This is a genomic window from Sphingomonas sp. NFR15 (assembly GCF_900103265.1).
GTDB lineage: Bacteria > Pseudomonadota > Alphaproteobacteria > Sphingomonadales > Sphingomonadaceae > Sphingomonas > Sphingomonas pollutisoli.
In genome coordinates, this window is record NZ_FMWX01000002.1 from 448,244 (window position 1) to 505,914 (window position 57,671).

Annotated in this window: 49 protein-coding genes and 2 tRNA genes (2 of these 51 running past the window's edge); 29 read left to right on the forward strand and 22 right to left on the reverse strand. The window is 66.6% G+C overall.

Annotated elements, in window-relative coordinates:
• From hisA to BLS81_RS07685, 13 genes are all read left to right on the forward strand, one after another.
• Positions 1-468, forward strand: partial view of a 1-(5-phosphoribosyl)-5-[(5-phosphoribosylamino)methylideneamino]imidazole-4-carboxamide isomerase gene (gene hisA, locus BLS81_RS07625; RefSeq protein WP_093222756.1) — the 3' portion only. 267 nt of this gene lie to the left of the window's left edge; only the last 468 of its 735 coding nucleotides appear in the window; its start codon lies off the left edge, out of view; its stop codon occupies positions 466-468.
• Positions 465-704 (forward strand): hypothetical protein, encoded by a 240-nt coding sequence (locus tag BLS81_RS07630; protein ID WP_093222758.1) that lies wholly within the window; start codon positions 465-467, stop codon positions 702-704. The genes hisA and BLS81_RS07630 overlap by 4 nt, the downstream gene beginning before the upstream one ends.
• A complete protein-coding gene (hisF, locus tag BLS81_RS07635) occupies positions 701-1,471 on the forward strand; it encodes an imidazole glycerol phosphate synthase subunit HisF (RefSeq protein ID WP_093222759.1) in 771 nt (256 codons plus the stop codon). The genes BLS81_RS07630 and hisF overlap by 4 nt, the downstream gene beginning before the upstream one ends.
• Positions 1,472-1,614: 143 nt before the next feature.
• Positions 1,615-1,806 (forward strand): hypothetical protein, encoded by a 192-nt coding sequence (locus tag BLS81_RS07640; RefSeq protein WP_093222761.1) that lies wholly within the window; start codon positions 1,615-1,617, stop codon positions 1,804-1,806.
• Positions 1,803-2,120 carry a phosphoribosyl-ATP diphosphatase gene (locus tag BLS81_RS07645; protein WP_093222763.1) on the forward strand — a complete coding sequence of 106 codons (318 nt, stop codon included), beginning with the start codon at positions 1,803-1,805 and terminating at the stop codon, positions 2,118-2,120. Before BLS81_RS07640 ends, BLS81_RS07645 begins: the two co-directional genes overlap by 4 nt.
• A 95-nt stretch (positions 2,121-2,215) precedes the next feature.
• Positions 2,216-2,602, forward strand: a complete 387-nt coding sequence (locus BLS81_RS07650) for an HIT domain-containing protein (RefSeq protein WP_093222764.1) — start codon at positions 2,216-2,218, stop codon at positions 2,600-2,602.
• A gap of 94 nt (positions 2,603-2,696) precedes the next feature.
• Complete coding sequence (locus BLS81_RS07655; RefSeq protein ID WP_093222766.1) at positions 2,697-4,265, forward strand: amino acid permease; 1,569 nt, start codon at positions 2,697-2,699, stop codon at positions 4,263-4,265.
• A gap of 101 nt (positions 4,266-4,366) precedes the next feature.
• Positions 4,367-6,307, forward strand: coding sequence for an alpha/beta hydrolase family protein (locus tag BLS81_RS07660; RefSeq protein ID WP_256326121.1), 1,941 nt, complete (start codon positions 4,367-4,369; stop codon positions 6,305-6,307).
• Between the two features lie 101 nt (positions 6,308-6,408).
• Entirely contained in the window at positions 6,409-6,627 is a 219-nt protein-coding gene (gene infA / locus BLS81_RS07665) for a translation initiation factor IF-1 (protein WP_010162480.1), read from the forward strand.
• 153 nt (positions 6,628-6,780) lie between these two features.
• Entirely contained in the window at positions 6,781-7,356 is a 576-nt protein-coding gene (locus BLS81_RS07670) for a Maf family protein (protein ID WP_093222988.1), read from the forward strand.
• On the forward strand, positions 7,349-8,296 hold the full coding sequence (locus BLS81_RS07675) for a ribonuclease (protein WP_093222768.1): 948 nt from the start codon (positions 7,349-7,351) through the stop codon (positions 8,294-8,296). The genes BLS81_RS07670 and BLS81_RS07675 overlap by 8 nt, the downstream gene beginning before the upstream one ends.
• Positions 8,296-8,499 carry a DNA gyrase inhibitor YacG gene (locus BLS81_RS07680; protein WP_093222769.1) on the forward strand — a complete coding sequence of 68 codons (204 nt, stop codon included), beginning with the start codon at positions 8,296-8,298 and terminating at the stop codon, positions 8,497-8,499. The genes BLS81_RS07675 and BLS81_RS07680 overlap by 1 nt, the downstream gene beginning before the upstream one ends.
• 31 nt (positions 8,500-8,530) lie before the next feature.
• Positions 8,531-8,606 (forward strand) — tRNA-Phe (locus BLS81_RS07685).
• A gap of 142 nt (positions 8,607-8,748) precedes the next feature.
• On the opposite strand, the gene BLS81_RS07690 is transcribed toward BLS81_RS07685, so the two are convergent.
• From BLS81_RS07690 to dapB, 3 genes are all read right to left on the reverse strand, one after another.
• Positions 8,749-8,825: transfer RNA gene (locus tag BLS81_RS07690), tRNA-Arg, on the reverse strand.
• A 49-nt stretch (positions 8,826-8,874) separates the two neighbouring features.
• Entirely contained in the window at positions 8,875-9,534 is a 660-nt protein-coding gene (nth, locus tag BLS81_RS07695; protein ID WP_093222771.1) for an endonuclease III, read from the reverse strand.
• An 11-nt stretch (positions 9,535-9,545) separates the two neighbouring features.
• The gene (gene dapB / locus BLS81_RS07700) at positions 9,546-10,283 is read right to left on the reverse strand and encodes a 4-hydroxy-tetrahydrodipicolinate reductase (protein ID WP_093222772.1); all 738 of its coding nucleotides are present in this window, start codon (positions 10,281-10,283) and stop codon (positions 9,546-9,548) included.
• Positions 10,284-10,647: 364 nt separating this feature from the next.
• Here dapB and BLS81_RS20715 point away from each other — a divergent pair, with 364 nt between their 5' ends.
• Positions 10,648-10,800: a hypothetical protein gene (locus tag BLS81_RS20715; RefSeq protein WP_176787068.1), complete on the forward strand. Its 153-nt coding sequence runs from the start codon at positions 10,648-10,650 to the stop codon at positions 10,798-10,800.
• Positions 10,801-11,296: 496 nt separating this feature from the next.
• Here BLS81_RS20715 and BLS81_RS07705 read toward each other — a convergent pair whose 3' ends face one another.
• On the reverse strand, positions 11,297-12,430 hold the full coding sequence (locus BLS81_RS07705; protein ID WP_093222774.1) for a Fic family protein: 1,134 nt from the start codon (positions 12,428-12,430) through the stop codon (positions 11,297-11,299).
• A gap of 264 nt (positions 12,431-12,694) precedes the next feature.
• Between BLS81_RS07705 and BLS81_RS20720 the strand changes: the two genes are divergently transcribed.
• Together BLS81_RS20720 and BLS81_RS07710 are read left to right on the forward strand one after the other, a co-directional pair.
• Positions 12,695-12,859, forward strand: coding sequence for a hypothetical protein (locus BLS81_RS20720; RefSeq protein WP_176787069.1), 165 nt, complete (start codon positions 12,695-12,697; stop codon positions 12,857-12,859).
• A 109-nt stretch (positions 12,860-12,968) separates the two neighbouring features.
• On the forward strand, positions 12,969-13,784 hold the full coding sequence (locus BLS81_RS07710) for a protein NO VEIN domain-containing protein (protein ID WP_093222775.1): 816 nt from the start codon (positions 12,969-12,971) through the stop codon (positions 13,782-13,784).
• Between the two features lie 51 nt (positions 13,785-13,835).
• On the opposite strand, the gene BLS81_RS07715 is transcribed toward BLS81_RS07710, so the two are convergent.
• The 7 genes from BLS81_RS07715 to BLS81_RS07745 are packed head-to-tail and all read right to left on the reverse strand — an operon-like array spanning position 13,836 to position 21,761.
• Positions 13,836-14,375 (reverse strand): ubiquitination-like system serine protease family protein, encoded by a 540-nt coding sequence (locus BLS81_RS07715; RefSeq protein WP_093222777.1) that lies wholly within the window; start codon positions 14,373-14,375, stop codon positions 13,836-13,838.
• Complete coding sequence (locus BLS81_RS07720) at positions 14,372-15,718, reverse strand: HesA/MoeB/ThiF family protein (RefSeq protein ID WP_093222778.1); 1,347 nt, start codon at positions 15,716-15,718, stop codon at positions 14,372-14,374. Before BLS81_RS07720 ends, BLS81_RS07715 begins: the two co-directional genes overlap by 4 nt.
• Positions 15,715-16,098 carry an E2/UBC family protein gene (locus BLS81_RS07725; protein ID WP_093222780.1) on the reverse strand — a complete coding sequence of 128 codons (384 nt, stop codon included), beginning with the start codon at positions 16,096-16,098 and terminating at the stop codon, positions 15,715-15,717. Before BLS81_RS07725 ends, BLS81_RS07720 begins: the two co-directional genes overlap by 4 nt.
• Positions 16,098-16,874 (reverse strand): multiubiquitin domain-containing protein, encoded by a 777-nt coding sequence (locus BLS81_RS07730; protein ID WP_256326122.1) that lies wholly within the window; start codon positions 16,872-16,874, stop codon positions 16,098-16,100. Before BLS81_RS07730 ends, BLS81_RS07725 begins: the two co-directional genes overlap by 1 nt.
• A gap of 50 nt (positions 16,875-16,924) precedes the next feature.
• The gene (locus BLS81_RS07735) at positions 16,925-20,362 is read right to left on the reverse strand and encodes an ATP-dependent helicase (protein ID WP_093222781.1); all 3,438 of its coding nucleotides are present in this window, start codon (positions 20,360-20,362) and stop codon (positions 16,925-16,927) included.
• Between the two features lie 3 nt (positions 20,363-20,365).
• A complete protein-coding gene (locus BLS81_RS07740) occupies positions 20,366-20,962 on the reverse strand; it encodes a hypothetical protein (RefSeq protein ID WP_093222783.1) in 597 nt (198 codons plus the stop codon).
• Positions 20,955-21,761 carry a hypothetical protein gene (locus tag BLS81_RS07745; RefSeq protein ID WP_093222784.1) on the reverse strand — a complete coding sequence of 269 codons (807 nt, stop codon included), beginning with the start codon at positions 21,759-21,761 and terminating at the stop codon, positions 20,955-20,957. Before BLS81_RS07745 ends, BLS81_RS07740 begins: the two co-directional genes overlap by 8 nt.
• A gap of 182 nt (positions 21,762-21,943) precedes the next feature.
• Here BLS81_RS07745 and BLS81_RS07750 point away from each other — a divergent pair, with 182 nt between their 5' ends.
• Positions 21,944-23,158 carry a hypothetical protein gene (locus tag BLS81_RS07750; protein ID WP_143023318.1) on the forward strand — a complete coding sequence of 405 codons (1,215 nt, stop codon included), beginning with the start codon at positions 21,944-21,946 and terminating at the stop codon, positions 23,156-23,158.
• 553 nt (positions 23,159-23,711) lie between these two features.
• On the opposite strand, the gene BLS81_RS07755 is transcribed toward BLS81_RS07750, so the two are convergent.
• The 4 genes from BLS81_RS07755 to BLS81_RS07770 form a co-directional block, all read right to left on the reverse strand.
• A complete protein-coding gene (locus BLS81_RS07755; RefSeq protein WP_256326123.1) occupies positions 23,712-26,264 on the reverse strand; it encodes a TonB-dependent receptor in 2,553 nt (850 codons plus the stop codon).
• Positions 26,265-26,271: 7 nt separating this feature from the next.
• On the reverse strand, positions 26,272-27,936 hold the full coding sequence (locus BLS81_RS07760) for a phosphatase PAP2 family protein (RefSeq protein ID WP_093222789.1): 1,665 nt from the start codon (positions 27,934-27,936) through the stop codon (positions 26,272-26,274).
• Positions 27,937-28,327: 391 nt separating this feature from the next.
• A complete protein-coding gene (locus BLS81_RS07765) occupies positions 28,328-30,925 on the reverse strand; it encodes a TonB-dependent receptor (protein ID WP_093222790.1) in 2,598 nt (865 codons plus the stop codon).
• Between the two features lie 127 nt (positions 30,926-31,052).
• Complete coding sequence (locus BLS81_RS07770) at positions 31,053-32,051, reverse strand: YncE family protein (RefSeq protein ID WP_093222791.1); 999 nt, start codon at positions 32,049-32,051, stop codon at positions 31,053-31,055.
• Between the two features lie 229 nt (positions 32,052-32,280).
• On the opposite strand from BLS81_RS07770, the gene BLS81_RS07775 reads away from it, so the two are divergent.
• Genes BLS81_RS07775 through BLS81_RS07800 form a run of 6 tightly spaced genes read left to right on the forward strand, consistent with a single transcriptional unit; the run spans position 32,281 to position 39,947 of the window.
• Positions 32,281-32,571, forward strand: coding sequence for a PepSY domain-containing protein (locus BLS81_RS07775; RefSeq protein ID WP_256326124.1), 291 nt, complete (start codon positions 32,281-32,283; stop codon positions 32,569-32,571).
• Between the two features lie 7 nt (positions 32,572-32,578).
• Positions 32,579-33,256: a response regulator transcription factor gene (locus BLS81_RS07780; RefSeq protein WP_093222794.1), complete on the forward strand. Its 678-nt coding sequence runs from the start codon at positions 32,579-32,581 to the stop codon at positions 33,254-33,256.
• Positions 33,249-34,571 carry a sensor histidine kinase gene (locus BLS81_RS07785; protein WP_093222796.1) on the forward strand — a complete coding sequence of 441 codons (1,323 nt, stop codon included), beginning with the start codon at positions 33,249-33,251 and terminating at the stop codon, positions 34,569-34,571. Before BLS81_RS07780 ends, BLS81_RS07785 begins: the two co-directional genes overlap by 8 nt.
• Entirely contained in the window at positions 34,568-35,908 is a 1,341-nt protein-coding gene (locus BLS81_RS07790) for a TolC family protein (protein WP_093222797.1), read from the forward strand. The genes BLS81_RS07785 and BLS81_RS07790 overlap by 4 nt, the downstream gene beginning before the upstream one ends.
• Positions 35,905-36,921, forward strand: a complete 1,017-nt coding sequence (locus BLS81_RS07795) for an efflux RND transporter periplasmic adaptor subunit (protein ID WP_093222799.1) — start codon at positions 35,905-35,907, stop codon at positions 36,919-36,921. Before BLS81_RS07790 ends, BLS81_RS07795 begins: the two co-directional genes overlap by 4 nt.
• Entirely contained in the window at positions 36,918-39,947 is a 3,030-nt protein-coding gene (locus tag BLS81_RS07800) for an efflux RND transporter permease subunit (RefSeq protein ID WP_093222800.1), read from the forward strand. The genes BLS81_RS07795 and BLS81_RS07800 overlap by 4 nt, the downstream gene beginning before the upstream one ends.
• Positions 39,948-40,283: 336 nt before the next feature.
• On the opposite strand, the gene BLS81_RS07805 is transcribed toward BLS81_RS07800, so the two are convergent.
• Complete coding sequence (locus BLS81_RS07805; protein WP_176787070.1) at positions 40,284-41,468, reverse strand: tyrosine-type recombinase/integrase; 1,185 nt, start codon at positions 41,466-41,468, stop codon at positions 40,284-40,286.
• A complete protein-coding gene (locus BLS81_RS07810; protein ID WP_256326125.1) occupies positions 41,465-42,622 on the reverse strand; it encodes a tyrosine-type recombinase/integrase in 1,158 nt (385 codons plus the stop codon). The genes BLS81_RS07805 and BLS81_RS07810 overlap by 4 nt, the downstream gene beginning before the upstream one ends.
• A gap of 138 nt (positions 42,623-42,760) precedes the next feature.
• Between BLS81_RS07810 and BLS81_RS07815 the strand changes: the two genes are divergently transcribed.
• Positions 42,761-43,459 carry an NAD-dependent deacylase gene (locus tag BLS81_RS07815; RefSeq protein ID WP_093222803.1) on the forward strand — a complete coding sequence of 233 codons (699 nt, stop codon included), beginning with the start codon at positions 42,761-42,763 and terminating at the stop codon, positions 43,457-43,459.
• Positions 43,460-43,470: 11 nt separating this feature from the next.
• Positions 43,471-44,007, forward strand: coding sequence for a peroxiredoxin (locus BLS81_RS07820; RefSeq protein WP_093222805.1), 537 nt, complete (start codon positions 43,471-43,473; stop codon positions 44,005-44,007).
• 30 nt (positions 44,008-44,037) lie between these two features.
• On the opposite strand, the gene BLS81_RS07825 is transcribed toward BLS81_RS07820, so the two are convergent.
• From BLS81_RS07825 to BLS81_RS07835, 3 genes are read right to left on the reverse strand one after another with little or no spacing between them, the layout of a single operon-like run.
• Positions 44,038-44,943 (reverse strand): bifunctional helix-turn-helix transcriptional regulator/GNAT family N-acetyltransferase, encoded by a 906-nt coding sequence (locus tag BLS81_RS07825; protein WP_093222806.1) that lies wholly within the window; start codon positions 44,941-44,943, stop codon positions 44,038-44,040.
• Positions 44,944-44,977: 34 nt separating this feature from the next.
• Positions 44,978-45,643: an HAD hydrolase-like protein gene (locus BLS81_RS07830; RefSeq protein ID WP_093222993.1), complete on the reverse strand. Its 666-nt coding sequence runs from the start codon at positions 45,641-45,643 to the stop codon at positions 44,978-44,980.
• Between the two features lie 5 nt (positions 45,644-45,648).
• Entirely contained in the window at positions 45,649-46,131 is a 483-nt protein-coding gene (locus BLS81_RS07835; protein WP_256326126.1) for an EF-hand domain-containing protein, read from the reverse strand.
• A gap of 444 nt (positions 46,132-46,575) precedes the next feature.
• Here BLS81_RS07835 and BLS81_RS07840 point away from each other — a divergent pair, with 444 nt between their 5' ends.
• The 4 genes from BLS81_RS07840 (at position 46,576) to BLS81_RS07855 (ending at position 53,721) form a co-directional block, all read left to right on the forward strand.
• Positions 46,576-48,978 (forward strand): TonB-dependent receptor, encoded by a 2,403-nt coding sequence (locus BLS81_RS07840; protein ID WP_093222808.1) that lies wholly within the window; start codon positions 46,576-46,578, stop codon positions 48,976-48,978.
• A gap of 23 nt (positions 48,979-49,001) precedes the next feature.
• Positions 49,002-49,889: a tyrosine-protein phosphatase gene (locus BLS81_RS07845; RefSeq protein ID WP_256326127.1), complete on the forward strand. Its 888-nt coding sequence runs from the start codon at positions 49,002-49,004 to the stop codon at positions 49,887-49,889.
• 137 nt (positions 49,890-50,026) lie between these two features.
• Positions 50,027-52,912, forward strand: coding sequence for a beta-galactosidase GalA (galA, locus tag BLS81_RS07850; protein WP_093222809.1), 2,886 nt, complete (start codon positions 50,027-50,029; stop codon positions 52,910-52,912).
• Positions 52,913-52,959: 47 nt separating this feature from the next.
• A complete protein-coding gene (locus tag BLS81_RS07855) occupies positions 52,960-53,721 on the forward strand; it encodes a GntR family transcriptional regulator (RefSeq protein ID WP_093222811.1) in 762 nt (253 codons plus the stop codon).
• 6 nt (positions 53,722-53,727) lie between these two features.
• Here BLS81_RS07855 and nagE read toward each other — a convergent pair whose 3' ends face one another.
• Positions 53,728-55,431 carry an N-acetylglucosamine-specific PTS transporter subunit IIBC gene (gene nagE, locus BLS81_RS07860; RefSeq protein WP_093222812.1) on the reverse strand — a complete coding sequence of 568 codons (1,704 nt, stop codon included), beginning with the start codon at positions 55,429-55,431 and terminating at the stop codon, positions 53,728-53,730.
• Positions 55,428-57,671, reverse strand: the 3' portion of a protein-coding gene (gene ptsP / locus BLS81_RS07865; RefSeq protein ID WP_093222814.1) for a phosphoenolpyruvate--protein phosphotransferase. Its footprint extends 270 nt past the window's final position; the window shows 2,244 of its 2,514 coding nt (coding positions 271-2,514); the start codon falls outside the window, past its right edge; the stop codon is at positions 55,428-55,430. The genes nagE and ptsP overlap by 4 nt, the downstream gene beginning before the upstream one ends.

Consider the following 57,671-nt stretch of genomic DNA (forward strand, 5'->3'; position numbering starts at 1 on the left):
GCGATCGAAGGCTGGTTCGATCTCGGCGTGGCGCGCGTGGTGATCGGCACCGCTGCGCTGGAGAACCCCGATCTGGTGCGGGATGCCGCGCGCGATTTTCCCGGCGCGATCGTCGTCGCGGTCGATGCGCGCGATGGGTTCGTCGCGACCAAGGGCTGGGCGGATGTCTCGACCGTGACCGTGACCGACATGGCGCGGCGGTTCGAGGATGCGGGCGTCGCGGCGTTGCTGTTCACCGATGTCGGGCGCGACGGGCTGCTCAAGGGCTGCAACGTCGAGGCGACGGTCGATCTGGCGCGGGCGGTGCGGATTCCGGTGATCGCGAGCGGCGGCGTCGCCGGGATCGACGAGATTCATGTGCTGGCACGGCATGCGCGAGATGGCGTGGAGGGCGTGATTACCGGGCGGGCGCTGTATGACGGGCGGCTCGATCTGGCCGAGGCGCTGGCGGTGGCGAGGGGAGCGTGAGCATTCTCGTCGCACTTGTGCTTTTTGGCCTCGCCGCCGCCGGCGCGGTCAAAACGTTGCACGGCTACCGCGATGGTCGGATGCCAAGCCTATTGTGGGGCATTAACACGCCCACGTTCTCTCGCGTGACCAGCCCCGACTGGTTCTGGCGCGCCGGAGCGATCAACACCGCGCTCGTCGCGATTCTGGCGATCGGCGGCGTGGTCGGCCTCGTTCTCACGCTGGTAAAAAGATGACCGTTCGCGCGCGCGTGATCCCCTGTCTCGACGTCGCCAACGGGCGGGTCGTCAAGGGCGTCAATTTCGTCGATCTGAAGGATGCCGGCGATCCGGTCGAGCAGGCGCGCGCCTATGATGCGGCGGGCGCGGACGAACTGTGCTTCCTCGACATCACCGCCAGCCACGAGGCGCGCGGCACGATCCTCGAGGTGGTGCGGCGTACCGCCGAAGTGTGCTTCATGCCGGTGACGGTCGGCGGCGGGGTGCGCAGCGCCGAGGATGCGCGCGCGCTGCTGCTGGCGGGGGCGGACAAGGTCGCGGTGAACAGCGCGGCGGTGTCGCGGCCCGAGGTGGTCGCCGAGATCGCCGACCGGTTCGGCAGCCAGTGCATCGTCGCCTCGATCGACGCGCGGCGCAACGGATCGGGCTGGGAGGTGTTCACCCACGGCGGCCGGCGGGGCACCGGGATCGACGCGGTCGCGCATGCGGTACGGCTGGCGGAACTGGGCGCGGGCGAGCTGCTCGTCACCTCGATGGACCGTGACGGGACGCGCAGCGGGTTCGATCTCGAACTGACGCGGACCATCGCCGATCGGGTCGGCGTGCCGGTGGTTGCCTCGGGCGGCGTCGGCGGCTTGGCCGATCTGGTCGCGGGCGTGGTCGAGGGGCATGCCAGCGCGGTGCTGGCGGCGTCGATCTTCCACTTCGGCGAGGCGAGCATCGCCGACGCGCATGCCGCGCTGGCGGCGGCGGGGATTCCGGTGCGGCGGCCGGTGAACCGTTGAAGCTGCTCGCTGAACTCCGTTCGTGCTGAGCGAAGTCGAAGCACGTGTCCCACACGGCGTCCGTCGCCCCGGGCACGTCCTTCGACTTCGCTCAGGACGAACGGTGAGTGTGTCGTTCTTGTAAAGTGATGTAAGATCAACTCATGCCTTTCCTCCTCTCCCTCGCCGCCGCCGCCCATACCGGCGTTCCGGTCGAACGCACCGCGCCGGCGGCGTCCGACATCGCCTTGTTCGTGATGGCGGCGATCGGCGTGTTCCTCGTGCGCCGGGCGCTTCGCAAGCGCTTCCTCAAGTCGCGGCAGAAGCCGCCGGTCGATCGGGACGGACGCGCGTGAGCGACATCCTCGACACGCTCGAAGCGACGATCCGGTCGCGCAAGGGCGCCGACCCGGCGTCGTCCTACGTCGCCAAGCTGTTCGGCAAAGGCCGCGCCAAGATCGCGCAGAAGGTCGGCGAGGAGGCGACCGAGGTGGTGATCGCCGCCGTGTCCGAATCTCCGCAAGCGCTGACCGGCGAGGCGGCCGATCTGGTGTTCCATCTGCTCGTCCTGCTCGCCGACGCCGGGCTGAGCCTCGACGACGTGCGCGCCGAGCTGCGCCGGCGCGAGGGGGTGTCGGGGATCGACGAGAAGGCGGGGCGACCCGCGTAAACCGTTCGTGCCGAGCGCAGTCGAGGCACCTGAGATCCGGGCATGTCCCTCGACTGCGCTCGGGACGAACGGACACGATAGCAAAGGAGCCGAGCATGCCGATCGACGCCACCCTGCCCTATGACGACCAGAACATCTTCGCCAGGATCCTGCGCGGCGAGATTCCCGCCAAGCGCGTCTATGAGGATGATTTCGCGATCGCCTTCCACGACATCAACCCGCAGGCGCCGACGCATCTGCTGGTGATCCCGCGTGGGCGCTATGTGTCGTGGGACGATTTCAGCGCGCGGGCGAGCGATGCCGAGATCGCCGGGTTCGTGCGCGCGGTCGGCGCGGTGGCGCGCGCGGCCGGGCTGGTCGTGCCGGGCTACCGGCTGCTCGCCAACACCGGGCCCGATTCGCATCAGGAGGTGCCGCACCTCCACGTCCATCTTTTCGCGGGGCGCAAGCTCGGGCCGATGCTGGCCGGCCGGGACGGGTAAAGGGGATTGCGTGGCAGGAATTTACCACTAGGCTCGACGACTTTCCGAAAGCCGGCCAACAGAGCCGATCGCCAGCCATTCCGGGGGTTTTTGAATGATTTTTGGGCGTGTCAAATCACTGGACGCGATTCTCGCCACGGCGGAAAAGAAAGGTCTTCACAGGTCGCTCAGCGCCTTTCAATTGACCATGCTGGGGGTCGGCGCGGTCATCGGCACCGGCATCTTCGTTCTCACCTCGGAAGCCGCGCAAAAGGCGGGTCCGGGGATGTTGCTGAGCTTCATCGTCGCGGGGCTCGTCTGCGGCGTGGCAGCCTTGTGCTATTCGGAACTGGCCTCGATGGTGCCGGTTTCGGGATCGGCCTATACCTATACCTACGCGGTCACGGGTGAATTGCTGGCGTGGATGGTCGGCTGGGCGCTGATCCTCGAATATGCGGTCGGCGCGAGCGCGGTCGCGGTCGGCTGGTCCAACCATTTCGTCGGATTGCTGAACGGTCTGGGGTGGCATGTGCCGGCCGCGATCAGCAACGCCGATGCGCTGATGGCGAACATGTACCTCGCGCTCGGCGCCGCCCCCAGCCCCGATCTGACAACGGCGCTGCAGACCGGCGGGTGGATCAACGTCCCCGCCGTCATCATCATCGGCGCGGTCACCTGGCTGCTGGTGATCGGCACGACCGAGAGCGCGCGCGCAAACGCGGTGCTGGTCGCGATCAAGATCGTCGCGCTGACCGCGTTCATCGTGCTGACGCTGCCGGTGCTCAACGCCAAGAACTTCGATCCCTTCCTGCCGACCGGGATCGGCAATCCGTTCAGCTCGTCGGGCCTCGGCGTGCTGGGCGCCGCCGCGTCGATCTTCTTCGCCTATGTCGGCTTCGACGCGGTCTCGACCGCCGCCGAGGAGACCAAGAACCCGCAGCGCAACGTGCCGATCGGGCTGATCGCGTCGCTCGGCATCTGCACGATCTTCTACCTGCTGGTCGCATCGGGCGCGATCGGCGCGATCGGCGCGCAGCCGGTGCGCTCGCTGTCGGGCGTGGTGCTGTCGCCGGGCACGCCCGAGATCGCCGGCCGCTGCGCCGCGATCGTCGCCTCGGGCGCGCTCGAGCCGCTGGTGTGTTCGAAGGAGGCGCTCGTCCATGTGCTCGACACGATCGACTGGCCGATGGTCGGGCGGTTCGTCGGGCTCGCGGCGGTGTTGGCGCTGCCTTCGGTGGTGCTGATGATGATGTTCGGCCAGACCCGCGTGTTCTTCACGATGGCGCGGGACGGTCTGCTGCCGGCCAGGCTCGCCGCGATCCACCCGAAGTTCCGCACGCCGCATGTCGTGACGGTCGTGACCGGCATCGCGGCGGCGGTGGCGGCGGCGATCCTGCCGGTCGGGCGGCTTGCGGATTATTCGAACGCGGGCACGCTGTTCGCCTTCCTGATGGTCGCGGTGTCGGTGATGGTGCTGCGCAAGACCGATCCGGGCCGCAACCGCCCGTTCCGCACCCCGCTCGTGTGGGTGGTCGCGCCGTTGACGATCATCGGCTGCATCGGGCTGTATCTGTCGCTGCCGCTGACCGCCAAGCTGGTGCTGCCGGGCTGGGGCGCGATCGGGCTGGTGATCTATTTCCTCTACAGCCGCTCGCGCAGCCACGTCGCGCTCGGCCTCGACTGAGGCGCTGAGCGGGAACTGAAGTTTCCGCTTTTCCCAAGTCCCTCGCCGGATTACGATTTCCCCGTCGGTGCGCCGGCGGGGGGATATCCGGGGGGATGACGATGCGGTGGATGCGTGCGCGCGCCGGTACGGCGCTGTTGGCTTTTGGCGCGATCGCGCTTTCGCCGGCCTCGGCGCAGACATCGCCCGGCCCCGCCCCGCTGATCCCGCTGGAGGCCTTCGCGGCCCTCCCCTTCATCGAAGCGCCGCAATTGTCGCCCGACGGCACGCGCATCGCCGCGCGGATCGCGATCCACGGCAAACAGCGGCTCGCGATCGTGCCGCTCGCGGACAAGAGCAAGGCCGTTTCGATCGATCCGGCCGAACAGGATCTCAACGACTGGCGATGGGTCAACGATCAGTGGTTGTTGGCCAGGATCGGCAGAAAGCAAAGCATAACCAGCATCGACTATTACGTCACCCGCACGATCAGCATCAGCGCGGATGGCAAGCAGATCATCCCGCTTGTGGTCGACCCCATGGGGCAGAGTGGCGCCGATGTTCTGTGGATCGCGCACGACGGCTCGCCGCACGCGGCGATCGCGATGCAGCGCGGCCTGCCTGGAGAACTCGGGTTCTGGCCCGAGGTCCGCGACTTCGATGTTTCGACCGGGCGCAGCAAGATGGTCGTGCATTCGACCGAAACGGTGTTCAACTGGTACGCGGACGGCGCCGGCGTGGTTCGGTACGGCATCGGCTATACCGGCCTCGATCGCGCTCTTCGCGCGCTGTACCGGAACCAGCCGACCGCCGGCTTCCGGGTGATCGAGCGCGCCCAGGGCGTGGGCGCTTCGCTCGACAATCGTCCCGTGCTGTTCCTGCCAGAGCCGGACAAGGCACTCGCCTTCCACGATGATGCCGATGGCTTCTCGACGCTTTACCCGCTCGATCTGAAGACGATGACACGCGGCGCGCCGCTCTATTCCGTGCCCGGTTATGACGTCGAGGACATCCTGATCGACAGAGAGCGGTCACAGATGATCGGCGTGCGATATACCGACACATACCAGCACATATCCTGGACCGATCCGACGCTGGCGGCGATCCAGGCCGACTTCGACAAAGCGGTTGGCAACCGCCACGCCGAGGTTGTTTCGTGGAGCCACGACCGATCGCAATTGCTCGTCAAGGTGGCGAACGCATCCACCCCCGGCAGCTATTATCTGTATGCTCCGAAGGAAGGCGTCCTGCATTTCTACGCGCAGATCAACGGTCGGTTCGCTGGCAAGCAGCTCGCATCCGTCAAGACGATCACCTACAAGGCGCGCGACGGGCTTGAGATCCACGCGGTTCTCACGCTGCCGAGCGGGCGCTCAGCCAAAGACCTGCCGCTGATCCTGATGCCGCACGGCGGCCCGATCGCGCGCGACGACGAAAGCTGGGACTGGTGGGCGCAGTTCCTCGCCAATCGTGGCTATGCCGTACTCCAGCCCAACTACCGTGGCTCATCGGGCTATGGCACCAAGTTTACCGATCTCAGCAAGGGGCAATGGGGCCTCGCCATGCAGGACGATCTGACCGACGCGGTGGCGTGGGCGACGCACGAGGGGATCGCCGACGCCAAGCGCGTGTGCATCGTCGGCGGCTCTTACGGAGGGTACGCCGCGCTGCGCGCGGCACAGCGCGACAAGGGCGTGTATCGCTGCGCGGTGTCTTTCGCCGGTGTGTCCGACATGCCGGGGATGATCCGCTACGATAACCGGTTTCTCAGCGGCAAAAGCACCGAGGATTATTTCCGCGAGCGCGCGCCCGATCTGGCCGCGGTTTCGCCCGCCAATTTCGCGGCCGATTTCTCGATTCCGGTGCTGCTGATGCACGGCGACGACGACACCACGGTGCCCGTCAAGCAATCGCGGCTGATGGTTTCGCGCCTGAAAGCGGCGGGCAAGACCTATCGCTATGTTGAACAGCCCGGCGGCGATCACCATCTCTCCTCCGAAGCCGACCGGGTCCAGTTCCTCAAAGAACTCGAAACGTTCCTGAAGCAGTATAATCCGGCCTGATCCGCCCGAATCGCGGCGCGGTGGCCGGCTGCTTCCCTTTGGAGCGCTTTCCGGCTATGGGCGCGCTTCATTCGGAAATCCGCTTTCACCCAGAGGTTTGTTTGGCAAAAGAAGAACTGCTCGAAATGCGTGGACAGGTTGTGGAGCTTCTCCCCAACGCGATGTTCCGCGTGAAGCTTGAGAACGATCACGAAATCCTCGGCCACACCGCCGGCAAGATGCGCAAGAACCGCATCCGCGTGCTGGTCGGCGACGAGGTGCTGGTCGAATTGACGCCCTATGACCTCACCAAGGGGCGTATCACCTATCGCTTCAAGTGAGGTGCTGCCGTCACCGATAATGTGGCGACCTCCCTTTCCGTTCGGGCCGAGCGCAGTCGAGGCCCCGACCGTAGGCGACGCGCTTGCCCCTCGACTTCGCTCGGGGCGAACGGCGGGTGGTGACGCGCCAAGCGATCCATGGGTGCTGAATCGATGACCGCCGGCCTGGTCCTAGCCTCCTCCTCCCCCCGCCGTCGCGATCTGCTCGCGCGGATCGGGGTCGTGCCCGCGCGAATCGAATCGCCGGCCATCGACGAAAACCCGCTCCCCCGCGAACTGCCACGTGCCTACGCGCTTCGGCTCGCGCAGGAAAAGGCCGCCGCGGTGGCGCGTGCTGATGGCGAGGTGGTGATCGCGGGCGACACCACCGTCGCGGTCGGCCGCCGCATCCTGCCGCCCGCGGAGACCGAGGACGTGCAACGCGAACTGCTCGCGCTGCTGTCGGGCCGGCGCCACCATTGCATCAGCGCGGTGTGCGCGATCGACGCGAACGGCAAGGCGCGCACGCGCCTCGCCGATACGATCGTCGCGTTCAAGCCGCTCTCGCCGGCCGAGATCGACGCCTATGTCGCCTGCGGCGAGGGGCTCGGCAAGGCCGGCGGCTATGCCATCCAGGGCCGCGCCGAGGCCTATGTCCGCTATCTGGCCGGCAGCCATTCGGGCGTGATCGGCCTGCCGCTGTTCGAGACGCGCGCGCTGCTGATCGCGTGCGGGTTCGCGCTTGGCTGAATGGCTGTACGAAGCGGGCATCGGCGAGGCCCGCGCCGCGCTGGTCGAGGACGGCCGCAGCCTTCAGGCGCGACTCGAGCTTGACGAGACGTTTCCGCGCGTCGGCGCGGTGCTGGCGGCGCGGCTGATCGAGATCACGGCCAAAGGGCGCGAGGGGCGCGTGCGCTTCGCGGGCGGCGAGGCGATGCTGGCGCCGCTGCCGCCGGGCATCACCCAGGGCGCGGCGCTGACGATCGAGATCACGCGAGAGGCGGTGCGCGAGGCGGGCCGCGACAAGCCGCCACGCGCCATGCCCGCCGAAGGGCCGCCCCGCCCCGCGCCGACGCTGCTGGAGCGGATCGGCGCCAGCGCCCTGCCCGTCCGCACCTGCCTGCCGCACCAGAGCGACGCTTTCGAGGCGGCGGGCTGGTCCGAGGTGCTGGAGGAGGCGGTTACCGGCGACATCGCCTTTCCCGGCGGGGCGTTGCGGATGATCCCGACGCCGGCGATGACGCTGTTCGACGTCGACGGGTCCGGGCCGCTGGAGCCGCTCGCGGTGGCGGCGGCGCGGGCGGTGGCCGCCGCGATCGTGCGGCACGACATCGGCGGGTCGATCGGGATCGACTTCCCGACGATCGCGGGCAAGGGGCCGCGCCAGGCGGTCGCCGAGGCGATCGACGCGGGGCTGCCGCAGCCGTTCGAGCGCACCGCCGTCAACGGCTTCGGCTTCCTCCAGATCATCCGCAGGCGATCGCGCGAATCGCTGCCCGAGCTGCTCCGCGCCGATCCCGCCGCCGCGCGCGCGCGCGCGCTGCTGCGCGTGATCGAGCGCACACCGCCACCGGTGCCGGCGCTGCACCATGTTCCACCGGCGGTCCACGCCGCGCTCGCCGCGCGCCCGCACTGGCGCGACGCGCTCGCTCGGCGTACCGGCGCCGATATCCGCTTCGAGGTACGATGATGGCCAGAACCAAGCCCTGCCCGCTGTGCGGCAACGCCCCCGCCGCCGACTATACGCCCTTCTGCAGCCGTGGCTGCCGCGACCGCGACATGCTCAAATGGCTCGGCGAGGGCTATACGATTCCGGTCGATGCGAACGAAGATGCCGATAATCGTGACATGGTGCGCAACGGCGGGCTGGACAGCGCCGAAAAGCCCGACTAAGGACGCGCCTCCCCGATCCGAAACGGATCATGCCCGGGTAGCTCAGTTGGTAGAGCATGCGACTGAAAATCGCAGTGTCGGCGGTTCGACTCCGTCCCCGGGCACCATGACTTCCCGATAAAAACCGACGTACTGCGCCGGCGATCGCTTGTGACGCGCAGCCGCGAATCTGGCCCCCGTTCGAATCCATCACTTCGGAGCAAGCCGCTTTCGACGAAAGCGGGCGTCATCATTTTCGACTGGGGATTTTGGTGCACCCGACTGGATTCGAACCAGTGGCCTCTGCCTTCGGAGGGCAGCGCTCTATCCAGCTGAGCTACGGGTGCCTGGGGGGAAGCGCCTAGCAAAGCGCGGGGCGTTGCGCCAGCCGTTTTGTCAGGCGGGTTTCGCGGGTGATGCGGGCGCTGGCGTCTTGGGCTTATAGGCACACAGATCGGCGACGACGCAGCGCCAGCATTCGGGGCGGCGCGCCTTGCAGACGTAGCGGCCGTGCAGGATCAGCCAATGGTGCGCGTGGAGGCGGAACGGCGCGGGCGTCGCCTTGTCGAGCTTGAGCTCGACCGCGAGCGGCGTTTTGCCGCGCGCCAGGCCCGTGCGGTTGCCGACGCGGAAGATGTGCGTATCGACCGCGAAGGTCTCGGCGCCGAACGCGACGTTCATCACGACATTGGCGGTCTTGCGGCCGACGCCGGGCAAGGTCTCCAGCGCATCGCGGTCGGCGGGGACTTCGCCGCCGAAATCGGCGATCAGCTTTTCAGACAAAGCGATGACGTTCTTGGCCTTGGTGTTGAACAGGCCGATCGTCTTGATGTGCTGCTTCAGCCCCTCCTCGCCGAGCGCGACCATCTGTTCGGGCGTCTTCACCACCTCGAACAAGGCGCGCGTCGCCTTGTTGACGCCGATATCGGTCGCCTGCGCGGAGAGCGCCACCGCGACAACGAGCTGGAACGGGTTGCCCGCCTCGAGCTCGGTCTCGGGGTGCGGATTGTCGGCGGCGAGCCGCGCGTAGAATTCGACGACGTCGGCTTTCTTCAAACGCCCAATCCTCAGACCCCCAAGACCTCGGCCATCGTGTAGCTACCGGCGGGCCGACCGGCCAGCCACAGCGCCGCCGTGACCGCGCCGCGCGCGAAGATCGCGCGATTCTCGGCGCGGTGGCCGATCTCGACGCGCTCGCCCTCGCCCGCGAACACGACCATGTGATCGCCCGCGACCGAGCCGCCGCGCAGCGACGCCATGCCGATCGTCCCCTCCGAACGCGCGCCGGTCAGCCCGGCGCGGTCGGTCACCTTGGCGTCGGACAAGGCGATCCCCCGCCCCGCCGCCGCCGCCTCGGCGAGCAGCAGCGCGGTGCCCGAGGGGGCATCGACCTTGTGGCGGTGGTGCATCTCGACGATCTCGATGTCCCAATCGGTGCCGAGCCGCCCCGCCGCCTCGCGCACCAGCTTGGCGAGCAGGGTGACGCCAAGCGAGACGTTGCCGGTCTGGAGCACCGCGATCTCGCCGGCGGCTTCCTTGACGAAGGCGTGGTGCGCGGCGGTGAGCCCGGTCGTGCCGATCAGGATCGGCGTGCCGGCGGTGCGCGCGGCGGCGAGATTGGCTGCGAGCGCCGAGGGGCTGGAGAAATCGACCAGCACGTCGGCACGCTCCGCCAATGCGGCGAGCGCGGCGCGATCGGCGCCCGCGTCGATACCACCCGCGATGGTGCCGCCGAGATCCGGCACCACCGCCGCGATCGCCTGGCCCATCCTGCCAGCGCTTCCCAAGATGCCGATCGCCGTCATGCCCCGAATCCCGCCTGTCTGGTGTCGCGGCGCGCATGGCAGAAAGCGCGGCGCGGGGACAGGGGCAATGCGCTTTCCGGCCCGCCACCTCGCGCGCCATGCCTGTGCCGTGTAGGGTGTGCAGCATTTAGAGGAACTGCTGCCCTGTTGTGCCTGCTTCAATCTGTGCGTTAGACTGGCGGAAAACTGCGATTTCCTGTGGCAGCTAATAGCCCGACGGGCGCCTGATAGCCAGTCATCAAATGCTCATTTTGCGTTCTGGCTACCAGATAGCCATCATCGACCAGCAAACTGCGGACCTTTGGCGGGGCCGATGTCGATGGTACGAAATGGCCGAAACAGGCAAACTGTCGCAGCTTTCGCGATGCTGTTTTGGCTCGATATCGACGATGCGCCGTTCGCTCGGAAAGGCTCAATGGTGGTAATCCCGAAGTCTGAAGATCAAACGGATTGCGCGGGAAATCTGGCTCTGCGCGATTCAGGATTTGGCTCAATTGGCGACAAAAAAGCACCCTAGCAAAACAGCCGCTCCCGCGTCGGCAAACCGATAACGCTGATAGGCATCGCCAGCGGAAAAAAGCGCAAGCCGAGCCCCCGGCTTCATCTGATTCAAGCGTTGATTTCGATCGATTCAAGCACCGATCCTATGCGCTCAGAAGGGCCGTTTCCGGGCGGGGCGAGCAACGTCGAAACTGGCCTCAAAGGCGCCATTTTGCTGATAGTCCATCGCAGGAATTTGGCCCTCGTTTTTCTCCAGTCGCGATCAATGATTGTCCCTCAGTATCGTCGAAATTTCGCTCGAAATCGAAGTGGATTGTCGCCGTGGCTGCGTCGCTCACGGCCGCATCGAACCGTCGTGAGCAGCTGATCAAAAGCACGTGGCAGAGGATAAGCGGTGTGGGCATTCGCCACCCTTATTGCCGTTCCTTCCGACCCGTGCGCCGGTCACTAAGTTGCCATATCGGACAGGAGACGAGAGCCGTCATCTACTGAGAATCGCGTTGAGAGCGGCGTTAGCCGTCCACGCTGTCGTCGCCTTTTCTGTTGGCGATCGTCAGGTGGTAGCGTGCGTATCGCCGTTCTCCCACCCGCTCCAACGCGCCAAGCATGACGAGCTCCGCCAGATCGCGCGTCGCCGTCGCCGAAGTGGCATCGGTGATGGTGCGATAATTACCGGCGCTGAGTCCCCCGACAAAGCCGTCCGCCCCTTCGGCCATCATGCGGATCAGTGCCTTTTCCTGTCGCGCATTGATCCTGCCGCGCAGGCGATCGAGCAACCTGGTCTTCTCGATCACGAACCGGATGTCCTCGATGGTCCGCGCCTGCGCCTCCAGCACGATGTTGGCGAACCAACTTACCCAGGCATCGATCTGATTGGTCTGGCTGGCTTGATGCAGTTGAGCATAATAGGCTTTTCTGTGCCGGTTGATAGTCGTCGCCAGCGCCGTCAGCGTCGGAGCCTCAACGCTTTGCGCCAGCGCTTTTTCCGCAATGGCCCTACCGAGCCGGCCATTGCCATCTTCAAAGGGATGGATTGTCTCGAACCAGAGATGCGCGATCGCCGTCCGAGTCATCGCCGGCATCGGCGCGCTTCCCCGGGGGGCGCTCTCGTTAAACCACGTCATGAACCGCGCCATCTCTTCCGGAATCCGATCTGACGGCGGCGCTTCGAAATGCACGCGCGGCGCGTGCAGCGCGCCGGACACGATCTGCATGGGATCGGCATGGGTGCGCCAAGCGCCGATGTCCGCCAGATCGCGCCGCCCGTTCATTAGCATTCTATGCCAGTCGAACAGAAGCTGATCGGTCAGCGGCTCCGCATAGCGCCGATAAAGATCTACCATCAGTTCCGCAGCGCCGGCCTCGGCTGGACTGGACCGACGCTTGTCCGTTACAAAACCAAGCTGCCGAGCGATGGAGGACTGCACGCTGTCGCGGTCCAGGATCTCGCCCTCGATGGCCGAACTGTCGACCATCTCCTGAGAGATCAGGTCAACCACAATCCCTTGACGGGCCGCCCCGTCGAGGTGATGCATCGACCCGACGACAATGCCCGCGCCCTTGAGAAAGCGCGCCTCGGCGTCGTGCAGGGCGGCCTCGTTGAACGTGAATTTGCGCCAGTCGGGGAGCTGCCAGTTCCAACGCATGATTTATAAGGCCCTTTCTATAAATCAACTTTAGGCCGATATTTGTTTTATAGGAAGGCGCCTTATCGATGAGCCGGGTTATGGACGGACGGGCTGCTCTTGAAGTCATTCTGGGTGGATAGCTGCCTGTCCGCTTTCGAGCGGCCCACCGAGAAAACCGGCCGCTCATTCAGGCGTCAGGGGGAAGGGGCTCGAGAGCCTGTGCCGGGTGGGACCGGAACAGCTGCTATCGAGCGGCGGACGGCCAGATCCTGCCGCTCATTCATGGAGCATTCGGTCTTGGGGGCTGGCTATCTCGAGTACCGTCGCCCCGTAATCGTGGGCTGGAAGGTGACCCGGAAGTGGCTGTTTTCCGAGACGCTCGAGCAGATGAGGCTGCTGCGTGACATCGCGGCGGCTGCCTCGGAAGAACGCGCCGCCGCCGCGTAGGCCGCTGGGATCAGGCTTGCATGCGCTATATGCAGCTTGAGGAGCGCTGGGGCCTGGTCTGTCGGGAGCGACTTGGTATCGTGCCCGCGGTTTGGTTTCGGGATGGCCTATGGCGCGTGGGGAAGACTGGTCGGATACCGAGCTGGACGCCATCGTCGCCGACTATTTCGCGATGCTGCGGGATGAGATTGGCGGCATCTCCTTTTCGAAGACCGCACATCGCCGGGCTCTGGCCGAACGCGTCGATCGTTCGGAAGGCTCGATCGAGTTTAAGCACTGCAACATCACGGCGGTGCTGGAAGAGCTCGGTGTCGCCGGCATCAGGGGATATCGTGCACGCGCCAACTACCAGGACGCGATCCTGGAGGCGATCGAGCGGCATCTGGACCGCGACGGCGGGCGTGATCTGGCCATGGTGCCGACGGCTTCGGCATCGACGATCCGCATAGTCGACGTTCCCGGCATCGAGCTGAGGAATGAGCCTCCGGTGCCGACGGTGGAGCGGATGGTTCGCCGGTTCGACCCCGTCGAACGGGACATGCGCAACCGCGAATTGGGGCTTGCCGGCGAGCACGCCGTGTTGAATTTTGAACGGAAGCGCCTGGACTTGGCTGGCAGACCGGACCTTGCGGCGCGCGTGCGTCACGTCTCAGTCGAGATCGGCGATGGTCTCGGCTACGACATCGCCTCCTTCTCGGAACAGGGCGATGATCTGGCCATCGAGGTGAAGACGACGCGCGGAGTGGCGCGGACGCCGTTCTTCATGTCCCGCAACGAGCTGGAGGTCGCCGAGTGGATGGGGGGCGGGTATCGGCTCTACCGATTGCACGAGTTCGGCCCGAAGCCCGCCCTGTTCACGATGACGCCGCCATTGGCCGAAAGCCTGCGGTTCACCACCGAGACGTGGCGCGCAGACTTCAGGTGATGGGTTCCGAGACTTGATACCGAACGCCTTCGCCGGCTGCCGGCATACCCATCACTCGTCGTCTTCTCCATCGGCTCTGACGAAATACCATGTCCCGTCCTGCTTCCAGCTTCGGGCGCGCCCTTTTCCGACCAGGCGGTTTGCAGCGCGATTCGCGTCCCAGACAATCTCGTCGATCGCGTCCGCGATGGCTTCTGCTGTAAGCGGGATCGTCGCGTCCATCCCCGCGAGAACCCGCTTCTCGACGTCGGGGTCGTAGCGCGGTTCGACATTCCCCGAAGTGAAGCGGTCACACCAGATCAGCACGCCGCGCCAGACGACGAAGTGACTCTCGCAGCCGCCGTCCCGCCACACCGAAGGATAGAGCGTGACGCCTTCTCCGCGAGTGTCGAGACGCCACGCTTTGTCGGCGCGGGGATCGAGATTGACGACCAGCGTCTCGCCACAGCCATCGGGGCAGGTCATGACGACCGAGCGGATGCGGCCGCGCACGACCAGCGCCGCGTCCCCGGGCCCGTTCAGCAGGGCTTCCGCTTCATCCCGGTACTCGGCCTGGCCCACGAGCCGCAACGACCTGGCGGGCGCCGTCACGCTGCCTCTCCGTCATTCGGCGCGTGCCGAACCGGCATTGGCCACGACAGGCCCTTCGCATGTGCGCCTGCGCTCGAGCAGACGATGCACTCCGGGTGAATGGCAGCAGCCAACTCGCTCACCCGGCCGCGAATGCCGTCGTAGCTCAGATGCCGCGGACGGGTCGGAACCGGGGTGACGGCTCCGAGCAGCATGGTGATGGCCAGCGACGTCACCGTGGAGTTGATCGAGATGACTGCTGGCTGGGGCTCGTGAACCCCCTGAACATACGGGTCGGCGGCCCGCTGTTCCGGTGTCCGCAGTTCGCGCAGAATGGCCTTCCCGTCCAGCGCGCCGGTGCAGGTGAGGCAGGGCAGTTCCGGCGCGATCATCTGGACGCGACCGGTGATGTGCGTGATGACATCGTCCTTGACGGTAATGCTGACGCCCATGTCGATCACCGGGACGAGAAATTGGTGGGCCGCCTGGTTCACGACCGCCCGGCTGGCATGCGAATCCGTGCAGAGCAGGATGAAGTCGAAAGTCGGAAGGAGATTGGCTACGTCGCCATCGACGATGTCCGCCTGAAGCCCGGTGACGAGCGCATCGGGATTGATGTTGCGGATCATGGCCGCGGCGACCTCGACCTTGGCGAAACCGACGGTTGCCGGCGTCGATCCCACCACACGATTGAGGTTGGTGGTCTCGATATGGTCGGGATCGATGACGGTGATGTCGGTCGCCCCGAGGTGCGCGAGCTGCTGGCAGACGAGGGATCCCGTGCCACCGGCACCGACCACGCAGTAGCGGAGGCTCTTGAGGAGACGCTGCCCCGGTTCGCCGAAGGCGCGCACCTGCCGATCATGGCGCTCCTGAGCCTCACCGTCCGGGCGTGGCGATAGAAGCGTCAGGTGCTTGTCAACCTCCCATACGCCGATCTCGTCGCCGGAACCCAGGCGCCGCGCCCGGCAGCCGTTGGGGCTGATCACGAGAGCGGCGTGCGGAACCGGCGCGCCACGCCTTCCGAGATAGGGAGCGAGCTGAGCTTCCCCGTTGTCGTCCGTCGTCGAGAACGCCGGCCAGTTCGAGCAATCGGGATGGGTATGGATGAGGATCGCCGCCATGCCGGTGACGCGGCTGCGGTTGGCGACGTCCAGCAGGTACTGCGCCTTCAGGACGGCGGAGATGCGATCGCGCCGCTCGTATGCGTGTTCGGGCACAGCCGCCGCGTCCGCCACGATCCACGCATCGGCGTGGGCCACGTAATGGGCATAGGCGATCGCGCAGCTCTCGACGCCTCCGGCGTCGAGAAGCGTCGCCGACAGCTGGCGGTAGACCGGCGATGGGAATCTGATGCCGCTCATCGCACTTCCTTCAGACGGTTGATCACCACGTTCATCCACGTGGTGAGAGTGTCGCGGTTGGGGTCCCACGGTGCAGTCAGATGCCACGAGAACCAGAGCATGGGGTCGGCGACGCCGAGGATCGGGTTGATTCCTGTGTTCTGCGGCTGACCGCCGTTCGCCAGCCTCAGGTCGGCATCGGCCCAGAAGCAGTCGAGATGCGCGTAGGGATACCCGGACGGGATGATGAAGCGGATGGTGGTCCAGCGCTTCGACCACCCATCCGGCAGGCGGACGTTCGGCACGGTGACGAGCATGGTGCCGCTCACCGCCGGCCGAACGTCAGCGCCGCCGAACCGCTCGCGCAGCTTGTCCAGCTGCATGCTGACGGGGCCGGACATCAGCCGAAGTTCGCCTTCGGCACCGACGAGAAGCGGCGGACGCCGTGCTTCGGGTCGAGGCTGACGGTTTCGTCGTCGCCGATGGTGCGGTCGGGCTCGTCACCGTGCCCTTCCAGCGCCAGATCGTGGGTCGGGTCCCAGCCGGGCACCATCGCCTTGATCTCGGCTCCGGTCAGCTTCTTCTTGTCGGTCTCGTAGCGCTTGCCGTTCACGAAGAAGAAGTAGGTGACCTTGACCGTCGCGGTGATGAACTTCTCGACGCCGGGCGCGGTGAGATCGACCTCGCTGCCCGCCTCGATCAGCTTGTCGGTTCCTCCGCGGACCTCGAGGAACACCGCCTTGTCGGGGCCGATGCCCGCGAGGGTGCGGAGGACCGCTTCGGGGATGCTCGGCTTGCCCCAGACGATGCGGCTGTCGTCGAGCATGATGCGGTAGAGCGGGTCGGTGCTGAAGGCGACGAAGTGGTGGGCGACGCGATCGCGCAGATCGATGTCCTCGTCGGCACGGACATCCTCGAAATCGCCCTCGGGGGTGATCACGAAGAGCGAGTGGCCATCGATGTCCTTGATCCCCGCAGCCTTCAGGATCTGACGGCCGAGCGGGACGGGGTCATCGAGAACGATGGGGCGGTAGTCCATGCTGTCGAGGGCGAACGACACGCGGTAGCGCCCGGGGCGCAGCGGGCGGTCCTCCTGAGCGGCGAGCTCGACGTCGTCGATGTCGGGGTGGTCGGTGATGGACATGGCTTGGTGTTCCTCTTGCGACCGCGGCGGCATTGCGTCGGTCTCAAAGGGTCAATCTCGCCAGCACCGGACGACCGGTAATTTCAGTCGAAGATTTTTTTCAGGCCGCCTTCCGCGATCGGGCCGCAGGTGAAGAAGGCGGGACAGAAGGGGCACGTCCGGTCGGAACGCTCCGGTTCGAAGCGTCCGTCGCTGATCGCGGTGAACGCCTCGACCAGCTTCTCCGATCGCTTGCCCAGATCCTTCTGGTCGAAGGTCACCGGCACGATGGGATCGTCGTCGCCGAGGTGGACGATTTCGACGGCGCAGCCAGGCAGTGCGTCGGCCGCAGCCATCTGAAAGGCGGCATCCGCAAGATCCTTTCCGGTCGTGGAGGAGCGATGGCCTGTCCTGATCATCCGCGTGACGTGGCGTCCGCCGGCCGTGGTGACGACGTCGTCTGCGATCGCCGTCACGGTGTTGTTTCCGATGCGTGTGCGCATCGGGCTTGGATCGAGCCGACTGGAACCGTCGCGGATCTCCACGAACTTCTGGACGAGCAGGTCGGCGATTTCGCGATGAAGCCGGTATTCGTCGCCTGCAAGCGGCCCTTCCGACCACAGCCGATCCAAGACCGTGGCGGCGTCGGTGGATGACGCCGGAGTGGGCTGCCTGCTCGAGATCTCGTCGATCACGGAGCGTACGACGTCGTGCATGCTGGTCATCATGGTCGGTGTGCGCCTGCCGCCGACGCCCAGGACGTGGGTGTACAGGAACCGGCGACGGCAGCGGGAATAGAGGTGTAGCTGGGCCGTCGTGATCTTGATGGGCGGGCCGAGCCGGATCGGTAGCGGTTCTTCCTCCGGGTCGCCGATGCGATCGGCGTGCGGTGTCGCCGCGCGCGTGCTCGTCACGCCCAGGCGGGCGATGAAGGGCGAGGGATCGCGACGCCTCGTGGCTCCGGTTGCCGACGGTGCCGTTCGGCTCGCCGAATATAGCAGGAGACGGTCGCGCGCGCGCGAGGCGGCCACATAGAAGAGGCACTCCTGCTCCAGGTCGTGGTCCATCGCGGCCAGGGCCATGGTGCTGCGTTCCCCCTGGTCATCTCCCTCGATCAGCCCGTCCGGCACCGGGCAGGTCGGCTTGCGCGTAGCGGATGAGGTGGGAAGGCTGTTCTTGTTGAGGCCCATGACGTGCACGACCGGGAACTCCAGCCCCTTGCTGCCATGGATCGTCATCAGCCTGACGGCATCGATACCTTGAGCCGCCTGTGGCAGCTGCCTGAGGTCGCGTTCGTCGGCGAGCTGGACGAGGCGGCGCACGCCGTCGAGCATCCGTTGCAGCGGCAGGCCCGGCCCTGTGCGCTGGGCGCGGAGGAATCCCATGAACTGCCAGATCGCGACGCCCATGGCCCGGCTGGCGATGCTGTCGGTCGTTGCGAGAAGGGCGGCGGTGGGTGTGCGGTCGAGAAGAAGTCGAGCCAGTATCCGCCACGGTCTCCCCGTGACCTCGAAGCCCGCGAGCATGTTGACCATGCGCTGAAGCGCGGTGGCATCTTCCTGACGCAGCTTGGGCAGCGAATTTTTCGCGTTGGTCCAGGCGAGTGGTTCGGCGTCGGTAGCCCGCAAGTGCTCGACGACAGTCGCGGCGCCGGCGAGGCTGAGCCCGGTCTCCAGCCCCGCGAGAGACGGCTTTCGGACGAGGCCCATGGCCCGGCGGTCGACGAGCAGCGAGAGGATGGACAGCAGATCCTTGATCTCGGGACGTTCGAACAGGTTCCCGAGGTACAGGACCGGAATGCCGCGTCGTTCCAGTTCACGCCCGATGCGGGTCAAACGGTCGTTGCCCGAGCATAGCACCGCGTGGTCGCGGTATTCGGTGTCCACCGACCGACGTTCGATCTCGTCGGCCAGCGCGTCGGCCTCGTCGTCGTTGTCTCCGAACGTCACGTGTTCCGGTGCATTCCCGGTGGCAGGGCGATCAGCCGTTAGCGCCGCGTCGCTCGTTCCGGCCTTCATCTCCCGACCAAAGGCGGAGAAGGCGCCGACGATCTCGGGCGTCGATCTGTAGTTCAGGCGGAGCCTTCCACCCTTCGCTCCGGGGAAGTCGGCGGTGGCGAACCTCGACATGTTGTAGGACGACGCGCCGCGGAACCGGTAGATCGCCTGACGCGCATCCCCGACCGCCCAGAGGTTGATCCCGCCGTCGGTGAGCAGCTGGAGCAATCTCACGCTGCTTCGGTTCACATCCTGATACTCGTCGACGAGGATGTGGGTGTAGGTGTTGCGAAGGATCGACGCGGCTTCCGGATCGGAATCGAGGAGCGTGACCGGCAGCGACACCAGGTCGCCGAAGTCGACGGCTCCGGCGGCGTGCTTCAGCTCCTCGTAGCGGCTGTAGACGAGGCCGACCTCGGCGCAGCGCTCCGCGGCAATGCGCTCGGCCGGATCCGAAGCCAGATCGAGCATCGCCTGGGCGAGCGTGGCGAAGCGTTCCGGGCCGGCCACCTCGTCCTTCGCGCGGGACATCGCGCCGAGCATCTCCTTCAGCGGCTTCGCCGGATCCATGATCTCGCGATAATGCTTGAGATCGAGGGCGAGATATTCCCGCTCCATGATCGCGGTCGCCTCGCTCCGATCCATCATCCGGGGCTCGGAGGCGAAGCCCAGCTGCCGATGGTAGCGCCGCACGATGTCCAGCCCGAAGGCATGGAAGGTTCCGATCCACATCGCCGACGCCGCCTCGGGCCGCATTCCCGCGATGCGCTCGGATAGTTCTCCAGCGGCCTTATTGGAGAACGTCAGGACGAGTATGTTCCGTGGGTCGACGCCCTCGTCCACGAGCCCGGCGACGCGTCCGACGAGCGTCTGGGTCTTGCCTGTGCCCGGACCCGCCTCCAGCAGATATGGCACGCCGCGATGCCGTGCTGCCTCGGCCTGCTCGGCATTCAGGGGCTTCGGGGGCTTCTCCACCGCATCTTCGGCCTGCGGCTCAATCTCGGGAAGCAGCAGCGCGTCTAGCAGTTGCATCGCGACGACGTCGAAGGGTGCGTCCAGCCGTTCTGCAATCTCGGTCGCGGTCATCCCGTCGAGATGGAGGGCTTTGGCTCGCTTGCGAGGTAGGATGAGCTCGCGACCGAAAAGATCCATCTGGATCTCGCGGCGCTGTCGCCGACTGTAATCCACGACGCGGTCCTCTCCGACCGGTGCCGCTTCGGAGGACCGGGTCGGATCGACGTCATGGGCGACATGCTCGATACGATCGTCGCCGAGCGTTGCGTGGCCGAGTTCATGCCCTACCAGGAAGACCTTATAGAAATCCGTGCCGGCGTCTTCGTGCCGGATCGTCCTGTTCTTGGGATCGAACTGCGCGCGGCCACCCGCCAGCAGCCTACTGCCCGGCTCGATCGGCTCGATGTCGAGCCCGATAGCCGAAGCGGCGGCGCTGACGATCGCCTGTGGAGACCAGGGATCCGCACCATCTGCAACTGCGCTCGCATGGAGGGCGGCAGCCCGATGTCTGGCGAGTTCGACGGCGTCCAATGGTCAGGCCCGATCTTCCAGAAGCCGCTGCCGCTTCTCCTCGGGCACCTTGCACTGAACGAGAAGCTCCTCGAACGATATCTTGCCGTCCGCGACGTGGGGCGCTTCGTCGGACTTGTAGCTCAGTCCGGTGGCAAGCCGGTTTGATCCCGCCATGAACGCGCGGATATCGTCGGCGGTCGCCCGGATGCCCTGCGCGATGGTTTCGACGATCCACGCTGGAACGGACGCGATGTCGACGAGCCTCGTACTGAAGGCATGGATGACGCCGCTCGGCACGCCGAGCGTCCGACGCAGGGCGACGAGTTCGTCCGCAGTGGCCGACGCGAATGGATCGGCGACGGTATTACCTGCAGGGGCATCGGCAGGGACAGTCGCCTGAAAAGCCGTCCACGATTCCTCGACCCAGGCTTCGTCGACCGGAGCGCTGGCGCCGTCGCTCGCTCGCTGAAGACGCAGGTCGAGCGACAGGTCGATCAGGTCGTCGGCGAGGTGCGGGTACGACTGAAGATACCGCTCGAGCGTCGAACGGTCGTGCGCCGGCTCTACGGCGAATGCGAGGAGGATATCCTCGTCGTCATGTGGCAGATGATCAGTCATGGTCTGATCCGATCTCGAGCGCCTTGCGAATCGAGGCGAACGCGGCGTCGCGACGGTTGCGGACGGTCTTCTCGGACGAGACCCCAATCGCCTTGCGGATCGATAGGACGCCCTCGTCCGAGGAGTCGATCGGTATTTCCTGGAGTATCATCTCAATCACCCGGCGTTGCTTGTCTGGTAGGGCTTGTATCGCGGCAACGACGCGGGACCGGTAAATCGGGTCCTCCGACAGCAGCTCCTGCTTCAGGTCCAGGCTGCCGCCGGCCTTCTCGACGGCGAGCGACGGTTCGTTGGTCTCGTCGTCGGCCTCGATGCGTTCGCTCCGGGCTGCCTGTCGTGTCGCCCTCTTCATGGCCGTCTTGCGCAGGGCGGCGATGGCGTCGGCGAACATGACCTCGAAATAGTCGAGCGCGGATCCCGGCTCGCTGCGATCGACGCTCAGCCTCTCGTTGAACAGGTCTCGGACGCGATCGCGAGCATCCGCCGCATGGACGTTCTCCACCATGCCGGATCGTTCGCCTTCGACCCGCGGAAGAACGGCACCGATGCGTCGCATCAATTCCCGATAGAGCTCGGCGAAGTAGGACTGGTCGTTGTCGTTGCGGGCGGCCCGGATCAGATGGACGACGCACTCGGACTGAACATAGAGGTCTGAGCGCGCATCTCGTATCTTCAGGGCGGCGATCACCTCCGAGCGCGGTAGTTCGACGAGCCTTTCGAGCGACTTCTCGACGTCTGCGCGGCGGGAATATGTCGTTCCATCCGGCTTCTGCTTCGTCAGCGGCGGTACTGTCCGCATTCCCAAAGTCGACCCCTCGCACAACTTCTAATTTGGGCTATCGTAACGCCCGTCAGATTCCCCGTCGATAGAAAGCGGGTCGGTTTCGCCGACTATAAGTGTCCCCGTTCCGCGCATTTTACGATGGTGCGCTCCATCCACCAAGCGGGTAGTCCCGGACCGCAGTCGGAGGGAGATCGCCATTGATCGTCAGGGAGTACGTCAGTTGTGCAGAGTGCGGCACCGCGCATGTTTTACGGATCGGATTGGGCGGTGAACCCGTGCAGGCGCACCAGTTCGCGTGTGTCAGTTGTGGTCAGGAGATGGGGGTTCGCCTCGAGCTTGGGGTCGGCTGGTCCTATGGGCCGAACACCGAGAAATCCGAGGAGGACAACGACGCGCCGATCGTGAACCTCCACCCGTCGTTCGTATTCTCGAAATCGGAGATCGGCAGCGCGGGTGCGTTTCCCAGCCTGGATTTCGGGAAGCGGGTGATCGACGGGATACTGGCGGCTCGGACGCGTGCCGGCCTGCCGGCGACGCTTGAATTCCTGTCGGACGAGCAGCCTCAACGGGCGCGCATCACGGAGGAGTGGGATCAGCTGAGGGCGGCTTGGTCGCTGCACCGGAACGGGAAGGATGAGCTTGCGGGGAGGCGGCTGGAGAAGTTCATCCCGGGCGCGGGATATTCCGATCCCCCCGATACGCTGGCCGACTGGGTGTTCCAGTTCGCGGCAAGCCTGATCCAGCCGCGGTTCGAGGAGCATTTCGAAGGCCTGTTCCAGCAGTTGATGATCGCGAAGGACAAGCCGGACTTCGACCGCTTCGTTCGTCATTTCGGTGACACGATGAGCGCCGCCCACGCGCGGCGCGCCTTCGAGGTCTGTAAGGCCTATCTTGGCGCCTTCTCCGAGTTCTCGCAGGTCCACCATCTGGTGGCGTCGGGCGTCGAAGTCGGCGATGATCATATGGCTGCATCGACTAATTTCGACGCGACGCGGATGTTCTACGGAAATGCCTTCGAGGCGTTCGGCGACAACGTCGAATTCCTCACCTGCCTCAACAACCTGATTGAGGATCGGCCATTCGACCAGCTGCGCAACATCTCGCTGGCCGACTATCAGCGGACCGACAAGGCCGGACGCTGCAGGGCGATTTCCGAGAATGCCGCAATGGCTGCGGTCTGCGTGGAGTTCGACAACCAAGTGCGCAATGCCTCCCACCACGGTGGGATGGTGTTCGACAGGGCGACCGGTATCATTGAGTACCGGTCGGGCAAAGGTGGGCATGGCGACGTGCAGTCCATGGGATATGCGTCATACCTTGCCCGGTGCTCTATCTTGTTCGCCCAGATCCTCCTTGTCATGCGGCTCGAGATCTTGCTCGCGAACGAATTCAAGGTCCGGCTTCCGCTCTGACCGAAGTCCGGGGCCGTTCGGCTAGTCGTCGTACATGAGCTTGGTGTTCCCGTCGCAGGCGCTACAACCACGGATGCCCGACTGTGGATCGGCGCCGAAGCGGCACCCCGGCTCGCCCTCAGGTAAGTGCCTGCTTATGCTCGAATTGTTAGGTTCAGCCGGGGTCCCGATTGGCGCCGATCGGGGCCCCGTATCCGCAAATCCGCTTATCTCGAGTAGCTTACGATCATAGCGCCGGGGTTCGCTTCGGCGCCTCTTCACGGTTCGAGCCGTCTAACAGCGCCTGAACCAACGACCGGTCTCGGGGAACGCTCAAGTCGCTGTGAACGTCGGCTTCTGGGTCATCGCTGCAGCGGCCGTGGTCGACAAACAAACGTCGTTTCCTATTCGATAGCGGGCGTGCCGCCTTTCTCTGAAACCGGCCATTCGCGAAACGGACAGCCCGCGGGCGGCGAACGCCCCGCATTCGGTCATTCTCGATACTGACAGAAGTTCCTAGAAGCGGCCTATATTCTTGCCAGAGAGCGCCGGGGAGTTGAACCGGCCTTGCATTTTAGAACTTCACTCGCACGTCGACCAAGAACGACCGCGGCGGCAGATAATTAAATTGGTCGAGTTGGCCGTATCCGCTCTGGTAGCTTGTACCGATGATGACCGTTTGGGGGGCGCCCGACCCGCTATTAGAGATCGCGGTCACAGCGCGGCTGTTGAACACGTTCGATACCGTCACCCCGATCTGGAAGCTCTTGTCGATATCCTGGCTGATCGCGAACTCTCCGATGCTGTACGGCTTGATACGATAAAGCCGGTAGCCGGGGCTGCCGCTGTACTCGGTCCCGTATTGCGTGCCGGTATATTTGTGGTTGTACGAGATGCGGAAGCCGCCGCTGCGGTAGATGAAACCGGCCGCGGCGGTCGAGAACGGGGCTTTGGCGATCTGCTGGCCGGTCGTGCCGCTCTTGGCCTGGTTGTACGATCCGTTCGCGAACAGCGTCAGGCCGTGGATCGGCATGACGTTGATCTGGCCTTCCACGCCCTTGTATTTCACCTGGCCGATGTTGACGAGGAGCGAGGTGTCGCAGCCGACCGTGGTGCAGGTGCCGATCTTGTTGTCGACGTTGATGATATAGCCGTCCGCGTCGAGCGAGATGTTGTGGCCGTGCCAGACCGTGCCGATCTGGTAGTTGGTCGAGGTCTGCGGCTTGAGCGCATCGAGCGCGGTCGAGAGCGAGCCCGAGGTCGAATAGAAGCTCGACAGATCGGGCACGTACATGCCCTGCGCGTACTGACCGTAGAACGACCAGTTCGAGGTCGGCTGCCAGTTGATCGTCGCGAACGGCAGCGTCTTGGTCCAGGTCGCGCTCGTGTCGAGCGGCGCGCGCGCCTTCTGGTTGAGCACCGCGTTCACGCCGCGGGTGAAGTGGACGTACTTCACGCCCGGCGTGATCGACAGGCCCTCGAACGGGTGAAACTCGAACTCGCCGAAGATCTGATACTGGTGCCAGTTCGAATGCTGGAGATACTGGACATTGCCGAGCGAAGTGGGCGGCAGGGCGCTTTGCTTGGCTGAACCGTCGCCGTTGTTGAAGGCTTCGTTGTAGCTTGGCGTGCCGGTGGTCCGGTCGAGATCGAGGATGTGGCGATCGGTGACGGCATATTCATACCAGCCGCCGACCCGGATCTTGCCCATCGAGAAATCGTAGTTGAGCTGGCCGATATAGCCGAACGTGCGGTATTTGTTCAGCTTGTTGTAGCCGAGCACGTCGGTGGCGGGGCCGGGCTGCTGCACGAACGGCGAGGCGGGCGTGCCCGCGCCGGTATAGCCGCTGACGACGCCGTTCGACGGGAAGCTGAACACCGGCGTGCCGACGTTCGTCGCGGCGTTGACGTTGGTCGCCTTGACGGTCGTCTTGCCGTTCCCCGAATAGGTGTTGTTGGTGTACCCGTACACATAGGCACGGTTGTCCATCGAGAAGCCGCCGCCGAAATCGCTCTGGAGGCGGATGTACGAGAAGTCGGTTGTCTTGTCGGTGCGGTTATACCCGTAATAGCTCGCGCGCGTGGGATCGTTGGTCAGCCCGAAATTCCGGCCGTAGGTGCCGACTTCCGAGGTCGGCGCGCAATTCTCGCCGGTCAGCTGGGTCAGCGGCTTACCGTCCGGGCCGAGCGCCGCGTTGCCGAAGCCGGCAATGCCCGAGGTCGCGCTGCCGCAGGTCGCGCCTTTCGCCACGTCCGACTGGTAATAGAAATTGCGGTTCCAGGTGCTCATCAGCGTCAGCGTGTTCGATCCCACCGGGATCACCGCCTTGCCGTAGAGGTTCTTGGAATTGACCGGCGAATAGGTGAGCGCGCCGTCCGATTGCAGATACTGGCCGGTCAGCACGATGCGCGTGCCGCCGAGCTTGTCGATCTTGCCGCTCTGGAATTCGGCGCGGCCAAGGAAGCTGCTGAAATTGCCGACGATGCCCTCGATCTGGCCGCCCATCTCGTCGCGCACCGCGCGCGAATACATGTTGAGGTTGCCGCCATAGGTCGCCTGGCCGAGCTGGCTGGCGTTGCCGGGGCCGCGATCGACCACGACGGTCTCGATCGTGTTCGACGGGAAGAAGGCGGTCGAGTGGTGGGTCGGGTTGTTGGTGTCGGCGAAGGGGATCGAATCGTAGGTAACGTTATATTCGCCGTCCTGGAAGCCGCGGATCACCGCCTTGGTCTCGCCGAACCCGATGCCGTTGCCCGTCCCGGTGATCGACACGCCGGGGGTGAGCAGGATCAGCGTGTTGAAGTCCGCGGTCGGGACGATATTGTCGATCTGCTCGCGGCTGACCGCCGATTGCGGCTGGGTGGTGGTGAGCGATGCGGTGTACGGGGCGCTCTCCGCCGTCTTCGATCCCGTGACGATGATGTCCGACGAGGTCAGCGAGTTCTTGTCGTTCGCCTGGCCGGCGCTGTTGGCGCTGGTCGTCTGGCCGTCGGCGGACGCGGCGGCTGGCGCGGATGCTGGCGCATCGGCGGCGCGCGCGGCCGTGGTGCAGACGACAGCCGTCAGGCTGGTGGCGACGAGCAGCGCGGCGCGCAGAGTGAAGTTCATGATAATACCCCAGGTCATTCGATGATTAGCGGTTCGCCGATGTCGCGAGTTCTTCGCGGGCGGCTTCGTAGAGGCCGGACAGGCGCGGATCGTTCGCGAGCTTCCACGCCGCGAGGGTGCCGACGACGTGGCTCGCCTCTGTATCGCTCGCGAAATGCGCGCCGCAGATCTCGCGGCTGACGGCATAGTCGCGGGCGCGATCGAGGATGGCGGGCGCGCGATCCGGCAGCAGCTGCGCCAGCGTCCAGCCGACCGAATAGCCGAGGCCCGAATGGCCGCTCGGATATCCGCGCATGGGCTTGGCGCCGGGTTCGTTCTCGCAATTGTGGATCGTCGTATCCACGCCCCACGGACGGGTACGGTTGAAGAAGTCCTTGCTCGATCCGATCGCGAGATCGGTCTCGGACTGGACCAGCGTGAGCAAAGCCCAGGTATTGGGCAGCGCCCTCAGATCGCGCCTCGCCGCCGTGTCGAAGATCGACGGGTCTTCGCGGTCGCTGTCGGCCTTGGCCTGCGCGATGCGCGCGGCGTCGGCACCGTTGATGAGCGCGTGGATGCGCGCGAGTTCGAGCGCCTCGGCGGCCGAACCCTTTGGCGGCGGTGCCGGCAGCGTGCGGGTCGGTACGAAATCGGCCTGGTTCAGATATTGGAGCGCCTTGTCGCCCTTCTTCGCGGGCGCGAGCACCAGCACGGTGAAGCTGCCCGAAACCGGCTGGCCGCGCTTCGAGCCCTTGGCGACCGGCTCGAGCGTCGCTGCGGGCAAGTAGATGCGGCCGTCGCGCGGATCGAGCGCGCCGGTCTTGGCCCCGCGCTGCGTCGGGATGATGCCGGCCACCGCGATATGGTGAGGGTCGACGATCGACAGCGCAACCAGCGTGCCGCTGCCGCCGCACGGGATGAAGGCGAGGCCGCGCGTCTCGTCGACGAGCACCGCGTCGGGATCGGCGCCTATCGCCAGCGTGGCAAGCGTCTTGCCGCTTTTCGCGTCGATCACCAGCGCGACGTGGTTGGCGCAGGCCGAGATCAGCCGCGCGCCGTTCGCGACCAGCGCGAGGCCGGTCGGCCCGTCGCAACCGGGCAGCGCGATCGTGCCGGTACGGCGTTTGCTCTTGAGGTCGATCCGCGCGATCGCGTTGGCGTCCTCGATGTTGACGAACGCGCCGCCCTCGCCGTCCGTCACGCCGAATTCGAGCGAACCGCCGACCGTGATCTTGCCGGCGAGCGTGCGCGTCCTGGGGTCGATGAGCGCAACCGTGCCGTCGCCGGCGTTCATCACCGCGATCAGGCCGGTCGCCGGATCGACGAACGCCGCATCGGGCTTCGCGCCGGTGGCGACTTCGGCGAGCACCGCGCCGTTCTTGACCGACACGAAGCGCGCGAGACCCGTCTCGCCATCCGTTTCGAACACCATCTCGCCGCTGTCCAATGCCAGCACCGAATGCGCTCGCCGAGCGGGCGCGAGTGAATCGACGACCTTGTGGGTTGCAAGATCCACGCGTTCGATCGCATCGCCGCGCGCGATGTACAAGGCGTTGCCAGCGGGGTCGATCGAAGCGAAATCCCATGCGCCGTCACGTCCGGGGATACGATCGACAATACGGTAATGGACGTCGGTTGCAGTCGGCGCGGCCTGGGCGCAAACGCCACCGCACGCGGCCGCAAGCGCGGCTGCGATGAATGCGACTCTCATGTTCTTAAACCCCTTACCGATCTCGGCTGACGAGGCGGCTATGCAAAGGATGTTACGCTTCGAAGGCGGATTCACGACATTCCCGATATTGGGAAAATGTAATGTGTGCGGGGTCGGTATAGACGTCTCCGAACGAGGTCTTCCACTGCTTGTACCGAGCGGATTCGACACCGCTTTCTTAGAAATTGTCCCCGACCGACAGGACGAATTGATTGCCCATCGCGCTGGTGCTGCGCACCGTCGCGGCCCAGTCGCCGACAACGAGGAAGCCGCCGGCCATCTGGACAGCCGCTGCCCTCGCGAACAGGGCGATCGCAACGGCGGCGGCGATGCCGCTGACGACGGCGCGGCGGGTGATCTATTTGGCGTCGGTCATCGCGGTGCTCCCGTTTCAGAACTTAAACTTGATGCCGCCTTCGAAGGTCTTGTCGTAGAATTCGCGCTGGATCGGGCGGGTCTTGTCCGCCTCGTAGATGCGATAGCGCTCGTTGGTCAGGTTCTTGACGTTGAAATAGAGCCTGATGCCCTTGCGCACTTCGAGAGACGAGGTGAAGTCGAGCGTGGTGCGGGCGTCCTGGTAGACGTCGGTCGCCGGGCTGTCGCCGATACCGAACAGGTTCGCGCCGACATATTGCGCGGACAGGCGTAGCTGTAGGCCGCGGGCCTCGTAATAGGCCGCCGCGTTCCAAGTCCATTTCGATGTGGCGGGCAGAAGCTGCCTGCGACCGCCGCCGTGGAGGATGATCTCGCTATCGACATAGGTTGCGTTGACGCCGATCCCGAAGCCGTCGAACGGCTTGGGCAGGAAGGTGAAGTGCTGATCGTACGCCGCCTCGACGCCGCGCGCGTGGGACGAGCCGACATTCTCGTACGTGACGAACAGCACGTTGGGGCCGGCTTCGGGGATGCGTGCGTCGCTGCCCGAATGCTGCCGTGCGACGATGTAATTGTCGAATTCCTTGTCGAAGGCGCCAACCGACAGGATGCCGCCGTGCGGCAGATATTGCTCGATCGACAGATCGAAATTGTTACCGGTGGTCGGCTTCAGTTCCGGGTTGCCCTGAGTGATGATGAAATTGTCGCGGTCGACCGAAACTGCGGAGGCGATCTGGCTGAAGCCCGGGCGGCCGATGCCCGTCGAATAGGTCGCGCGCGCGACGAGGCTCGGCGTCACGTCGTAGCGAAGCTGCACCGTCGGGAAAACATTCGTATAGCTACGCCTGCGCACGGTCAGCGCCGGCGACGGCGATATGTCGTCGCCCGTGACCGGATCGGTCTGCGTGGTGAACGTGTAACTGGTGTAGGTCGCCCGCGTATGCTCGACTCGCGCGCCGGTGACGGCGCCAAACTTGCCGAGCGAGACGGTATACATCGCATAGCCGGCGTAGATATCCTCCTCGGCCTTGAAATAGCCGGTGAGATCGGCGGCGAGCCCGGCGGTCGTCGCGGACCCGGCAAGGGCGCGGATGGCGCTGGCGTTGACCTGCGGGCCATTGCTGTAATGGCCGTCGTAATAATCGGTGATAGCGGGATCGAGGCCTGGCAGCCCGCGCGACGGCAGCGTGTACGCTTGCGTGTAGGGCGTGTCGGTCTTGGTGCGCCGGCGCACCTCGCCGCCGATCTGGAGGCGGTCGCCGCTGCCGATCCAGTGCGTGTCGAGCGCGGCGTTGACCGCGCCGGACCATTCCTCGTCCACCGCAGCCTCGCGCGCGTTGGTGAGCTTGGTCAGCTTGTAGAGCGTCGGATCGTTGACGTTAAGCCCGTTGGTGACGCCGAGGGTCGGAAAATCGGCGTTGGTGATGTTGTCGATCGCGAACGGCACGTTCTTGGGGCCGGTATAGGTCGTCCCGAAATTGCGCCCGACACTGAACGTCGCACGCGAATAGGCGCCGTGATAATCGAGCGCGAGCGCGCCGAAGCGGTTACGCCCGCCGACCACGAAGACCTGATTGCGGTGCGTCTCCTCCTCGTCGGTGCCCTTGATCGTGATCGCAGTCTTGGTCGCATAGCCTGCCGGATTGGCGGGATCGACGCTCAGCGCGCTGTCCAGCTTGTCGTAGGTTAGCCGGTTCTTGAGCACCGATTCGACATATCCGGCGACAGAGGCGCGGACGTAATATTGCGTGTCCGCATCGGGCGTGAAGGCGAACTCGCCGCCATAGCCGAACCGACGCCGGTGATAGTCGTACCGGCGCAACTGGATATCGGAGAGCGCCTTGTTCACCTGGAGCGGCGAGAAGGCCGAGCCGGAGGCGGCGCTCAGCGTCGGATCGTCGACGTAATCCGCCTCGATATCGTCGAAGCCGCGCTTGTCGCTGCGGAACGAGCCGGTGAGCACGACCGAGAAGGACTTGTTGCCGGCACCGAAGCGCGTGCCGACCGCGAGATCGAGGTTGAGCGGGCCCGGGTGATCGTGCGCCGGTTCGTAGCCGTAGCCTATCGCGCCGTCGACGAAGGGGTGGGTGATCGCGGCGGCGGACCGCGGCGTCAGCTCGATCGTGCCGCCGAGCCCCTCGGCATCGTGATTGGGCATGCCGGTCTTGGTGACGATGAAGCCGTCGATCGCACCGGTCGGGATCGTGTCGAACTCGACCGCGCGCCCGCTGCCGAACACGGTGCCCGACGGATTGGTGTTGAGCAGCACGACGCCGCCGTAGGTCGCGCCGTTGAGGTTGCCGTCGATGCCGCGGATGACGACGAAGCGACCTTCGCCGGTGTCGCTCGACAGCGAGACGCCGGGCACGCGGCTCAACGCCTCGGCCGAGTTGAAGTCGGGATATTTGGCGATAGCTTCCGCCGACTGCACGTTGATGAGGTTGGGAGCGTCGCGCTGAGTCTCACGCGCCTTCTCTTCCTGGCGCGGGGCGGTGACGACGACGTCCTTGCGAAGATCGTCGTCCCCGATGGGAGGAGCGGTGTCGGCATGAGCGCCGGTCGATAGCGTCAGGACAAGCATCGTCGAGGCGAGCAGCAGCGCGCGATGTCTCACGTGTATTCCCCCTTGGAACGCCGCTCCCGGACGGCTGATCCCGGGTGGATGGTCGTGATTTGTGACGGCTGGGGGACTCTTGCCGGCGATGCCGGCAAGGTTGGGGTAATTTAATCTTGGCGCTTTCTCACGCCGGCTTAACGACCAGAACGTGGAAAGTGCCGGGAACCGCGATCGGCCGCGCCCCCGATGTCGCGGGCGCGGCGAACCGCGCGGTCGGCAGATAGATAGCGCCGGTGGCGGGATCGAGCGCGCCGGTGCGCGCACCGACTTCGGTCGTGACCCGGCCAACCCGCACCACGCCGCCGGGCGCGTCGAGCGAGAGGATGTCGAGCACGCCGTCCTTGCCGCAGGGCACGAACGCCAGCCGCCGCGCCGCGTCGAGGATCACCGCGTCGGCACCCTTTCCGATATCGACCATGCGAACGAACCTGCGTGCCTTCGCATCGACGATCACCGCCTTGCCGTTGGCGCAGGCGCTGATCAGGCGACCGCTCTTCTCATCATAGGCGAGGCCGGTCGGGCCTTCGCACCCCGGCATCGCTATCGGCCGGCCAAGCTTGCCGCTCGCCACGTCGACCATTTCGAGCTCGTTCGCATCCTCGTTGTTGATGAACAGCGCGCCGCCGACGAGCGCGGCATATTCCAGCGCGGGCTTGACCGTGAACGTTGCGGTGACCCGCATCGCGGTGGTGTCGATCACCGAGACCGTGCCGCCGTCGGCATTCATCACGAAGGCGCGAGCGTGGGCGGGGTCGAAGATCGCGGCATCGGCTTTCTTGCCGACCGCAACGCTCGCGATCTGCTTGCCCGTGGTCGTGTCGAGGAAGCGCACGGTGGCGTCGTTGCCGCTCGTCACCAGCAAGCGGTTACCCGGCAGCGGCACGACGGCGTGAGCGCGTGCGATGTCGCCCCAGGAGGTGACGCCGCCGCCCGCGAGATCGATTACCGTTACCGATCCGCCGCGGGCCACGAACAGCCGATGTGTATCGGGACCGACCCGTGCATAGTCCCACGCGCCATCTGGACCGGCGATCTTGCCGACCACGGCATAGCTTGGTGGCGTCGCGGGCGCGGCGAGCACGTGGGCTGCGGCGGCAAACAGGGCGATCAGAGGCAGGCGCATCGGGGGACTCCTCGCATGGGATGCGCGCCTTGTGCGCCGCCGGTCTCGACCGCGCCAGCGCTGGCTGGGACATTGGCAAAATACAATCGCGCCTCGCCGCTGACCGCCGGCCACGCTGCCTGCGTTAACGAACATTGGGAAAAACGATGTGCCATGCCACGGCACGCCAACCTACAGCGCGCCATGACAGGCCTGCGGTCGAATCGGCCGTGTGTTTGAGGACCGGATCATGAAACCTGCTACGCTTTTCGTTATGATTGCCATGCTCGGCGCGGCTGCCGCACCAGCCGACGCCGCAAAGACGTCGCAGAAGCCGAAGATCACGATGGCGGCCGCCCGTGCGATCGCGCTGAGGCGGGCGCCGGGCGATGTGAAGGCCGCCGAATACGAATTTGAGAATGGCGGCTGGCGGTATTCTTTCGACATCGGACAAGGTGGACGTATTCACGAGATCGGCGTCGATGCCGCGTCGGGCAAGGTCGTGGAAGACGCGTACGAGAACCCGAGCGCGAAAGACTGAGCCTATCATGCGCATTCTGCTCGCTGAAGACGATAGCGATATCGCCTCTTACGTCGAACAAGGCCTCGGCGAGCTTGGCCATGTCGTGACGCGGGTGACCGACGGGGAGGATGCGCTGCATATTGGTGCGACCGAGTGTTTTGAAGCGATCGTGCTCGACAGGATGTTGCCGCGCCTCGAAGGGCTCGATGTGTTGCGGCGGTTGCGCGCGGCATCGGTCCGCACGCCAGTGCTGGTGCTGACCGCCAAGGGCGGGGTCGCCGACCGGGTCGACGGGCTCGATGCCGGCGCCGACGACTATCTGATCAAGCCCTTCGCCATGGCCGAACTGGTCGCGCGGTTGAACGCGCTGGCCAGGCGCCCGCCGATGAACGAGGTCGTGACACGTCTGGTTGTCGGCGACATCGCGCTCGACGTCCTGCGCCGCGAGGTGACGCGAGCGGGACGCAGTGTGCATCTCCAACCGCGCGAGTTCCAATTGCTCGAACTGCTCATGCGCAACGCCGGCAGGGCCGTCACGCGCACGATGTTCCTGGAAGAGGTCTGGGGGTTTCACTTCGATCCGCAGACCAACATCGTCGAGAGCCATCTCAGCCGCATGCGGTCGAGGCTACGAGAAGGCTTCGCCGGTGACCCGATCGAGACGATCCGCGGCGTAGGATATCGGATGCGCGCGGATGGCTAACCTGCGCACCAGTGCCGCTTATCGAATTGCCTTTACCTATGCTGCGGCCCTGGCCGCGGCGATTCTGCTGCTGGGCGTCGCCGTCTATTTCGCCGCCGATGCCGAGTTCCGCCATCAGCGCGACGAGCGGATCGCGGCGGAACTGTCCGATCTCGCACAGGAGTCGGGCGGAACCGCCGGCCTGCAAGACGAGATCGCCGAGCGCGAGCGGGGACGCACGACCGAGCCGTTCGGCTACGCGCTGTTCGATAGCGCCGGCAGGCGCATCGCGGGACGGATGGATACGACGCGCCCCGCGCCCGGCTTCAGCATGATCGTCTTCCGCGATCCCGTGGAAGGCCCTGACAGCGCGCGTGCCAAGGCGGTCGATCTGCCGAGCGGTGCGAGGCTCGTCGTGGCGGTCGATTCCGAAGCGGTCGAGGCGATTGATGCCACCATCCTCGAACTGTTCGGCATCGCCTTCGCCATCGTGTTGCTGATCGGGCTTGTTGGGGCGCTGCTGCTCGGGCGGTATTTGCGCCAGCGGCTCGGCGTCATCAGCCGCACCGCCAACGCGATCGTGGCTGGGGATCTCGATAAGCGCATGCCGGTCAGTGCCTATGGCGACGAGTTCGACGCCGCCGCGCTCGCGCTCAACGCGATGCTCGACCGGATCGCCGGATTGATGGACAATCTGCGGCAGGTTTCCAGCGACGTCGCCCATGACCTGCGCACCCCACTCCTGCGGTTGCGCAGCCAGCTCGAACGCGTCGGCAAGGTCGATGGCGCGGCGGAGCGCGCGCTGGAACAGGGGGACGCGTTGCTTGCCCTGTTTGGTTCGATCCTCCGCATCGCCGAGGTCGAGGGCGGCGGGCTCGACCATAGTTTTGCGATGATCGACTTGTCCGCACTGGTGGAGGATGTCGCCGACAGTTTCCAGCCGGCGCTCAGCGACAGCGGCCACCGTTTCCGCTGGGAAGTGCAGCCGGATATATCCGTGCGCGGCAATCGCGAACTGCTGGCGCAGGCGCTTGCCAATCTGTTCGACAATGCGCGCGCGCATACCCCACCGGGCACGCAGGTCGTGCTCGGCCTCTCGGCAGATGCCGTTACCGCGCGCATCTCCGTCGTCGATAACGGCCCTGGCGTGCCGCCCGGAGAGCATCGCGCGATCTTACGGCGCTTCCGTCGCGGGGAGGCGAGCCGGACGACCCCAGGCAACGGGCTTGGGCTCAGCCTAGTCGCGGCGGTTGCGTCCGCACATGGCGGCGAGGTTGTTGTCAGCGACGCGCAGCCCGGCCTGACCGTCACGATCACGCTGCCGAGGTTGTCATGAATCGGCGGGTATGGATGCTATTGGGTCTGCTGCCGGCGGCCTGCCAGAGTTACGTGCCGGCGCCGCTCGTTTCGCGCCCGGCGGCATTGGCGCCGCCCGATGTGCAGGCGCTTTCGGTGGCGGCCGCGAAAATCGAACGGCCGTATTTGAAGCCGGTGACGATTGATCTCGCCGCGCCGCTCGATGGCAATGCGGTCGCGACGCTGGCGGTGCTCAACAATCCTGACTTGAAGGCGTTGCGCGAGCGCGCCAAGGTCGCCGATGCGCAGGTCTTTGCGGCACGGTTGTTGCCGGACCCGACGCTCAACCTGGGTGCAAGCAGGGTGCTGGCCGGGCCCGACCCGCTTCCGGATCTGGTCGGAGCGCTGGCGCTTGATCTCAATACGTTGCGCACGCGCGGCGTGCAGGGGGCGGCGGCGAAAGCGGCGGCCGATCAGGTAAGGCTCGATCTCGCCTGGAGCGAATGGCAGACAGCGGGCGCGGCCCGGTTGCAGGCGGTGCGGGTTCTCGCATTGTCGGCTATGCTTGAGTTTGCGGAGGCGAGCCGAGACAGCGCACGGTCGATGCTCGACCGCAATCTCCGCGCCGCTGGGCGAGGCGATGTCGCCGGAGATCCGGTGCAGTCCGCTCGCCTCGCCGCCGCCGACGCCGAGACCAAGTTCCAGACCGCGCGCAACGATCTCAACACTGCGAAGTTCGAGCTGACCAAGTTGCTCGGTCTTCCACCTGCGACATCGCTCCGGCTCGCGTCAATTCGCGCTTCCGAAGAAGCGCTCGACGCCGCGCATCTGTTCGTCATCGCACGAGCCAACCGCACCGATCTGCGCGCGCTTGAGGCTGGCTATGCCTCGCAGGAGGCGACGGTGCGAAAGGCGATCATGGACCAGTTCCCGACGCTCGGCCTGACCAGCACCGTCAACCGCGATACAGCGGGCAACCTGATCGTCGGCCCGGCAGTCGACTTCACGTTGCCGGTCTGGAACCGAAATCGCGGCGGCATCGAAACGGAAAAGACCACCCGCGCCGCGTTGCGCGCCGAGTACGACGCCCGGCTGTTCCAGACCCGCGCCGAGATCGCCGCTGCTGTCGCCGGTATCGGCATCGCGCGGACGCAGCGCGACACGGTGTTGCGCGACCTGCCGGCTGCCGAACGCTACGCGGTGAAGAGCCGCACCGCCGCCAATCGCGGCGATCTTGCACGCTCGAGCGCCGACACCGCCGAGCAGGTGCTGCGCGATAAGCGCATCCTGCTCGCGCAGTCCGAACAGGCAATTGCCGAACAGGGCATCGCGCTCGAACTGCTCACCGGAACGCTCAGGGAGGCGTGGACGAAATGACCCGGCTATGGATCGCCGCGCCGGCGCTGTTGCTCGCAGCCTGTTCGGGCGGTGAGGAGGACAAGGCCGCCGAGCCGGTGGCGCTGGTCAAGCTCGCCCCGGCTACGCAGGGCGAGGCCGCCCAAGACATCGCGCTCTACGGCGCGGCCGAGGCCGGGCCGACGGCGAAGATGTCGCTGGTCGCGCCGGCGGAGGCGAAGGTCGCCGCGATTGACGCGCCGGCCGGCACGACGCTGCGCAAGGGACAGGTGGTCGTCCGCCTCGCCCCGTCGCCGACCACGCGCGCGGATGCCGCCAAGGCAGCTGTCGATGCCGCCGCCGCCAATAAGGCGCTTGCCCGCGCGATCCGCATGCGTGCGGACGGACTGGTGAGCGACGCCGATGTCGAGACCGCGCGCGCCGCCGCCGCCGCGGCCAATGCGTTGCGCGCCAGCTTCGCTGATCGCCTCGGCAGCCTTGCCCTGCGCGCGCCGACAGCGGGGATGGTCGATATGGTGTCGGTCGCGGTCGGTGATCTCCTCCAGCCCGCAGCGCCGGTTGCGACCATCACGCGCAGTGGCGACGTGCGGGTGCGTTTCGGCGTCGATCCGGACACCGCGCAGACTCTCCATCCTGGCATGGCAATCAGGATCGGGGGGAATGCCGTGCGCGCGCCGGTCTCGGTGCCGATCGAGTCGGTCAACGCCAACGTCGACGCGCAGACCAAGCTCGCCTCGATCTATGCAAAGGTGCCCGCTGGCAGCGGCCTGCGCGTGGGCGAAATCCTCTCCGCCGCCGTTACGGCGAGGCAGGCGGGTTCGGCGCTGACCATTCCCTATGCCGCCCTGCTCGACGATGCCGGGCAGTCCTATGTCTATGCCGTTTCGGGCGGGATCGCCCATCGCCGCGATGTCGAGACCGCACCCGCGACCGGCGAGCGCGTCGCGATCAGGAAAGGCCTCACGCCCGGCGAACGGATCGTGATCGAAGGCGGCACTGCCGTCGAGGACGGGATGAAGGTTCGCACGCGGTGAAGGACGCGCTGCAACGCAATGCGCAGGCGCTGTGGCTGGCGGCGATCCTGCTGATCGCGGGCGGCATCTTCGCGGCGACGCGGATGCCGGTGAGCCTGTTCCCGCATATCGATTTCCCGCGCGTCGTCGTTTCGATCGACGCCGGTGACCGCGATGCGGCAGCGATGACGGCTGAGATCACCCGCCCGATCGAGATCGCCTTGCGCGCGGTCCCGGGCGTGACGCGCGTTCGCTCCACCACCAGCCGTGGCTCGGCTGAGGTCGCGGTCAATTTTCCTTGGGAAGCGGATATGGTCGCGGCGACGCTCGCGACCCAAACCGCGCTTGCGACGACACTCCCTGATCTGCCTGCGGGCACGCGCTTTGACGTGCGCCGTTCCGATCCAACGATCTTCCCGGTGCTCGGTATCGCGTTGACCTCCGATACGCTCGACCAGAATGCGCTGCGTCAGATCGCCGAACTCGACGTCCGCCCGGCGTTGACGTCGGTGCCCGGCGTGGCGGGGATCGACGTCCTAGGCGGGTCCCCTCGCGAACTTGCGATCGATGTCGATCCCGCTAAGGCACAGGCCCTCGGCTTATCGCTCGATTCGATTTCCGCCACGATCGGCAAGACCAATACCGTACGCGGCGTCGGCAAGCTCGAGGATCGTCACCGGCTCTATCTCGTCCTCTCCGAGAACCGCATCACCAGCATCGCGGATCTCGCCGCGACGCCAGTTAAGGCGGCAACCGGAAACGCCGCCGGCATCGTCACCCTGGGCCAGATTGCGGCCATCCATCCCTCCGTTGCGCCAAATTTCACCAAAGTATCTTCGGGCGGACGCAACGCTGTGCTCGTCAACATCCGCCAATCGCTTAGCGGCGATACGGTGCGGATAGTGCGTGACGTCGATGCGCGTCTCCCCAACCTCGGCCTGCCGCCGAGCGTCAAAGTCACGCGTTTCTACGACCAGTCCGAGCTGGTGACGGGCGCCGCCAATGCGGTGCGCGACGCGATCCTGATCGGCGCGGTGCTGGCGGGGCTGGTGCTGTTCCTGTTTTTGCGATCGACGCGACTGATGATCCTCACCGGGCTGATGCTGCCCGCCGTGCTCGCCTCGACCTGCCTGATCCTCTTCGCGTTCGGCATGAGCTTCAACATGATGACTTTGGGCGGCATGGCGGCGGCGGTGGGGCTTGTCGTCGATGATGCCGTGGTGATGCTCGAGCACATCATGCGCCGCCTGCAGGAGGGTGAAACGGCGGTGGGGAAGGCAGCTGCGGAGATGTCCAAGCCGCTGATCGGATCGACCGCGGCGACAATCGTCGTCTTCATGCCGCTCGCCTTCGTCAGCGGCGTGACCGGAGGCTTCTTCAAGGCGCTTGCGCTGACGATGGTGGCGGCGCTCGGGCTTTCGCTGGTGTTCGCGCGGCTCGTCCTGCCACTGCTGGCGGAGCGGTGGGTCCGTGCGAAAGATGTCGAGGCGGCGGAGAAAGCGGGCGGGTTTCAGCAAAGGCTCGAACGCTGGAACGGCAAGGCTGTCGATCGGGCGCTGGCCCGACCGGGCCTGTGCGTGGTGCTTGTCGGCGTCGGACTGGCGGTGCTCGGCTATGCGGCGTGGGTCCACGTTCCGTCGGGCTTTATGCCGGCGATGGACGAGGGTGGATTCATTCTCGATTACAAGGCGCAGCCCGGCGCGGCGCTCGACGACACCGACCGTCTGCTGCGGCAGGTCGAGCAGATCATCACTGCGACCCCCGACGTGGCGAGCTATTCCAGGCGCACGGGCGCGCAACTCGGCGGCGGGCTGACTGAGGCCGACGAGGGCGATTACTTCATTCGGCTAAAAACTGGATCGCGTCGCCCGATCGATGCGGTGATGACTGAAATCCGGAGCGAGGTGCAGGCGAAGGTCCCCGGCCTCGACATCGAGACCGCGCAGCTGATGGAGGATTTGATCGGCGATCTCACCGCTGTCCCGCAACCGATCGAGGTCAAACTGTTCGGTGATGATCCGAAAGTGCTCGCCGACAGCGCGAAGCGCGTCGGCGAGACGATCGGCAAGATCACCGGTATCGTCGAGGTGGTCGACGGTCTGCGCGTCGCGGGCGATGCGCTGACGGTGAAGATTGATCCCGCCGCCGCGCTCCAACAGGGGTTCGACCCCGACGCAATCTCGACGCAGATCGAGGCGCTGGTCGCCGGAACGCAATCGACTCAGCTCCGCATCGGCGAGCAACTCGTGACCGCCCGCGTTCGCGCGCCTGCTGAACTCCGCGCGCGTGCCGACGAACTCGCGCGGTTACCGCTGACGGCACCCGATGGGCATCTCGTGCGGCTGGGGCAGGTCGCCACCGTATCCGTCACGCCCGGGCAGCAACAAATCACGCGCGAGGATCTCGCGCCCTTTATCGCCGTCACCGCGCGGCTCGAGGGTCGCGATCTCGGATCGGGCATGAAGGACGTGCAGGCGGCGGTCCGGGGCCTCCACCTGCCGGCCTCGGTGCGCGTTGATTATGGTGGACTCTATGCGCAACAGCAGCAGAGCTTCGCCGATCTCACCGTCGTGTTCCTCGCCGCCCTGCTGCTAAGTGCGCTGCTGATGACTTTCCTGTTCGGCCGCCTCGCCTGGACGCTGGCGGCGATCGTTACCGTGCTGCTGTCAGCGGCGATGGTGTTGGTCGGCTTGTGGATCACCGGCATTGAACTCGACATCTCGGCGTTGATGGGGCTGACGATGGTCGTCGGCATGGTCAGCGAACTGGTGATCTTTTTCCTCGCCGAACTGCCGCGCGAAACCGTGAATCTTGTCGAAGCATTGCATGAGGCAGGTCGCAAGCGCCTGCGCCCGATTCTGATGTCGGCGCTGATCGCGGCGCTTACGCTCGCACCGCTCGCGCTCGGCCTGTCGCGCGGCGCGGGGCTTCAGCGTCCGCTCGCGACGGCGATCATTTTCGGTCTGACGGCTGCGGTGCCGCTGGTGCTGGTATTTTTGCCTGCGCTGATGCTTCTCCTTTGCAGAAGGGGCGTAACTACTCGGTAAGATCGTGCTGCGGACGGTTCCCGCCTATTGGTGTAGCGGGCCATGACTTTCAATGGCGGCTCACATTCTGCGTGCGTAAATTGCGGGCCCCGCTCCGGTCGAGGTTTTGTTATTCGGCAATGCCGGTCTAGCAAACAAAGGATGTCGGCTTTTGGGAAGACCTGACGGTCGCCTTGTGGATCGGGAACGACGGGTTTGTCCCCATTCCCCGTCATCGATGGCGTACACCGACGCCGCCGATAGGCGCTCGGTGAGAACTGTGCTCAGCGAGACGTGACAGGCAGATCGGTCACGAACCTTACTCTCGGCATGCAGCCGAAAGCCTCGTGTCGTTCGTCAGGCAACCTCCATCAGCTTGCTGATCAATCGACCAATACGCTCGTTTTCCTCGATAGCGGCACCGTCCGACAAATGCGCATAACGTGCCGTCATTTTCACGCTCGAATGCCCCAGCAGCTTACTGATCATCGGCAGCGTCTCGGACATGGCGGCGGCATGGCTCGCGAAGCTGTGGCGAAGATCATGCATGCGGACGTGCGCCAGACCTGCCGCCAACCGGGCGCGCCGATAGGCACCGTCCATGCGCGCCACCGTCAACGGCTTGTCCGCGATCCAGAACACTGAAGAAAGGTCCGCATGGCGTGGCATCCGCTCCAGCAGTTCAACCGCTGCCGTCCCCAGCCACACCGTGCGAGGCCCGGTTTTCGCGTCGTGGAGCAGAAGGCGGCGGGCCCGCACCTCGCTCCAGTCCAAGCCGCAGATTTCGCCTTTGCGGCACCCGGTCAGCGCGATCAGCCGAATGGCATCTGCCTCCATCGGCGCCGACACCCTTAGGTCAGCCAGCGCAGATCCGAACCGCGAAAACTCTGCATCGGACAGCATACACTCGTGTTTGCGAGTTGGGTTGCGCTTGATCTGGGTGCAGGGATTCGAATTCGCCGAGATGACGCCCCATGCATCGGCTTTGTTGAACACCTCACCGAGCAACTGAAGCGAGCGGTTGGCCGCAGCAGGCCCCGACTTCGCCGAGAGCCCGGCGAACCAGTGCGAAACATCCGCAGGCTCGATCTTGTCGAGGAAGCGCCGGGCGAACCCGCGTTCGAGGTGCCTGCGATAGTAGATGTTGCGATCGAGCGTCGACGGCTTCCAGCGCGGGGACACGTTGTCCCAGAATTCCGAGAGGAACGCGTCGAAGCGCGGGACCCGACGGGTGCTCATAAGCGTGTCGGCGGGGTTCTCGCCGATCTGGGCGCGCACCAGGACGCGCCGCGCTACATCGAGCGCCTGCACGCGGGAGATCACGCGCGCATCGCCGATCGTGACGGTTCGGGTGCGACCGTCCATCCGTACCTGAACGACGTAGATCCGTCGCCCGCTCTCATAGGAGCGCGTACCAAATCCGGGCAACTCACTGGACCATTGTGTCAGCCGGCACCTATGAACCGGCCGGGCATCAGCAGCCGGCAGGTTGGCCGTGGCGAGTTCCAGAGCGACTATATCGCGGAGCGTGCGCGCGTTCACAGCCCCGCCTCCATCTTGTCGGCAATGGACGCGCATACCCGCGCTGCGGACTCGGACACCACGTCGTCCGCAAGATGCGCGTAGCGCGCGGTAGATTCAGGAAGGGCGTGGCCAAGGAGCTTGCCCACCGCCGAGAGCGACACGCCATTCCGGATCGCAAGCGACGCGAAACTGTGTCGCAGATCATGCAACCGAACGTCTATCAATCCGGCGCGCGCGCGGAGCTTGTACCATGCCGGGTCCGGGTTGAACGGGACACTTGAATTTCGCCCGCCGGGGAAAACCAGGCCCGAGATCCGTTCGCCGCGAAGGTCGTCGAGGATCTTGCGGGCCGGTGCGTTGAGATAGATGACTTTCGCGCCGGTCTTGCTGTCCGGCAGAAAAATACGCGGCGGTTTGATCCACTCCCATCGCAAACCTGCGATCTCCTGTCGCCGCGCGCCTGTGTAGATCAACAGCCGAATGATGCTCACCGCCTCGGGGAGTTCGGCTTCTGCGGCCTTCAACACAGAAGCCAATGCTCGATACTCCGATCCGCTGAGATAGCGTTCCGGGAGCTTGCGCTTGTAGCGGGCAATGCCCTTGCAGGGATTGGAGCCGCCGGGCCGGTAGCCGAGCGTCTCTGCCATCTTGAACATGGACGCCAGCACCGGCACCGACCGGTTGAATGCGGCAGGCTTCTGACCCATCGCGTCGCGCCATTTCACGATGTCGGCGCGGGTCATTTGTGCAACCGGAAGCGAACCGAATGCCGGCAGAATATGTGCCCTGATCGCCCATGCGTTTCGGGTCGCGGTACTGGCCTTCCAGCCCGCCACGCACTGCATGAATTCCGGAAAAAACTGCTCGAACGTCAGCCTCGCGCTGGGCTTCGCGACGGGCTTTTGGGGCAGTCCGTCGAGTGCTGCCGACCGAAGAATTTTGAGGGCTTCGCGACGAGCTTGCCGGACGTCCATTGTGGCTGCCGACCCCAAAGTCTCGAACCTGGCATTGCCCCGTTCTCTATGCCGTAATACCCAGGTCTTGTGGCCCGAGATTCGGCACCGCAGCCCGAATCCGGGCAGGTCCGTGTCCCAGTAAATCATCGGCTTTTTGGGAGCACGGCGCCGAGCGATATTGCCGTCGAGGCGGACAATTTCGTTGCCGGCGGACATCCCAGAAAGTGGCGGCGACTCGGCTATCAAATAGCCATCTGGACCCTCCGAAGTGCTCCCTATTGCTTCGTTTCCGCCCTTCTGATACTTCACCATAAATGCCTACTTTCAACGGGTTATTCGTGTAGGGTGTGCACCATGTCCGACATTCGCGACCTCGTGATCCTCACCGGCGCCGGCATCTCCGCCGAGAGCGGGCTCGCGACTTTTCGGGGGCCGGGCGGGTTGTGGGAGGGGCACCGCGTCGAGGATGTCTGCACGCCCGAGGCGCTCGCGCGTGATCCCGAGCTGGTTCACCGCTTCTACGACGCGCGGCGCGCCGCGCTCGCGGCGGCCACGCCCAATGCCGCGCATGTCGCGCTGGCGCGGCTCGACGCCGAATGGCCTGGCGACCTGCTGATCGTCACGCAGAATGTCGATGACCTGCACGAGCGCGCCGGGGCGACGCGGGTGCTCCACATGCATGGCGAGCTGCGCTCGGCGCTGTGCGCGCTGTGCGGGGTGCGTACCGAATGGAGCGACGCGCTGCCGCCGGGCGCGCCCTGCCCGAACTGCGACGCGCCCGCGCTGCGCCCCGACATCGTGTTCTTCGGCGAGATGCCGTATCAGATGGAGCGGATCGAACAGGCGCTGGCGGAGGCCGATCTGTTCGTGTCGATCGGCACCTCGGGCGCGGTCTATCCGGCGGCGGGGTTCGTGCGATTGGCGAGCCGCTATGGCGCCGACACGCTCGAACTCAATCTGGAAGCCTCGGCCGGGAGTGGCTATTTCGCCGCGACACGGCTCGGCCCGGCGACTAAGCTGGTGCCCGAATGGGTCGACGCGATGCTCGCCTGAAGGAGATTTCAATGCTTGGACGGACCATCCCCGAAGTCACGCTGAAAACGCGCGTGCGCGGCGAGAGCGTCGGCGGCCCCAACCCGTTCCGCTGGCAGGACGTCGCCACCCGCGATCTGTTCGCGGGCAAGCGCACGGTGGTGTTCAGCCTGCCCGGCGCCTTCACGCCGACCTGCTCGACCGAGCAATGCCCCGCCTTCGAGCGCGAGTATGACCGGCTGAAGGCGCTCGGCGCGGACGAGGTCTATTGCATCTCGGTCAACGACGCGTTCGTGATGTACCAATGGGGCCGCCACCTCGGCGTGGAGAAGGTGAAGCTGCTGCCCGACGGCTCGGGCGATTTCACGCGGCGGATGGGCATGCTGATCCGCAAGGACCATCTCGGCTTCGGCGAGCGGAGCTGGCGCTATGCGATGGTGGTCGAGGATGGGGAGATCGTCGCCTGGTTCGAGGAACCCGGGATCAACGACCAGGGTCTCGACGAAGACCCCTATGGCGAAAGCGCACCGGACAAGGTGATCGCCTGGCTGGAGGCCAATCCGCGGTAACGCGCGGCCCGTCCCGAGCGGATGGTGGGTTTACAGCGTCAGCTCCCACGTCTCGCCCTGGACGGGTTCGCCGAAATCGCTGTGGGTCGCGGTCGCGGTGATGCGAAAGCCGTGCGCGGCATAGATGCGGCGCGCGCTTTCGAGGATGGTGTGCGTCCACAACGTCATGCGGGTGTAGCCCGCCTCCCGCGCGAAGGCGATGCAGCGCTCCACGAGATCGTTGGCGATGCCGAGTCCGCGCGCGCGTGGCTCGACATACAGCAGGCGCAGCCTGGCGATGCCGTCGCCACCGTCGGCCGCGAAGATCGAACCGGCGATCGCGCCGCCGCATTCGGCGATCCAGCAGCGTTCGCGGGCCGGATCAAAGCCGCGCAGGAACGCGGCCGTGACCTCGCCGAGCAGCGCCTCCATCGGCGCGCCCCAGCCGAACTGTTCGGCATAGAGGATCGCCTGGCGCGCGGCTATCATGCCCATGTCGCCGGGACGGTGCGTGCGAATGGTGTAGCCGGCGCGCGCTTCGCCCGAGAGCAGGCCGCGTGCGGTATCGAGCGCGCCGACCAGCGCGCGCCGGTCGGCTTCGCCCAGCGGCGCGAGGCGCGTCTCCAGCACCGCGCGCTGGCGTGAATCGAGATCGGCGAGGAGCGCCTGGCCCGCCTCGCTCAACGCCACCGGCCGGCGCCGCGCATCGCTGCCGCGGCCGCGCACGATCCAACCTTCGGCCTGGAAGCGGCGCAGCAGCCGGCTGGCGTAGCCGGGATCGAGCGCGAGGAAGTCTTGCAGATCGACCGCGAGCGCTTCGCCGCGCGTGCCGATCTCATATAGCAACCGCGCCTCGGTCAGTGTCAGCGGCATGCCCAGATAGTGCGCGTCGAGACCGACGACGAACTGGGTGTGGAAGCGGTTGAAGGCGCGCAGCGCAAGCAGGGTTTCGTCCATGCCACGATGCTGCCAGAAAACTTGACCCAGTCAACTATTCGACGGCGATTCCGAAAAATTCCTCGAGCACCTCGCGCGGGTGTTCGAACACCATGTCGGGTTCGCAGCGCAGCAGCACCTCGCGGTTGGCATAGCCCCACAGCACCGCGCCCGCCGTGATACCGACCTTCCTCGCGGCGGCGATGTCACGAGTCTCGTCACCGATCGACAAGGTGGCTTCGCGCGAAATCCGCATCCGCCGCAGTACCTTGCGATAACGTGGCGCCTTGCCGAACAGCGACGCGCCGCATTCGAACATCTCGATGCGCGCGGCGAGCGAGCCGAGCACGGCGCGGGCATTGTCTTCGGAATTGGAGGTGACCACCGCGATCCGGACGCCCGCGTCGGCGAGCGTGTGGATCACGTCCTTGACGCCGTCGAACAGCGCGATCCGGTCGATCTGCGTGGCGAGCTTCGCGTGGACATAGCGGCCGATCGCCGGCAGCTTCCAGCGCGGAATGCCGAGGTGGCGGATCACCTCGCGCGTGGTGCGGCCGCGCAGCGATTCGACCTCGCCGGGCGGGACGCGGCGGAACTTGAAACGGTCGGCGAGTTCATCGGCGATCGACAGGAACCAGTCGCCGCTATCGGCGAGCGTGCCGTCGAAATCGAAGATCGCGAGAGCATAGCGCGCGGGCCGGGCGCCGCCGGGCTGGAGCATCCCGGTCACGATGCGTCCGCCCCCCCGCGCCGCTTGCTGCGCTTGCCCGGCGGGCGGTCGCCGGCGCCGACGCCGCTGCGGATCGTGAGCAGTTCGGCACGGGTGAGATTGCCGTCGCGATCACGATCGAGCCGGGTGAAGATCGCATCGAAACGCGCCTGCAGTTCGGCGAGCGTGACCCGGTTGTCGCCATCGCCGTCGACCTCGAACGGGCTCGGCAGGGCGTTGGCGTCCCCCAGCCATTTCAGCGCCCAATCGCCATATTCGATATAGCCGATCGACCCCTTATGGGCGCTGTCCGCGCTCGCAAAACTGTGCGCCACGCACGCGGCGAGTTCCGCGCGGCTGACGATCGCATCGCCGTTCTGGTCGCACGCCGCGATCATCATCGCGACCGGCTCGGCGACGATCGTGGCGAGCGGCTGGCGCGGCGCGGCGGCAGGCGGCGCGGGCTGTTGCGCGCTGGCCGCGCACGCGAGCGCCGACAAGGCCGCGAAAGCGAGGCCGTTGCCAAAGCCGCCGGATCGTACCGGATCTATCGACCGCCCGGATGGCGCGCGGGCGCTGCCGTTCCGCGACGTGAACGGCGTGAGGGCGGGTCGAGCGATGGACGCCGGACGGGGCTCGGCGCTTCGCCAAGGTCTCGCAAGAACGGCAATCCCAACACTCGGCCTCATCACGCCCTTCCCCCGGGAATCGGCCGCCGGCACCGCCGAGGCCGCCGGTAGCGATAGCCGAAATCGGCGGTGTGGCGATAGGCTTGCCGCGTCGCGATTGCCGCGCCCCGCGCCGGCGGCATGGGCGGGAGAGGCCGCGCGGGGGCCGGACATTGCTGCATTGCGTCAAAATATTAATTCTGTGATCGAAACGTCACGGCACCGAAACACCCCGCACCCAGAGCGCGCCCGAACTGATCCTGGGGGGACTGATCCATGTTGCCGTATTCGCCGTCTTCGTCGCGCCGCCTGCTGGCCGCGACCGCGCTCTGCCTGAGCCTCGCCGCCACGCCCGCCTTCGCCGAGGAGCCCGCGCCCGCCGCCGCGCCGGCCGACGCGAGCGATACGCAGGGCCTCGCCGACATCGTCGTCACCGCGCAGAAGCGCCCGGAAAGCCTCCAAAAGACGCCGATCTCGATCTCGGTCATCAGCGATCAGGGCCTGCAGGACCGCCATGTCGTGTCGCTGGTCGATCTCGGCGACGGCGCGATCCCGTCGCTCAAGGTCGCGCCCTTCTATTCGCGCAATTCGGCGCTGATCGTGAACATCCGCGGCGTCGGCGTGCTTTCGGACGGCAACCAGCCGGCGCGTGACCAGGGCGTCGGCGTCTATATCGACGGCGTGTACATGGGCCGCGCGCAGGGCCTGGGCACGGCGCTGTTCGACGTCAACAGCATCGAAGTGCTGAAGGGGCCGCAGGGCACGTTGTTCGGCCGTAATACCGAGGGCGGCGCGGTCAACATCACCACCAAGAAGCCGACCGGCGAATTCCACGTCAACGCGCTCGCCGGCGCCGGAAATTACGGCAGCTACAAGGGCGAACTGCACGTCGACCTGCCCGAATTCCACAACATCAGCATCAAGCTCGACGGTGTCGTCGCGCATCGCGACCCGCTGGTGAAGAACCCGCTGCAAGGCGCCTATGGCTTCAACTTCTACGACAAGCACGGCGCGCACGTCGAAGCCTTGTGGCAGCCGAGCGACGCGTTCAGCGCGGACTATTCGTATGACACATCGTACGATGCCTCGACCTCGCTGTACCTGCAACTGGTCGCGCCCGGCACCAACAAGCAGGCGGCGCTCGGCACGATCCAGTCGACTCGCGCCAGCGTCGCCAATGTCGGCGTACCCGAGCAGCCGAGCGTCGGCCGCACCGACGGCCACCGCCTGACACTCGAATACAAGCTCGCGCCGAGCCTGTTGGTCAAGTCGATCACCGCCTACCGCGAACTGACGCAGAGCCAGTATGACAACGGCTCGGCGGCGACGACGATGTCGGTGGCGCTCTCCGCCGCGAACCCGACCGGAAATTTCACCGGCATCGGCTTCTCCCGCTACAGCCTCGCGCAGTTCCGCCAGAACCAGTTCAGCCAGGAAGTGCAGGCGATCGGCGATCTGCCGGGCTTCAAATATGTGGTCGGCGCGCTCTATTATCAGGAGCACGTCCAGGACAATGCGCAGGCGTTCAACACCAACCAGTTCACCAACGCCGCCGGCAGCGCCTACACACTCCTGTCGGGGCCGGCCTTCAACGATTACACCAAGCAGTCGATCGATCGCGCCAGCTACGTCCAGACCACCAGCATGGGCGTGTTCGGCCAGGGTACCTACACGCCGCCGCTGCTCGACGACGCGATCCACATCACCGGCGGGCTGCGCTGGACCCGCGACATCAAGCACGGCAAGCTGCTGACCGTGAACAACGCGCTGCCAGTCGACCGTAACGGCGTGTCGGGCGCGATCCACCTCGACCATAGCTGGTCGCGGGTCGACCCGATGATCAACGCCGCGGTCGACGTCGCGCAGGGGGTGATGCTCTACGGCAAGTGGAGCACGGGCTACAAATCGGGCGGCGCCAACTCGCGCTCGCAGGAATATGACGAGTTCAACCCCGAGACGGTCTCGATGTTCGAGATCGGCGCGAAGACCGAATTCTTCGACCGCCACGCGCGCTTCAACGTCGCCGCCTATGCCGGCAGCTACAAGGACATACAGGTCGATTTCAGCCGCCCGTACGAAACCGGCGGCGTGCGCACCAACCGCACCACCACCTCGACGATCAACGCGCCGGGCACCGGTGGCCTGCACGGCGTCGAGGCGGAACTCACGCTGCTGCCGGTGCGCGGCCTGACGCTGACGGGTTCCTACGCCTATAATTATGTACGCATCCCGGCGACGGTGAACCCGTATCCGAACGCAGCGGGCAACCTCAGCACGATCGCTGTGCCGATCTACCAGACCTACACCCCCGAGCATTCGGGCAGCGTCGCGGTCGATTACGAGCTGCCGATGGACGGCTTCACCGTGCGCGCGCATCTCGACGGCAATTTCGACTCGGGCTTCTACTCCAACGCCAACGATCCGGTGTATCTGGGTGTCGGCGCGGCGGGCAACGTGCCCCAGCCCAAGGGCGAGAAGGCGACCGTGTTCAACGGCAACATCGCGCTCGCCGATATCGACATGGCCGATACCGGCGCGAAGGTCTCGCTCTCCTTCTGGGTGCGCAACCTGTTCGACGAACAGCACATGTTCTACAAGGCGCTCAGCCCGACCAGCGGCATGAACGGCTTCTTCAACGAACCACGCACCTTCGGCGGCCAGGTGCAGGTGAAGTTCTGATGATCGCCGGCCAGGGAGCAACGATGATGCGTCTTTCCAACCCCATTCGGCGTATCGCCGCGCCGGTTTTGGCCCTGTCGCTCGCGGCGGGCGTGCCGGCGGCGCCCTGGCTGTTCGCCCGGACCGGCCCCGTGGCGGCAGCGGCGCACGAGCGCCTGCTGCCGCTGCAAGGCGGCCGCAATTTCCGCGACCTCGGCGGCTATCGCACCGCCGATGGCCGCAGCGTGAAATGGGGCGTGCTGTTCCGCTCGGGCTCGATGCACGGGCTGACCGAGGCGGATTACCGGTCGCTCGAAGCGCGCGGCATCCGCGTGGTGTGCGACTTCCGCGATCGGCGCGAGCGGGCGGCGGAGCCGGTCACCTGGCCGGCGGCGGGCGCGCCGCGCGTGCTCAGCGACGATTATGATCTCGACATGCGCTTCCTGCCTGCCGGCAGCCCGAAGAGCTGGACGCCCGAACAGGTCCGCGCGGCGATGACCAAGGCGTATCCGGCGATGCTCGGCCAGTTCAACGGCCAATATCGTCGCATGTTCGCCGAGCTGCTCGCGGGCCACGCGCCGCTCGCGTTCAACTGTTCGGCGGGCAAGGACCGGACCGGCATCGCGGCGGCGCTGCTGCTGACCGCGCTCGGCGTGCCGCGCAAGGACGTGGTCGCGGATTATCTGCTCACCAACCGCTATCTCGACGCGAGCGCGCTGACCAAGGGCACGCCGAACCCGGCCAACCCGCTCGCCGGGCTTCCGCCGGAGACGGCCAAGCCGCTGATGGCCGCCGATGCCGCCTATATCGAAGCGGCGTTGGCCGTGGTCGATGGTCACAAGGACGGAGCGAAGGGCTATTTCCGCGACGAATTGGGGCTCTCCGCCGCGGATCTGGTCAAGCTGCGTAACGCATACCTCGTGCGCGCGTGAGCCGTGCGGGGCGCGTCCGCGGGGGCGCGCCCCGCCGGGACGTTCGCGCGGGCGTGGCGGCGATGTCTTTCGGGACTTGAGCCGCCCGCCAAACAATGTATCGTTTTGGCCTTATAGATGTATTTCTAGGAGGCCCGATGCTAGATCGCCGCACGTTCATCGGCTCGTCCGCGCTGGCGATGGCGACGGTTCCGCCCGCCTTCGCCAGGGGCGAGTCCGCGACCCTGCCTCCGCTGTCGCCGGACATGCCGATCCCGCTTGGCCACCTCCCCGCCCCCGTGCCGCCCGCCGACCCCAGCCTGTACGCGTTCAACCAGGGCTGGCTGTTCCACGAAGGCGACCTGCCCTTCCCCGCCGTACGCGGCAACGACCAGACCTATGCGGCGACCAAGGCGGGAAACGCGCAAGGCGCCGCCGGCGTCGATTATGACGATTCGGACTGGAGCCCGGTCCGCCTGCCGCACGACTGGGCGATCGCGCATCCGATCGAATCCGACCAGAACGACGCTTTCGGCTATCGGCGGCGCGGGATCGGCTGGTATCGCCGCTATGTCGTGTTCCCCCGCGAATGGCATGGCCAGTATCTCGAACTGCAGCTCGGCGGCATGGCCAACACTGCCACCGTCTGGTTCAACGGCATTCCCGTCGCGCACAGCCTGTCGGGCTATGTCCAGCAGAATATCGACGTCACCCCCTACGCGCGCTTCGGCGACGAGCCGAACACGATCGCGATCCGCGTCGATGGCGATGTCATGGAGGGCTGGTGGTATGAGGGCGCCGGGCTGTACCGCGAATGCTGGCTGGCGGTGCGGCCGGCGCTGCATATCGCGACCGACGGCGTCCACGCGACGCCGCGCGCCCAGCCCGACGGCACATGGCGCGTGCCAATCGCGGTGACGATCAACAATGCCGGCGCGGCGGCCAGCGACGCGACGGTCGAAGCCATCTTGCAGGACGCCGAGGGCCGCACCGTCGCGCGGGCGAGCGTGCCCGCCGGCGCGGCGCCGCTCGACACGGGCACCGCGCGCATGACGCTTTCGCTGGCGAAGCCGATTCTGTGGTCGCCCGACACGCCGACGCTGTACGCGCTACAAACGCGGCTGGTGCGGGACGGGACGGTGATCGACAGCCGGCGTACCGAACTCGGCTTCCGCACCACCCGCTTCGATCCGGCGACCGGCTTTCACCTCAACGGCAAGCCCCTCAAGATCAAGGGCGTCTGCATCCACCACGACCATGCCGGCGTCGGCGTGGGCATTCCCGCCGCCTTGCTCGAATGGCGGGTGCGGCGCCTCAAGCAGATCGGCGCCAATGCGATCCGCTTCGCGCATGCGGCGCCCGCGGCCGCGCTGCTCGACGCGTGCGACCGGCTCGGCATGATGGTGATGGACGAGAACCGCCATTTCGACCCCAGCCCCGACTATCTCGCCCACGTCACCTGGATGGTGCGGCGCGACCGCAACCGGCCGAGCGTGATCCTTTGGTCGGTGCTCAACGAAGAGCCGATGCAGGGCACCGAGCAGGGTTATGAGATGGTGCGCCGCCTCGCCGGGGCGATCCGGGCGCTGGATGACACGCGGCCGATCACCGCCGCGATGAACGACGGCATGTTCACGCCGAGGAACGGCGCCGACGCGGTCGATGTCGTCGGCTTCAACTACAAGCACGATTGGTACGACCGCTATCATGCGGCGCATCCCGAACGCCCGCTCATCAGCACCGAGGATACCAGCGCGGTGATGACGCGCGGCGAATGGGCTACCGACACGCAGCGCAACGTGCTGACCTCCTACGACAGCGAGGCGCCCGAATGGGGGCTGACGCATCACGAGAGCTGGCAAATGATCGGCAGCCGACCGTTCATCGCCGCGACCTTCGTGTGGACGGGGTTCGATTATCACGGCGAGCCGACGCCGCTGCCGTGGCCGGCGGCGTCGAGTTCGTTCGGCATCCTCGATCTGTGCGGTTTCGCCAAGATGGCATATCATCTGCGGCGCGCGCAGTGGACCGACGACGCGCCCGTGCTCGCGATCGGGCCGCATTGGAACTGGGCGGGGCGCGAGGGCCAGCCGATCCGGGTCATCACGCCGGGCAATGTCGATGAGGTCGCGCTGTTCCTCAATGGAAAGCCGCTCGGACGGCAGGCGCGCAAGCCGTTCGTCACGCCGGAGTGGCAGGTGCCGTTCGCACCCGGCAAACTGGAGGCGGTCGGCTATACCGGCGGCCGAGAAGTCGTGCGGTTCGCGGTGGAAACCGCCGGGCCCCAGGCGGCGCTGCGCCTGACCGCCGACCGGCCGATGATGCTGGGCGACGGCGACGACGTGCAGCCGATCAGCGTCGATCTGCTCGACGCCGCCGGCCGCCATGTGCCGACCGCGACCGACCGCGTCACCTTCGCGATCGAAGGCGGCGAGATCATCGGCGTCGGCAACGGCGACCCCAACGACCATGATCCCGAGCAGGGCAACGCCCGCAAGCTGTTCGCCGGCTTGGCGCAGGTGCTGGTGCGCTCGTCCGCGGGCGCGAAGCAGCTCGTGCTGACCGCGCGTGTGGCGGGATTGCCTCCGGCGCGCGCGGCCTTCCCGCTGGTGGCCGCGCGGGCGCGCGAGGTCACCGCGATCCCCGCCGTCCACCACCTCACCGAATGGCGGCGCACGCCCTTCGCCGCGCAGGCGCCCGACGCGCGCGAAATCTACCCGGCGCAGCAATGGCGGGGCTTGGGCTACGTACGCACCGGGCGGCTGGAGGAGGCGCCGGCAGCGCATGGCTTCACGCTGATCCAGGGCCGGTTCGTGCCCCGCCGTGCGGTCGCCGCGCATGGCGGCACGCTGCGGCTGGCGGGGGTGATCGGCCGCGCCGAACTGTGGATCGACGGTGTGAGGCTCGCGACCAAGGCCGACCGGGCGGAAGCGCCGATCGTCGCCCCCCTGCCCGCTGGCGACCAGGAGCGCGTGGTGACGCTGCTGCTCGAAGCCGATGCGGGCGAGGCAGCCGGCCTCAGCCGGGGTGTGAGCGTCTGGTGACGCGACAACGATGACACACGGCTTCGACAGTGTTAGCTGGCTTCGACATGTCTTTCATTGATCTTCTCGACATCGCCGGCACGGCCGAAAGCGGGCCGCGCTATTTGTGGCTGCAGAAGCTGATCCGTACCGCGATCGAGACGCGACGGCTGCCGGCCGGAGCGGCGCTGCCGAGCGAGCGGGAATTGTGCGACGAATTCCAGCTCTCGCGCGTGACGATCCGCAAGGCGATGGAAGCCCTGGTCAACGACGGGCTGCTCGAACGGCGGCGTGGCGCGGGCACGTTCGTGGCGGATGCGCCGGCGGACAAGGAGCCGGGCCGGGTCGAGAAGAGCTTTTCGATGCTGTCCTCCTTCACCGAGGACATGCTGGCGCGCGGGCGCCGGCCGTCGAGCGAATGGATCGACCGTTCGGAAGGGTCGGTCACGCCGGAGGAAGCGCTGGCGCTCGGGCTGTCGCCGGGATCGCCCGTGTACCGCTTCCAGCGCATCCGTTTCGCCGATGGCGAGACGATGGCGATCGAATATGCCGCCGTGCCCGGCTGGGGGTTGAACGGGCTTGATGATGTTGAGTCATCGCTTTACGGCGCGCTCGAGGCGCATGGCAATCGCCCGGTGCGCGCGTTGCAGCGGGTGCGCGCGATCGGGTTCGAGCCGGAACAGGCGGCGCTGCTCGGCATCCAGCCGGGCGATCCCGGCCTGCTGATCGAGCGCCGCGCGTTCGCCGCCGACGGGCGGATCATCGAGGTGACGCATTCCTATTATCGCGGCGACGCCTACGATCTGGTCGCCGAACTGCATCACATCTAGGCGGCGTCAGTCGCCGAGCCAGCCGCGCAGCTCCGCCTGAGCGAACAGCACCTGCCACCCGCCCCGCACCTGCACGACGCCGCGCGCGCCGAGTTCGCCGAGCGCGGCTTCATCCGGGGCCGCCGCCGCACCGAGCAACAGCCGCCCGTCGATCGCCCGCGCGCGCCGCACGACATCCGCTCCGCCGAGCGCGACGACCAGCGCGGACGGCATCCGCGCCGGATCGACCGAGCGCTCCGACGGGCGCGGCGGCGCCGCGACCGGGCCGGCGGAGCGCCCGGCGGCGCCGCGCATCTCCACCGCGATCTGGTCCGCCTGCGGGCCGAGCACGACTTGCAGCGCCTGTGGCGCGGGCCGCACGAAGCCCTTGGCGCCCAACCGGCGCAACGCCGCCTCATCGACTGCGCTCTGATCGTTCACGACCAGGCGGAGCCGCGTCGTGCAGGCGCCGATCTCGCGCAGATTGTCCGCGCCACCAACTGCGGCGAGGAAGGCGCCGCCCCGCTCGCTCGCGGCGACCGGCGCGAAATCCTCGGCGGCTTCGTCCTCACGCCCGGGGGTGCGAAGATCGAACCGGACGATGACGAAGCGGAAAGCGACGTAATAGATCACCGCATAAACCAGCCCGACCGGCAGCAGCAGCAACGGGCGCTGCGCCTTGGGGAAGTTCAGCACGTAATCGAACAGCCCCGCCGAGAAGCCGAAGCCGAGATGCACGCCGAGCACCGCCATCAGCGACATCGCCGCGCCGGTCAGCACCGCATGGAGCACGAACAGCCCCGGCGCGAGGAACATGAAGCTGAACTCGACCGGCTCGGTCACGCCGGTGAGGAACGAGGTGGCGGCGAGGCTCAGCAACATGCCGCCGGTGGCCTTGCGGCGTTCGGGCCGGGCGGTGTGGTACATGGCGAGGCACGCGGCCGGCAGACCGAACATCATCACCGGGAAGAACCCGCTCATGAACGCGCCCGCGCTCGGATCTCCGGCGAAGAAGCGGCGCAGATCCCCGGTGACGCCGTGATAATCCCCCAGTACGAACCAGGCGATGTTGTTGAGGATGTGGTGCAGCCCCGTCACCAGCAGCAGGCGGTTGAGCAGCCCATAGACGAACAGGCCGATGTCGCCGCTGGCCAGCGCCACCGTGCTGGCCGTGTTGACCGCGTGATCGAGCGCCGGGAAGCTCGCGCCGACGACACCGGCGAGCACGAGGCCGGCCAATCCACTGACGATCGGCACGAAGCGGCGACCACCGAAAAACGCCAGATATTCGGGCATGCGGATCGCCGAGAAGCGATTGTAACCAAGCCCGCCGACGATCCCCGAGAGAATGCCGAGCGGCACCGCGACCCGGTCGATCTGCGCGCTGCGCCATCCGGCCATGACGGCGGCGCGCGACGCGTCGGGCACGCCCGCGAGCACGCCGGGTGGCACCGCCAGCAGGGCCTTGGCGCCTTCGGTGGCGATGAGGAAGCAGACCACGCCGGCGAGCGGCGCCGCCCCGTTGCCGTCGCGCGCGAAGCCGGTAGCGACACCGATCGCGAACAGCAGGCCGAGATTGGCGAACATCGCGTTGCCGGCCGCGCTGACGAAATCGAGGCCGAGCATATCGGCCTGCCCGAGCCGCAGCAGCAACGCCGCCACCGGCAGCACCGCGATCGGCAGCATCAGCGCGCGGCCGAGGCTTTGCAGATGTTGCAAGGTCGATTTCACAGCCCCAACTCCCCAAGCAGCGCGGACGCGCGTGAGCGGACCTCGGCGGCGGTCGAAACGTGCAAGACCGCCGCCGCGAGCGCGCGGCAGCGATCGAGCGAGACGCCGCGCACCAGCGCCTTCACCTCGGCGACCGCCGCCGGCGCGGCGGACAGCTTGGTGACGCCGAGCCCGATCAGGATCGGCACGGCCAGGCGATCCGAGGCGAGACCGCCGCACACGCCGACCGGCTTGCCATGCGTCGCGGCACCGCGACAGCACAGGTCGATCATGCGCAGCACCGCCGGATCGAGCCCGTCCACGCTGCCGGCCACCGCCGGGTTGCCGCGATCCATCGCCAGCACATATTGGGTGAGGTCGTTGGTGCCGATCGACAGGAAATCGCACTCCGCAGCGAGTCCGTCCGCCATCACCGCCGCCGCCGGGGTTTCGACCATCACGCCGAGCGGCATGTCCGCGCCGAGGCCGAGCGCGGCGCTTTCCGCCTGCATCGCGGCACGCACCGCGCGCAGCTCCGCGACCGTGGCGATCATCGGCGCCATCACCCGGACGTCACCCGCCTCGCTGGCGCGCAGCACCGCGCGCATCTGCGCGGCGAGGATGTCCGGATAGGCGAGCGCCACGCGGATGCCGCGCAGGCCGAGCGCGGGATTCTCCTCGGGCGCGATCGGCAGATAGGGCGCCGGCTTGTCGCCGCCGATGTCGAGCAGGCGGATCACCAGCGGGCGCCCCTCCAGCGCGCGGGCGATCGCGGCATAGTCCGCCGCCTGTTCGTCCTCGTCGGGCGCGACGGCACGATCGAGGAACAGGAATTCGGTGCGCAGCAACCCGCAGCCCTCGGCGCCGCCGGCGACGGCTGGCGCGGCTTCCGCGCGCTTGCCGAGGTTCGCGGACACCTCGATGCGGGTGCCGTCCAGCGTGCGGCCCTCGAGCATGGCGGCGGTCCGCGCCGCCGCCTTGCGGGCGGCGCGGACCGCCGCCTCGGCCTGCGCGTGTCGCCACCCATCTGTGTCCGGATCGACCGTGAGCGTGCCCGCCGCCGTGTCGAGCACCAGCGGCGTGCCCGCCGCGATCGTAAGCACGCGCGGGCCGGCGGCGACCAGCGCCGGAATGCCGCGACTGGCGGCGATGATCGCGACGTGCGAGGTCGGCCCGCCGCGCGCGGTGACGATGCCGGCGACGCGCGCGGGATCGAGCGACGCGACCTGCGACGGCACGAGATCGTCGGCGAGCAGGATCGCGTCGGCGGGAAGCGCCACATCGGGCGGAGCCTGACCGGCGAGCCGCCATTGCAGTTGCACCTCGACGTCGATCAGATCGTCGGCGCGCGCGGCGATGTGTGGATCGGCCGCGGCGCGCAGCGCATCGGCCTGATCGCTCATGACGCTTCGCCAGGCGATGGCGGCACTGTCGCCCGCGTCGATCCGGGCGTGGGTGCGCTCGATGAGGTCTTCGTCGTCGAGCAGCGCGCGATGCGCGGCGACGATGGCGCCCTGCTCGGGGCCGGCCGCGCCACGCTCGGCTTCGAGCGCGACGGCCAGCGCCGCGAGGGCGTCCGCGAAACGCGCGCGCTCGGCCGCGATGCCTTCGCCGGTACGGGCGAGGATCGGTTCGGGGCGGACGAGATGCGCGGCGATGCCGGTCGCGAAGCCGGGCGACGCCGTGACGCCGGTGAGGACGCCTTCCCGCTGCGGCGCCGTGGGCACGGCGGGTACCGGAGCGACGGGCGCCGCGCTGGCGAGCGGCTTGCCCTCGTCCATGCCCGTCGCGATCAGATCGGCCAGCGCATCGACGGCGGCGTGCGCGTCCGCGCCCGAAGCGGCGATGGTGATCGTGTCGCCGTGGGCGATGGCGAGCGTCATCATCGCGCTGGGGCTGCGCAGCCGGGCCTCGCGGTCACCCTTGATCGCGCGCACCTCGGCGTCGAAGCCCCGCGCGAGACCGGCCAGCTTCGCACAAGGCCGCGCGTGCAGCCCGTGCGCGAGCGGGACGCGCATCGTGCGGGTGGCGGACGGTGTGAAGTCGGCTCCGCCCCCGGCATTACCGATGGGTTGATCGGCGGCGAGCGCGAGCAGCGGATCGCCGCGACGAACCCGGCCCGGCGGGGCGCGCCACGTGATTGCGTGGTCGCCCTCGGTCACGACGATCGGCGTGACGAGGCTCTTCGCGCCCGCCGCGACCGTGGCGAGATCGACCACGAGCAGCGGCGCGCCCACATCGACGCGTTCGCCGGCCCGGAC

Bases quoted from the DNA above. Each gene is read 5' to 3' on its own strand.
- BLS81_RS07660 (WP_256326121.1), top strand. From the start codon at position 4,367: ATGCGGTGGATGCGTGCGCGCGCCGGTACGGCGCTGTTGGCTTTTGGC.
- dapB (WP_093222772.1), bottom strand. From the start codon at position 10,283: ATGACGGCGATCGGCATCTTGGGAAGCGCTGGCAGGATGGGCCAGGCG.
- BLS81_RS20720 (WP_176787069.1), top strand. From the start codon at position 12,695: ATGGAGCATTCGGTCTTGGGGGCTGGCTATCTCGAGTACCGTCGCCCC.
- BLS81_RS07680 (WP_093222769.1), top strand. From the start codon at position 8,296: ATGGCCAGAACCAAGCCCTGCCCGCTGTGCGGCAACGCCCCCGCCGCC.
- BLS81_RS07840 (WP_093222808.1), top strand. From the start codon at position 46,576: ATGTTGCCGTATTCGCCGTCTTCGTCGCGCCGCCTGCTGGCCGCGACC.
- BLS81_RS07785 (WP_093222796.1), top strand. From the start codon at position 33,249: ATGGCTAACCTGCGCACCAGTGCCGCTTATCGAATTGCCTTTACCTAT.
- BLS81_RS07705 (WP_093222774.1), bottom strand. From the start codon at position 12,430: ATGCGTTGGAACTGGCAGCTCCCCGACTGGCGCAAATTCACGTTCAAC.
- BLS81_RS07855 (WP_093222811.1), top strand. From the start codon at position 52,960: ATGTCTTTCATTGATCTTCTCGACATCGCCGGCACGGCCGAAAGCGGG.
- BLS81_RS07820 (WP_093222805.1), top strand. From the start codon at position 43,471: ATGCTTGGACGGACCATCCCCGAAGTCACGCTGAAAACGCGCGTGCGC.
- BLS81_RS07670 (WP_093222988.1), top strand. From the start codon at position 6,781: ATGACCGCCGGCCTGGTCCTAGCCTCCTCCTCCCCCCGCCGTCGCGAT.
- BLS81_RS07790 (WP_093222797.1), top strand. From the start codon at position 34,568: ATGAATCGGCGGGTATGGATGCTATTGGGTCTGCTGCCGGCGGCCTGC.
- BLS81_RS07755 (WP_256326123.1), bottom strand. From the start codon at position 26,264: ATGACCTGGGGTATTATCATGAACTTCACTCTGCGCGCCGCGCTGCTC.
- BLS81_RS07845 (WP_256326127.1), top strand. From the start codon at position 49,002: ATGATGCGTCTTTCCAACCCCATTCGGCGTATCGCCGCGCCGGTTTTG.
- BLS81_RS07760 (WP_093222789.1), bottom strand. From the start codon at position 27,936: ATGAGAGTCGCATTCATCGCAGCCGCGCTTGCGGCCGCGTGCGGTGGC.
- BLS81_RS07780 (WP_093222794.1), top strand. From the start codon at position 32,579: ATGCGCATTCTGCTCGCTGAAGACGATAGCGATATCGCCTCTTACGTC.
- BLS81_RS07650 (WP_093222764.1), top strand. From the start codon at position 2,216: ATGCCGATCGACGCCACCCTGCCCTATGACGACCAGAACATCTTCGCC.
- BLS81_RS07810 (WP_256326125.1), bottom strand. From the start codon at position 42,622: ATGTCCGCCGGCAACGAAATTGTCCGCCTCGACGGCAATATCGCTCGG.
- BLS81_RS07710 (WP_093222775.1), top strand. From the start codon at position 12,969: ATGGCGCGTGGGGAAGACTGGTCGGATACCGAGCTGGACGCCATCGTC.
- BLS81_RS07725 (WP_093222780.1), bottom strand. From the start codon at position 16,098: ATGTCCGGCCCCGTCAGCATGCAGCTGGACAAGCTGCGCGAGCGGTTC.
- BLS81_RS07655 (WP_093222766.1), top strand. From the start codon at position 2,697: ATGATTTTTGGGCGTGTCAAATCACTGGACGCGATTCTCGCCACGGCG.
- BLS81_RS07830 (WP_093222993.1), bottom strand. From the start codon at position 45,643: ATGCTCCAGCCCGGCGGCGCCCGGCCCGCGCGCTATGCTCTCGCGATC.
- BLS81_RS07825 (WP_093222806.1), bottom strand. From the start codon at position 44,943: ATGGACGAAACCCTGCTTGCGCTGCGCGCCTTCAACCGCTTCCACACC.
- BLS81_RS20715 (WP_176787068.1), top strand. From the start codon at position 10,648: ATGCTGTTTTGGCTCGATATCGACGATGCGCCGTTCGCTCGGAAAGGC.
- BLS81_RS07745 (WP_093222784.1), bottom strand. From the start codon at position 21,761: ATGCGGACAGTACCGCCGCTGACGAAGCAGAAGCCGGATGGAACGACA.
- BLS81_RS07770 (WP_093222791.1), bottom strand. From the start codon at position 32,051: ATGCGCCTGCCTCTGATCGCCCTGTTTGCCGCCGCAGCCCACGTGCTC.
- BLS81_RS07740 (WP_093222783.1), bottom strand. From the start codon at position 20,962: ATGACTGATCATCTGCCACATGACGACGAGGATATCCTCCTCGCATTC.
- hisF (WP_093222759.1), top strand. From the start codon at position 701: ATGACCGTTCGCGCGCGCGTGATCCCCTGTCTCGACGTCGCCAACGGG.
- BLS81_RS07815 (WP_093222803.1), top strand. From the start codon at position 42,761: ATGTCCGACATTCGCGACCTCGTGATCCTCACCGGCGCCGGCATCTCC.
- BLS81_RS07720 (WP_093222778.1), bottom strand. From the start codon at position 15,718: ATGAGCGGCATCAGATTCCCATCGCCGGTCTACCGCCAGCTGTCGGCG.
- BLS81_RS07730 (WP_256326122.1), bottom strand. From the start codon at position 16,874: ATGCCGCCGCGGTCGCAAGAGGAACACCAAGCCATGTCCATCACCGAC.
- BLS81_RS07640 (WP_093222761.1), top strand. From the start codon at position 1,615: ATGCCTTTCCTCCTCTCCCTCGCCGCCGCCGCCCATACCGGCGTTCCG.
- galA (WP_093222809.1), top strand. From the start codon at position 50,027: ATGCTAGATCGCCGCACGTTCATCGGCTCGTCCGCGCTGGCGATGGCG.
- BLS81_RS07795 (WP_093222799.1), top strand. From the start codon at position 35,905: ATGACCCGGCTATGGATCGCCGCGCCGGCGCTGTTGCTCGCAGCCTGT.
- BLS81_RS07775 (WP_256326124.1), top strand. From the start codon at position 32,281: ATGAAACCTGCTACGCTTTTCGTTATGATTGCCATGCTCGGCGCGGCT.